The sequence below is a fragment of the Streptomyces sp. HPF1205 genome (genome assembly GCF_020400825.1).
In the GTDB taxonomy this organism is placed as follows: Bacteria; Actinomycetota; Actinomycetes; order Streptomycetales; family Streptomycetaceae; genus Actinacidiphila.
Window position 1 is genome coordinate 172,111 of the sequence record NZ_JAINVH010000004.1, and the last position, 53,551, is coordinate 225,661.

Annotated in this window: 57 protein-coding genes and 1 tRNA gene (2 of these 58 running past the window's edge); 26 read left to right on the top strand and 32 right to left on the bottom strand. The window is 74.7% G+C overall.

The features are described 5' to 3' along the window. Window positions 1-506 carry the end of a glycerol kinase GlpK gene (gene glpK, locus K7G61_RS06670; RefSeq protein ID WP_225845720.1) on the top strand. The gene continues 1,054 nt to the left of window position 1, outside the view, so only the last 506 of its 1,560 coding nucleotides appear in the window; the start codon falls outside the window, past its left edge; its stop codon occupies window positions 504-506. Between the two features lie 7 nt (window positions 507-513). Next, window positions 514-2,124, top strand: a complete 1,611-nt coding sequence (locus tag K7G61_RS06675) for a glycerol-3-phosphate dehydrogenase/oxidase (RefSeq protein WP_225845721.1) — start codon at window positions 514-516, stop codon at window positions 2,122-2,124. Window positions 2,125-2,182: 58 nt separating this feature from the next. Here K7G61_RS06675 and K7G61_RS06680 read toward each other — a convergent pair whose 3' ends face one another. After that, window positions 2,183-2,758 (bottom strand): TIGR03086 family metal-binding protein, encoded by a 576-nt coding sequence (locus tag K7G61_RS06680; protein WP_225845722.1) that lies wholly within the window; start codon window positions 2,756-2,758, stop codon window positions 2,183-2,185. 195 nt (window positions 2,759-2,953) lie between these two features. Between K7G61_RS06680 and K7G61_RS06685 the strand changes: the two genes are divergently transcribed. The 3 genes from K7G61_RS06685 to K7G61_RS06695 all read left to right on the top strand — a co-directional run bounded on the left by K7G61_RS06685 (window position 2,954) and on the right by K7G61_RS06695 (window position 5,947). After that, entirely contained in the window at window positions 2,954-3,790 is an 837-nt protein-coding gene (locus K7G61_RS06685) for a helix-turn-helix domain-containing protein (protein ID WP_225845723.1), read from the top strand. Window positions 3,791-3,939: 149 nt separating this feature from the next. Next, complete coding sequence (locus K7G61_RS06690) at window positions 3,940-4,611, top strand: FadR/GntR family transcriptional regulator (RefSeq protein WP_225845724.1); 672 nt, start codon at window positions 3,940-3,942, stop codon at window positions 4,609-4,611. Between the two features lie 238 nt (window positions 4,612-4,849). Continuing rightward, window positions 4,850-5,947 carry a PAC2 family protein gene (locus K7G61_RS06695; protein WP_225845725.1) on the top strand — a complete coding sequence of 366 codons (1,098 nt, stop codon included), beginning with the start codon at window positions 4,850-4,852 and terminating at the stop codon, window positions 5,945-5,947. Window positions 5,948-6,004: 57 nt separating this feature from the next. Here the strand turns inward: K7G61_RS06695 and mshC are convergent, their stop codons facing one another. The 4 genes from mshC to K7G61_RS06715 form a co-directional block, all read right to left on the bottom strand. Further along, window positions 6,005-7,234: a cysteine--1-D-myo-inosityl 2-amino-2-deoxy-alpha-D-glucopyranoside ligase gene (gene mshC, locus K7G61_RS06700; protein ID WP_225845726.1), complete on the bottom strand. Its 1,230-nt coding sequence runs from the start codon at window positions 7,232-7,234 to the stop codon at window positions 6,005-6,007. A 183-nt stretch (window positions 7,235-7,417) separates the two neighbouring features. After that, the gene (locus tag K7G61_RS06705) at window positions 7,418-8,236 is read right to left on the bottom strand and encodes an SCO1664 family protein (protein ID WP_225845727.1); all 819 of its coding nucleotides are present in this window, start codon (window positions 8,234-8,236) and stop codon (window positions 7,418-7,420) included. Then, window positions 8,200-8,790 carry a DUF3090 domain-containing protein gene (locus K7G61_RS06710; protein ID WP_225845728.1) on the bottom strand — a complete coding sequence of 197 codons (591 nt, stop codon included), beginning with the start codon at window positions 8,788-8,790 and terminating at the stop codon, window positions 8,200-8,202. The genes K7G61_RS06705 and K7G61_RS06710 overlap by 37 nt, the downstream gene beginning before the upstream one ends. Window positions 8,791-8,984: 194 nt before the next feature. Continuing rightward, complete coding sequence (locus tag K7G61_RS06715) at window positions 8,985-9,692, bottom strand: histidine phosphatase family protein (RefSeq protein WP_225845729.1); 708 nt, start codon at window positions 9,690-9,692, stop codon at window positions 8,985-8,987. 202 nt (window positions 9,693-9,894) lie between these two features. On the opposite strand from K7G61_RS06715, the gene K7G61_RS06720 reads away from it, so the two are divergent. Beyond that, window positions 9,895-10,509 carry a hypothetical protein gene (locus K7G61_RS06720; protein WP_225845878.1) on the top strand — a complete coding sequence of 205 codons (615 nt, stop codon included), beginning with the start codon at window positions 9,895-9,897 and terminating at the stop codon, window positions 10,507-10,509. 125 nt (window positions 10,510-10,634) lie between these two features. On the opposite strand, the gene K7G61_RS06725 is transcribed toward K7G61_RS06720, so the two are convergent. After that, a complete protein-coding gene (locus K7G61_RS06725) occupies window positions 10,635-11,684 on the bottom strand; it encodes an LLM class F420-dependent oxidoreductase (protein ID WP_225845730.1) in 1,050 nt (349 codons plus the stop codon). 130 nt (window positions 11,685-11,814) lie between these two features. On the opposite strand from K7G61_RS06725, the gene K7G61_RS06730 reads away from it, so the two are divergent. Next, window positions 11,815-12,795, top strand: a complete 981-nt coding sequence (locus tag K7G61_RS06730; protein ID WP_225845731.1) for an aldo/keto reductase — start codon at window positions 11,815-11,817, stop codon at window positions 12,793-12,795. Between the two features lie 35 nt (window positions 12,796-12,830). Continuing rightward, window positions 12,831-15,452: a helix-hairpin-helix domain-containing protein gene (locus tag K7G61_RS06735; protein ID WP_308190595.1), complete on the top strand. Its 2,622-nt coding sequence runs from the start codon at window positions 12,831-12,833 to the stop codon at window positions 15,450-15,452. A 143-nt stretch (window positions 15,453-15,595) separates the two neighbouring features. Here K7G61_RS06735 and K7G61_RS06740 read toward each other — a convergent pair whose 3' ends face one another. Beyond that, window positions 15,596-16,201, bottom strand: coding sequence for a hypothetical protein (locus K7G61_RS06740; RefSeq protein ID WP_225845732.1), 606 nt, complete (start codon window positions 16,199-16,201; stop codon window positions 15,596-15,598). A 47-nt stretch (window positions 16,202-16,248) separates the two neighbouring features. Here K7G61_RS06740 and K7G61_RS06745 point away from each other — a divergent pair, with 47 nt between their 5' ends. After that, window positions 16,249-16,437 (top strand): DUF5703 family protein, encoded by a 189-nt coding sequence (locus tag K7G61_RS06745; protein ID WP_225845733.1) that lies wholly within the window; start codon window positions 16,249-16,251, stop codon window positions 16,435-16,437. A gap of 161 nt (window positions 16,438-16,598) precedes the next feature. On the opposite strand, the gene K7G61_RS06750 is transcribed toward K7G61_RS06745, so the two are convergent. Then, entirely contained in the window at window positions 16,599-16,832 is a 234-nt protein-coding gene (locus tag K7G61_RS06750) for a chaplin (RefSeq protein ID WP_225845734.1), read from the bottom strand. 222 nt (window positions 16,833-17,054) lie between these two features. Next, window positions 17,055-18,392: a M20/M25/M40 family metallo-hydrolase gene (locus K7G61_RS06755; protein WP_225845735.1), complete on the bottom strand. Its 1,338-nt coding sequence runs from the start codon at window positions 18,390-18,392 to the stop codon at window positions 17,055-17,057. Window positions 18,393-18,631: 239 nt separating this feature from the next. Between K7G61_RS06755 and K7G61_RS06760 the strand changes: the two genes are divergently transcribed. The 3 genes from K7G61_RS06760 to K7G61_RS06770 all read left to right on the top strand — a co-directional run bounded on the left by K7G61_RS06760 (window position 18,632) and on the right by K7G61_RS06770 (window position 19,742). Next, window positions 18,632-18,719, top strand: a tRNA-Leu gene (locus K7G61_RS06760). Window positions 18,720-18,856: 137 nt separating this feature from the next. Further along, entirely contained in the window at window positions 18,857-19,309 is a 453-nt protein-coding gene (locus K7G61_RS06765) for a TM2 domain-containing protein (RefSeq protein WP_225845736.1), read from the top strand. Continuing rightward, entirely contained in the window at window positions 19,302-19,742 is a 441-nt protein-coding gene (locus K7G61_RS06770) for a DUF2752 domain-containing protein (RefSeq protein ID WP_374204071.1), read from the top strand. The genes K7G61_RS06765 and K7G61_RS06770 overlap by 8 nt, the downstream gene beginning before the upstream one ends. Before the next feature lie 47 nt (window positions 19,743-19,789). Here the strand turns inward: K7G61_RS06770 and K7G61_RS06775 are convergent, their stop codons facing one another. The 3 genes from K7G61_RS06775 to K7G61_RS06785 form a co-directional block, all read right to left on the bottom strand. After that, entirely contained in the window at window positions 19,790-20,170 is a 381-nt protein-coding gene (locus K7G61_RS06775; RefSeq protein ID WP_374204079.1) for a type II toxin-antitoxin system VapC family toxin, read from the bottom strand. A 16-nt stretch (window positions 20,171-20,186) separates the two neighbouring features. Continuing rightward, window positions 20,187-20,465, bottom strand: a complete 279-nt coding sequence (locus K7G61_RS06780) for a type II toxin-antitoxin system Phd/YefM family antitoxin (protein ID WP_225845738.1) — start codon at window positions 20,463-20,465, stop codon at window positions 20,187-20,189. A 104-nt stretch (window positions 20,466-20,569) separates the two neighbouring features. Then, window positions 20,570-22,888, bottom strand: coding sequence for an FUSC family protein (locus tag K7G61_RS06785; protein ID WP_225845739.1), 2,319 nt, complete (start codon window positions 22,886-22,888; stop codon window positions 20,570-20,572). A 312-nt stretch (window positions 22,889-23,200) separates the two neighbouring features. On the opposite strand from K7G61_RS06785, the gene K7G61_RS06790 reads away from it, so the two are divergent. From K7G61_RS06790 to K7G61_RS06800, 3 genes are read left to right on the top strand one after another with little or no spacing between them, the layout of a single operon-like run. Continuing rightward, window positions 23,201-23,800, top strand: a complete 600-nt coding sequence (locus K7G61_RS06790) for a molybdopterin-dependent oxidoreductase (RefSeq protein WP_225845740.1) — start codon at window positions 23,201-23,203, stop codon at window positions 23,798-23,800. After that, on the top strand, window positions 23,770-24,525 hold the full coding sequence (locus tag K7G61_RS06795; protein WP_225845741.1) for a ferredoxin reductase: 756 nt from the start codon (window positions 23,770-23,772) through the stop codon (window positions 24,523-24,525). Before K7G61_RS06790 ends, K7G61_RS06795 begins: the two co-directional genes overlap by 31 nt. A gap of 2 nt (window positions 24,526-24,527) precedes the next feature. Then, window positions 24,528-24,857, top strand: a complete 330-nt coding sequence (locus tag K7G61_RS06800) for a DUF6510 family protein (RefSeq protein ID WP_225845742.1) — start codon at window positions 24,528-24,530, stop codon at window positions 24,855-24,857. Between the two features lie 42 nt (window positions 24,858-24,899). Here the strand turns inward: K7G61_RS06800 and K7G61_RS06805 are convergent, their stop codons facing one another. Further along, window positions 24,900-25,295 carry a molybdopterin-binding protein gene (locus K7G61_RS06805; RefSeq protein WP_225845743.1) on the bottom strand — a complete coding sequence of 132 codons (396 nt, stop codon included), beginning with the start codon at window positions 25,293-25,295 and terminating at the stop codon, window positions 24,900-24,902. A gap of 170 nt (window positions 25,296-25,465) precedes the next feature. On the opposite strand from K7G61_RS06805, the gene K7G61_RS06810 reads away from it, so the two are divergent. The 3 genes from K7G61_RS06810 to K7G61_RS06820 all read left to right on the top strand — a co-directional run bounded on the left by K7G61_RS06810 (window position 25,466) and on the right by K7G61_RS06820 (window position 28,901). Beyond that, entirely contained in the window at window positions 25,466-26,401 is a 936-nt protein-coding gene (locus tag K7G61_RS06810) for a ketopantoate reductase family protein (protein ID WP_225845744.1), read from the top strand. Window positions 26,402-26,444: 43 nt separating this feature from the next. Then, on the top strand, window positions 26,445-27,182 hold the full coding sequence (locus tag K7G61_RS06815) for an ABATE domain-containing protein (protein WP_225845745.1): 738 nt from the start codon (window positions 26,445-26,447) through the stop codon (window positions 27,180-27,182). Between the two features lie 168 nt (window positions 27,183-27,350). Then, window positions 27,351-28,901: a N,N-dimethylformamidase beta subunit family domain-containing protein gene (locus K7G61_RS06820; RefSeq protein ID WP_225845746.1), complete on the top strand. Its 1,551-nt coding sequence runs from the start codon at window positions 27,351-27,353 to the stop codon at window positions 28,899-28,901. 44 nt (window positions 28,902-28,945) lie between these two features. Here K7G61_RS06820 and K7G61_RS06825 read toward each other — a convergent pair whose 3' ends face one another. Further along, entirely contained in the window at window positions 28,946-29,896 is a 951-nt protein-coding gene (locus K7G61_RS06825; RefSeq protein WP_374204072.1) for an SGNH/GDSL hydrolase family protein, read from the bottom strand. A gap of 188 nt (window positions 29,897-30,084) precedes the next feature. Here K7G61_RS06825 and K7G61_RS06830 point away from each other — a divergent pair, with 188 nt between their 5' ends. Then, window positions 30,085-31,005, top strand: coding sequence for a carbohydrate kinase (locus K7G61_RS06830; protein ID WP_225845747.1), 921 nt, complete (start codon window positions 30,085-30,087; stop codon window positions 31,003-31,005). A 58-nt stretch (window positions 31,006-31,063) separates the two neighbouring features. Here the strand turns inward: K7G61_RS06830 and K7G61_RS06835 are convergent, their stop codons facing one another. After that, on the bottom strand, window positions 31,064-32,473 hold the full coding sequence (locus K7G61_RS06835) for an SDR family NAD(P)-dependent oxidoreductase (protein ID WP_225845748.1): 1,410 nt from the start codon (window positions 32,471-32,473) through the stop codon (window positions 31,064-31,066). A 398-nt stretch (window positions 32,474-32,871) separates the two neighbouring features. Between K7G61_RS06835 and fahA the strand changes: the two genes are divergently transcribed. Together fahA and K7G61_RS06845 are read left to right on the top strand one after the other, a co-directional pair. Continuing rightward, a complete protein-coding gene (gene fahA / locus K7G61_RS06840) occupies window positions 32,872-34,104 on the top strand; it encodes a fumarylacetoacetase (protein ID WP_225845749.1) in 1,233 nt (410 codons plus the stop codon). Window positions 34,105-34,364: 260 nt separating this feature from the next. Then, entirely contained in the window at window positions 34,365-34,778 is a 414-nt protein-coding gene (locus K7G61_RS06845; protein ID WP_225845750.1) for an SsgA family sporulation/cell division regulator, read from the top strand. 84 nt (window positions 34,779-34,862) lie between these two features. Here the strand turns inward: K7G61_RS06845 and K7G61_RS06850 are convergent, their stop codons facing one another. After that, complete coding sequence (locus K7G61_RS06850; RefSeq protein ID WP_225845751.1) at window positions 34,863-36,599, bottom strand: SpoIIE family protein phosphatase; 1,737 nt, start codon at window positions 36,597-36,599, stop codon at window positions 34,863-34,865. Between the two features lie 322 nt (window positions 36,600-36,921). Here K7G61_RS06850 and K7G61_RS06855 point away from each other — a divergent pair, with 322 nt between their 5' ends. Beyond that, window positions 36,922-37,158 carry a DUF6296 family protein gene (locus K7G61_RS06855; RefSeq protein WP_225845752.1) on the top strand — a complete coding sequence of 79 codons (237 nt, stop codon included), beginning with the start codon at window positions 36,922-36,924 and terminating at the stop codon, window positions 37,156-37,158. Window positions 37,159-37,301: 143 nt separating this feature from the next. Here the strand turns inward: K7G61_RS06855 and K7G61_RS06860 are convergent, their stop codons facing one another. From K7G61_RS06860 to K7G61_RS06910, 11 genes are all read right to left on the bottom strand, one after another. Continuing rightward, window positions 37,302-38,636 carry a phosphoribosyltransferase family protein gene (locus tag K7G61_RS06860; RefSeq protein ID WP_225845753.1) on the bottom strand — a complete coding sequence of 445 codons (1,335 nt, stop codon included), beginning with the start codon at window positions 38,634-38,636 and terminating at the stop codon, window positions 37,302-37,304. A gap of 123 nt (window positions 38,637-38,759) precedes the next feature. Then, on the bottom strand, window positions 38,760-39,068 hold the full coding sequence (locus tag K7G61_RS06865; RefSeq protein WP_225845754.1) for a gas vesicle protein K: 309 nt from the start codon (window positions 39,066-39,068) through the stop codon (window positions 38,760-38,762). Further along, window positions 39,065-39,274, bottom strand: coding sequence for a gas vesicle protein (locus tag K7G61_RS06870; protein WP_225845882.1), 210 nt, complete (start codon window positions 39,272-39,274; stop codon window positions 39,065-39,067). The genes K7G61_RS06865 and K7G61_RS06870 overlap by 4 nt, the downstream gene beginning before the upstream one ends. 56 nt (window positions 39,275-39,330) lie before the next feature. Further along, a complete protein-coding gene (locus K7G61_RS06875; protein WP_225845755.1) occupies window positions 39,331-40,137 on the bottom strand; it encodes a GvpL/GvpF family gas vesicle protein in 807 nt (268 codons plus the stop codon). Next, window positions 40,134-40,604, bottom strand: a complete 471-nt coding sequence (locus K7G61_RS06880) for a gas vesicle protein (protein WP_225845756.1) — start codon at window positions 40,602-40,604, stop codon at window positions 40,134-40,136. Before K7G61_RS06880 ends, K7G61_RS06875 begins: the two co-directional genes overlap by 4 nt. A gap of 7 nt (window positions 40,605-40,611) precedes the next feature. Next, complete coding sequence (locus K7G61_RS06885; protein ID WP_225845757.1) at window positions 40,612-41,040, bottom strand: gas vesicle protein; 429 nt, start codon at window positions 41,038-41,040, stop codon at window positions 40,612-40,614. A gap of 3 nt (window positions 41,041-41,043) precedes the next feature. Continuing rightward, the gene (locus K7G61_RS06890) at window positions 41,044-41,295 is read right to left on the bottom strand and encodes a gas vesicle protein GvpG (protein ID WP_225845758.1); all 252 of its coding nucleotides are present in this window, start codon (window positions 41,293-41,295) and stop codon (window positions 41,044-41,046) included. 2 nt (window positions 41,296-41,297) lie between these two features. Further along, window positions 41,298-42,149 carry a GvpL/GvpF family gas vesicle protein gene (locus tag K7G61_RS06895; RefSeq protein ID WP_225845759.1) on the bottom strand — a complete coding sequence of 284 codons (852 nt, stop codon included), beginning with the start codon at window positions 42,147-42,149 and terminating at the stop codon, window positions 41,298-41,300. A gap of 9 nt (window positions 42,150-42,158) precedes the next feature. After that, window positions 42,159-42,632 carry a gas vesicle protein GvpJ gene (gene gvpJ, locus K7G61_RS06900; protein ID WP_225845760.1) on the bottom strand — a complete coding sequence of 158 codons (474 nt, stop codon included), beginning with the start codon at window positions 42,630-42,632 and terminating at the stop codon, window positions 42,159-42,161. 6 nt (window positions 42,633-42,638) lie between these two features. Continuing rightward, window positions 42,639-43,751, bottom strand: coding sequence for an SRPBCC family protein (locus K7G61_RS06905; protein WP_225845761.1), 1,113 nt, complete (start codon window positions 43,749-43,751; stop codon window positions 42,639-42,641). Between the two features lie 3 nt (window positions 43,752-43,754). Further along, window positions 43,755-44,450: a hypothetical protein gene (locus K7G61_RS06910; RefSeq protein WP_225845762.1), complete on the bottom strand. Its 696-nt coding sequence runs from the start codon at window positions 44,448-44,450 to the stop codon at window positions 43,755-43,757. A 278-nt stretch (window positions 44,451-44,728) separates the two neighbouring features. Between K7G61_RS06910 and K7G61_RS06915 the strand changes: the two genes are divergently transcribed. From K7G61_RS06915 to K7G61_RS06930, 4 genes are all read left to right on the top strand, one after another. Continuing rightward, window positions 44,729-45,256, top strand: coding sequence for a hypothetical protein (locus K7G61_RS06915; RefSeq protein ID WP_225845763.1), 528 nt, complete (start codon window positions 44,729-44,731; stop codon window positions 45,254-45,256). Window positions 45,257-45,523: 267 nt separating this feature from the next. Then, a complete protein-coding gene (locus K7G61_RS06920; protein WP_225845764.1) occupies window positions 45,524-46,096 on the top strand; it encodes a DUF488 family protein in 573 nt (190 codons plus the stop codon). Window positions 46,097-46,415: 319 nt separating this feature from the next. Next, a complete protein-coding gene (locus K7G61_RS36875; RefSeq protein ID WP_225845765.1) occupies window positions 46,416-47,150 on the top strand; it encodes a DUF2249 domain-containing protein in 735 nt (244 codons plus the stop codon). Next, window positions 47,143-47,631, top strand: coding sequence for a cupin domain-containing protein (locus K7G61_RS06930; RefSeq protein WP_374204073.1), 489 nt, complete (start codon window positions 47,143-47,145; stop codon window positions 47,629-47,631). Before K7G61_RS36875 ends, K7G61_RS06930 begins: the two co-directional genes overlap by 8 nt. A gap of 118 nt (window positions 47,632-47,749) precedes the next feature. Here the strand turns inward: K7G61_RS06930 and K7G61_RS06935 are convergent, their stop codons facing one another. The 5 genes from K7G61_RS06935 to K7G61_RS06955 form a co-directional block, all read right to left on the bottom strand. Next, window positions 47,750-47,971, bottom strand: coding sequence for a hypothetical protein (locus K7G61_RS06935; RefSeq protein ID WP_225845766.1), 222 nt, complete (start codon window positions 47,969-47,971; stop codon window positions 47,750-47,752). 182 nt (window positions 47,972-48,153) lie between these two features. Continuing rightward, window positions 48,154-49,143 carry a methylmalonyl Co-A mutase-associated GTPase MeaB gene (gene meaB / locus K7G61_RS06940; RefSeq protein WP_225845767.1) on the bottom strand — a complete coding sequence of 330 codons (990 nt, stop codon included), beginning with the start codon at window positions 49,141-49,143 and terminating at the stop codon, window positions 48,154-48,156. 12 nt (window positions 49,144-49,155) lie between these two features. Next, window positions 49,156-51,333 carry a methylmalonyl-CoA mutase gene (scpA, locus tag K7G61_RS06945; RefSeq protein WP_225845768.1) on the bottom strand — a complete coding sequence of 726 codons (2,178 nt, stop codon included), beginning with the start codon at window positions 51,331-51,333 and terminating at the stop codon, window positions 49,156-49,158. Next, the gene (locus K7G61_RS06950) at window positions 51,330-53,144 is read right to left on the bottom strand and encodes a methylmalonyl-CoA mutase subunit beta (RefSeq protein ID WP_225845769.1); all 1,815 of its coding nucleotides are present in this window, start codon (window positions 53,142-53,144) and stop codon (window positions 51,330-51,332) included. Before K7G61_RS06950 ends, scpA begins: the two co-directional genes overlap by 4 nt. A gap of 169 nt (window positions 53,145-53,313) precedes the next feature. Then, window positions 53,314-53,551: the final stretch of a sugar ABC transporter permease gene (locus tag K7G61_RS06955; protein ID WP_374204074.1), read on the bottom strand. It continues 1,052 nt past the right edge of the window; only the last 238 of its 1,290 coding nucleotides appear in the window; the start codon falls outside the window, past its right edge; it ends in the stop codon at window positions 53,314-53,316.

Below are 53,551 nucleotides of genomic sequence, written 5' to 3' on the forward strand. Positions count from 1 at the left end.
CGTCGGTGGAGGACAACGGCGGCGCGTACTTCGTCCCGGCCTTCTCCGGCCTGTTCGCGCCCTACTGGCGGGACGACGCGCGCGGGGTGATCGCGGGCCTGACCCGCTACGTCACCAAGGCGCACATCGCCCGCGCCGTGCTGGAGGCGACCGCCTGGCAGACCCGGGAGATCGCCGACGCCATGACCAAGGACTCCGACGTCGAGCTGAGCGCGCTCAAGGTCGACGGCGGCATGACCTCCAACAACCTGCTCATGCAGACGCTGGCCGACGTCCTGGACGCACCCGTGGTGCGGCCCATGGTCGCCGAGACGACCTGCCTGGGCGCGGCCTACGCGGCCGGGCTCGCGGTCGGCTTCTGGCCCGACACCGACGCCCTGCGCGCGAACTGGAAGCGGGCCGCGGAATGGACCCCCCGGATGGACGCGGCCGACCGCGACCGCGAATACAAGAACTGGCTCAAGGCCGTCGAGCGGACCATGGGCTGGATCGAAGAGGAGCACTGAGGCAACCATGACCACCCTGCAGCGGATCCCCTCCCTGGGGACGCATCCGATGGCCGGCGTGAACCCCGGGCGGGCCGAGACCCGCGACCTGCTGGGGCGCGCCACGTACGACCTGCTGGTGATCGGCGGTGGGATTCTCGGTATCACCACCGCCTGGCACGCCGCGCAGTCGGGGCTGCGGGTGGCCATGGTCGAGGCCGGCGACTTCGCCGGCGCCACCTCCTCGGCGTCCTCCAAGCTGCTCCACGGCGGCCTGCGCTACCTGCAGACCGGCGCGGTGAAGCTGGTCGCCGAGAACCACTTCGAGCGGCGCGCCGTCTCCCGGGACGTCGCGCCGCACCTGGCCAATCCCCTCACCTTCTACCTGCCGGTCTACAAGGGCGGCCCGCACGGGGCGGCCAAGCTCGGCGCGGGCGTCTTCGCGTACTCCGCCCTGTCCGCCTTCCGTGACGGTGTCGGCCACGTGATCAGCCCGGCCAAGGCCGCGCGGGACGTGCCGGAGCTGCGCACGGACAACCTGCGCGCGGTGGCGGTGTACGAGGACGGGCAGATGAACGACGCCCGGATGGCGCTGATGACGGTACGGGCGGCCGTGGACGCGGGCGCGACCGTCCTCAACCACTCCGAGGTCACCGGGCTGCGCTTCACCAGGGGCCGGGTGACCGGCGCCGAGCTGCGCGACCGCGTCGACGGCACCGAGTTCGGGGTGGACGCCCGTCTGGTGCTCAACGCCACCGGGCCGTGGGTGGACCACCTGCGGCGGATGGAGGACCCGGCTGCGGCTCCCTCGATCCGGCTGTCCAAGGGCGCCCACCTGGTGCTCAAGCGGACCTCGCCGTGGCGGGCGGCGCTGGCCACCCCCATCGACAAGTACCGCATCACCTTCGCGCTGCCGTGGGAGGACATGCTGCTGCTGGGTACCACCGACGAGGCGTACGAGGGCGACCCGGCGGACGTGGCGGTCACCGAGGCCGACATCGCGCAGATCCTGGACGAGGCCGCGCTCTCCGTGCGCGACCAGCAGTTGTCCCGGGACCTGATCACCTACGCCTTCGCGGGGCTGCGGGTGCTGCCCGGCGGCCCCGGGGACACCGCGAAGGCCAAGCGCGAGACGGTGGTCACCGAGGGCCGCGGCGGCATGCTGTCGGTCGCGGGCGGCAAGTGGACCACGTTCCGGCACATCGGCCGTACCGTGCTGAACAAGCTCGCCGAACTGCCCGGCCACCCGCTGGGCGAGGACATCGAGCCGGTGTCGCAGCTTCCGCGGCACGCGCACCTGCCCGGTTTCGCCAGCCCGCCCGCGGTCGCCCACCGGCTGCTGGTGGACGGCGGCGCCCCCGGCCCCCGGATGGCCCCCGACACCGCCCGCCACCTGGCCACCCACTACGGCTCGCTCGCCTTCGACATCGCCCGCCTGGCCAACGAGGACCCGGCCCTGGCCGAGCGGATCCACCCGGACGCCCCGGAGATCCGGGCCCAGGTGGTCTGGGCCCGCGACCACGAGTGGGCGTACGAGGTGGACGACGTCCTGCGCCGCCGTACCACGCTGACCATCCGCGGCCTGGACACCCCCCAGGTGCGCGAGGACGTGGCGGCGGTCCTCAGGGCCCGTCCCTGACGGCGGGCGCGGGCGCCCGCGCCGCGGAGCCGCCACGGAGGGCGGCTCCGCGGGAGGCTCAGGCGGACCAGGCCGGGTCGCGGCCGGACAGCGCGAGGGCCAGTTCCAGGTCGCCGGCGCCCGGCGGCGGCGGCACCGGCTCGCCGAAGCCCTTGTACTGCCGGTAGAGCTCGGCCTGCTCGCGGACGACGGCCAGCGCCAGCCTCGCGGTGGCCTCGTTCGCCCGGTACTCCTGTCCGGTGGCCCTGGCCAGGTCCCAGCCGTGCAGCACCAGTTCGAGGAAGAGCATTTCGGCCATGGCCCCGGCGGGCATGGATCCCTCGCCCGTGGGGATCTCACCCTCCCAGGCCGCCGGGTCGGCCCAGGCGGCGACCGCGCGGCGCAGTGCCCCGGCGTACTGGACGGCCCAGTCGGGGTCGGCGGTGAAGTCGCGCTCGGCCAAGCCCTCCGGATGCGGCTCGCGCCGGGCGCGGCACTCCATGCCGATGCCGGTGTACGCGACCAGGTGGTTGACCAGGGTGCGGGTGTCGTAGTCGGGACAGGGCGTGACGCCGCCCAGCCGGTCCGGCGTGACCGCGGCGGCTATCCGGGCCGCCTCCTCGGCGCTGTCGGCGAGCTGCTGGTGGAAGATCATGGCCGAAACGCTACGGGGCCGCCGCACACCCGTCTTGAACAAACGCGACGGCCGGCCGCCCGGGCGGGCCGCGCCGACGACCGGCAACGCAGGGGGTACCTCCCGCCGAAGGCAGGGGGAGAGCGTGCGTGCCGGACGTCGCGGGACAGGCGGGATTTGTCAGACAGGGCCTGGGGTTGGCCTAGGGTGGGCCGCATGAGCGGGCAGGCGATGGGGCGCGGGGTGCTGCGCCCGGACGCGGCGGCCTCCGTCGTGGAGCTGCGGCGGCACCCGCCCGCCCCCGAGCTGGCTCCTTACGTGGAGTTCTACTGGAACCCGCGCTGGGACCTGCGCGGCAGGCCGGACCACGAGCAGAAGGTGCTCGCCCACCCCAGTGTCCACCTGGTCCTGGAGGACGTCGGGCCGCTGGTGTACGGGGTGCAGCGGGCGCTGTTCGTCCGGGTGCTGCGCGGCGCCGGCCAGGTCTTCGGGGTGAAGTTCCGGCCGGGTGGCTTCCGCCCGTTCACGGTGGGCCCCGTGGTGGACCTGCTGGACCGGACGGTGCCTGCGGAGCAGCTGCTCTCCGCCCGGTTCGGTGCGGACGCGGGCGCCCGGGTGGCGTCCTTGAGCCCCGCCGTCCTCGCGCTGGACGACCTCGGCGCCATGGCCGCGCTCGCCGACCGTTTCCTGCTCGGCCTGCTCCCCTCGCTCACCCCCGACCCGCGGGTGGCCGAGGTCGCGGACCTGGTCGCCCGCATCACCGGCCGGCCCCATTCGTTCCGCGTCGACGACCTGGCGCGGCAGCTCGGCATCCCCGTACGGCGGCTGCAGCGGCTGTTCGCGCAGTACGTGGGGGCGTCCCCGAAGTGGGTGCTGCGCCGGGCGCGGCTGCACGAGGCGGCCGCTCGCGCGGACGAGGGACCGGGCGTCGACTGGGCGGCGCTGGCCGCCGACCTCGGCTACGCGGACCAGGCCCACCTCACCCGCGACTTCGCCGCGGCCGTGGGCACCCCGCCGGCCAGGTACGCGGGCGGGAGGGTGGCGAAGCCGTAAGGGCACGGCGGGCGCGCGCGGGGGCGTGAGCACGGGCCGCGGGCGGGGGCGCTGTTGGGCCGTACAGCGGACCTGGCCCATAATGACGGCAAGACATCGGAGGTCTGCTGGCGGCGCTCGCCACGACCCGACGTACCAAGGGGGCGCTGATGGCGGTCACCGACGAGGCCATCGAAAAGATCAAGGAGATGATCGTCTCCGGGGCGCTGCGGCCCGGGGACCGGCTGCCCAAGGAGAGCGAGCTGGCGGCCGGGCTGGGGCTGTCACGCAACTCGCTGCGCGAGGCCGTCCGGGCGCTGTCGCTCATCCGCATCCTGGACGTCCGGCAGGGCGACGGCACCTATGTCACGAGCCTGGACCCGCAGCTGCTGCTGGAGGCGCTGAGCTTCGTGGTGGACTTCCACCGCGACGACACCGTGCTGGAGTTCCTCCAGGTGCGGCGGATCCTGGAGCCCGCGGCCACCGCCATGGCGGCGGCGCTGATCACGGAGGAAGAGCTCGACGTCCTGGAGCGCGGGCTCGACGCGCTCGGCCCGCAGCCGTCCGTCGAGGAACTCGTCACCGCCGACCTGGCGTTCCACCGCGGCATCGTGCAGGGCTGCGGCAACTCCGTCCTGTGCTCACTGCTCGACGGCCTGTCCGGCCCGACCACCCGCGCGCGCGTCTGGCGCGGCCTCACCCAGGAGGACGCGGTCGCCCGCACGCTGCGGGAGCACCGGGCGATCCTCGGCGCCCTGCGGGACCGGGACGCGGAGGCGGCGCGCAGTTGGGCGACCGTGCACGTGGCCAGCGTCGAGCAGTGGCTGCGATCCACCCTGTAACGGCCGGGACGAGGCGTTTCCCGCCGATTCCGGGCCCATTTTCCGCCGATTCCCCGCCGGTGCCCGGCGCCCCGGACCGGGCCCGCGGGCCTGCCGCGCCGCCTCCGGCAGGGGCCGGGATCTTCCCGCGGCGGGCTGCGGCGGCGCGCCCGGTACGCCGTAGGCTGGTGCCGCACGCAGAAGAACAGCAGCCGGAACGGGGACGGCTCCGCCCCCGCCGGCCGGAAGGAGGCGCTGGGTGATCGAGCTCGAGGGGGTGCCCGAGCTGATCGACCCGGTCATGGTGGCCGCGTTCGAGGGCTGGAACGACGCCGGGGACGCAGCCTCCACCGCGGTCGGGCACATCGACCGGGAGTTCAAGGGCGAGGTGTTCGCGGCTCTGGACGCCGAGGACTACTACGACTTCCAGGTCAACCGCCCCACCGTGTGGATGGACGGCGGAGTGCGCCGCATCACCTGGCCGACGACCCGGCTGTCCGTGGTCCGCGTCCAGTCCCCCAAGCCCCGTGACCTGGTCCTGGTGCGCGGAATCGAGCCCAGCATGCGCTGGCGCTCGTTCTGCAACGAGATCCTGGGGTACGCACACGAGCTGGGCGTGGAGATGGTGGTCGTCCTCGGCGCGCTGCTGGGCGACACCCCGCACACCCGCCCCGTACCGGTCACCGGGGTCACCTCGGACCCCGACCTGGCGACCGCGCTCAGCCTGGAGGAGTCCCGGTACGAGGGCCCCACCGGCATCGTGGGCATCCTCCAGGAGGCGTGCACCCACGCCGGCATCCCGGCCGTGTCCTTGTGGGCGGCCGTGCCGCACTACGTGTCCCAGCCGCCCAACCCCAAGGCCACCCTGGCCCTCCTCAACCGTCTGGAGGACCTTCTCGACCTGCGTATCCCGCAGGGCGAGCTCCCCGAGGACGCGCGCGCCTGGCAGGTCGGCGTCGATCAGCTCGCCGCCGAGGACAGCGAGGTCGCGGAGTACGTCCAGACCCTGGAGGAGGCGCGGGACACCGCCGAACTCCCCGAGGCGTCGGGCGAGGCCATCGCCAAGGAGTTCGAGCGGTATCTGCGCCGCCGCGACCCCCAGGCCGGGAGCTACGCGAGCGAGGGCGAGGACGGCGTGCCCCAGGTGCGCCCGGCCCGGGGCGAGGACGAGGAGCCCGCGGACTCCCGCGAGGACCGGCAGGACCACCCGCACCAGCAGGATCACCCGGACCGGCAGGATCGCCCGGACCACCCGGATCAGCAGGACCGGTCGGAGCACCCGGACCGGCAGGACCGGTCGGGTCCCGAGGGCCGGGAGGGCCCGGACGCCTCCAGCGAGCCGGGAGCGGACGACTGAGGGTTCGCCGCTCCCGCTGACGGCGCCGCGGCGCTCCTACCCGGCCCGCCAGGACCGTTACAGGGCCACGCCCAGCAGCGCGTCCACCGCGCGGGAGACCTCGCCGGGGGCGCCGGTGTCCGTACCGCCTTCCGCCGCTTGCCGCGCGGCCCAGGCGTCGACGGCCGCCAGCGCCCTCGGCGCGTCCAGGTCGTCCGCGAGAGCCGCGCGGATCCGCGCGAGCAGGTCGTCGGCGGGCGGCCCGTCGGGCCGGGACACGGCGGAGCGCCAGCGGGCGAGCCGCTCCACCGCCTCGGCCAGGACCGACGGCGTCCACTCCCAGTCCGCCCGGTAGTGGTGGGCCAGCAGGGCGAGCCGGATCGCGGCGGGGTCCACTCCCTCCCGCCGCAGTGTGGAGACGAAGACGAGGTTGCCCTTGGACTTGGACATCTTCTCGCCGTCCAGGGCGACCATCCCGGCGTGCACGTAGGCCTTGGCGAACGGGTACGCGCCGGTGAGGACCTGGGCGTGCGAGGCGCCCATCTCGTGGTGGGGGAAGGCCAGGTCGGAGCCGCCGCCCTGGACGTCGAAGCCCATGCCGAGGTGGTCGAGGGCGATGGCGACGCACTCGATGTGCCAGCCGGGCCGGCCCGGCCCCAGGGAGCCGCCGTCCCAACTCGGCTCGCCCTCGCGGGCCGCGAGCCACAGCACCGGGTCGAGCGGGTTCTTCTTGCCCGGCCGGTCGGGGTCGCCGCCGCGCTCGGCGGACAGCAGCCTCATCGCGGCGGCGTCGAGCCGGGAGACCTTGCCGAAGTCGGGGTCGGCCTCGACCGAGAAGTAGGTGTCGCCGCCCAGTTCGTAGGCCGCGCCGGCCTCCCGCAGCCGCTCGACCAGGGGCACGATGCCCGGTATGGCCTCGACGGCTCCGATGTAGTGGGCGGGCGGCAGGATCCGCAGGGCCGTCATGTCCTCGCGGAACAGGGCCGTCTCGCGCTCGGCGAGGGCCGTCCAGTCGTCGCCGGTGGCCGCCGCGCGCTCCAGCAGCGGGTCGTCGACATCGGTGACGTTCTGTACGTAGTGCACCTGGCGCTTGGTGTCGAGCCACACGCGCTGGACGAGGTCGAACGCGTTGTACGTGGCCGCGTGCCCGATGTGGGTGGCGTCGTAGGGGGTGATACCGCACACGTAGATCCGGGCGACGGGGCCCGGCTCGACGCTCACCGGTCCACCGGTGGCGGTGTCGTGGAGACTCAGGTCGCGTCCCGTGCCGGGAAGGGCTGGGACGTCGGGGGCAGGCCAGGCATGCATGTCATGAGGTTAACCGTGCGGGTCGCCGCGAAACGAGCCGGATACCCCCATGACCGCGCACGATGCCGGCCGCGGGCTCCTCGCGGTCGCGGCCCCTCGCGGTCGGGACGTCCTCGCGACCGTCGGGCCGGCGGGGTGCCGGGGGGACGGCCCGGTCCGCCGTACCGTACGGGAAGCCGCGCGTCACACCGGAGGCCAGGGGATGGACGGCCACCGGCCGCCCGGCAGCGGGTGCAGCCCGGTCTCCAGCAGCCGGTCGACCCGGGCCCGCAGCGCGGCCGTCTCGGCGGCGGTCAGCAGCTCGGCGAGCCGCTCGCCGAGGGCGCCTGCCAGCTCGGCGGCGAGTGCGTCCAGTACGGTCAGGGCCTGCGCGGGCAGCGGTTCGCCGGCCCAGCCCCACAGCAGGGTGCGCAGCTTGTCGTCGGTGTGGAAGGTGACGCCGTGGTCGATGCCGTAGAGGCGGCCGCCGGGGCCGGGCAGCAGGTGGCCGCCCTTGCGGTCGGCGTTGTTGATCACGGCGTCGAGGACGGCTATCCGCCGCAGGCGTATGTCGTCGGCGTGCACCAGCAGCGCGGTCCGGCCCTCCTCCACCTCGGCCTCGACCACGGCCTTCCAGCCGGGCGCTGGTTCCGGGTCCTCGGTGAGGGCCAGCAGCGGCCCGTCCTGCTCGGCCGGCGGGTCGATCCACAACTGGACCATGCCCTGGCCGTACGGCCCGTCGCGCAGCACCGTGGGCGGCACCAGGCCCCATCCGGTGGCCTCGGAGACCAGGTAGGCGGCGACCTCGCGCTGGGCGAGGGTGCCGTCGGGGAAGTCCCACAGCGGCCGTTCCCCGGAGACGGGCTTGTAGACGCAAGCCAAGGTGGCGCCCTCGTGCGCGGCCTCGCAGTACAGGACGGCGTTCGACGCGTCCGTCACCCGTCCGCGTACGGTCAGCTCACCGTGGACGAGGGTGTCGGTGGCGCTCAGGCCGACCTCCGGTACCCGTTCTGACGCGGGCATACGTGTCCTTCCGGGTCCAGGGGGAGGCTGCACAGGGGGCAGGGCGGGCGGCCGGCGGAGACCACGTCGAGGGCGCGCTTGGCGAAGGAGCGGGCCTGGGCGCCGGTGAGCATCACCCGCAGCAGCGGCGGGCCGTTCTCGTCGTCCTGGAGGAGCTGCTCCTCGGCGGCCTCCAGGTCGTCCTCGTCGTCGCCGACCAGTTCGACCAGGGCCTGCGCCTCGATGACCATGCGCTCGTGGGCGCCGTCCCAGGCCAGTGCCATGGTGCCGACCCGGAACTCCTCCTCGACGGGGACGTCCAGCGGGGCGGTGTCCGTGAGCTCGGCCGGGGCGACGGCGGGGACGGGGGCGCTGCCGCCCGTACGCCGGACGACCTCGTCCAGCAGCTCGTCGATCCGCTCCGCGAGAGCGGCCACCTGGGTCTTCTCCAGCGCGACGCTGGTGGTCCTGCCTGCCGCGGTGGCCTGCAGGAAGAAGGTCCGCTGGCCCGGCTGGCCGACGGTGCCGGCCACGAAGCGGTCCGGGTGTTCGTAGTAGAAGACCTGACGGGGCACGTCCTGCTCCGTTTGCTCGACTGATCGATGATCGGTTGACCGGCTGTGGCTCGGGTGGTGCGGGGTGCGCTGCTGGGCTGGTGGGTGGCGCCGCGGTACGGGCCGCGGCGTACCCGGGCGGTACGCGGCCGGTGCGGGCCGCTACCGGGTCGGGCGCGGCCGCTGCCGGTCACCCACCCTACTGCGGAAGCTGATCACGGGGTGCCCGTGGAGCCCCCGACGACGGCGTCGTCCGGCTCGCCCGCCGGGCCCTGCGGGCGTTCGGAGGGCATCAGCGCGGTGAGGTCGCCGGTGTCGCCGAGCCGGAGCAGGAAGGGGCGGTGCGGGGTGTAGCGGATCACGGTGACCGAGCACGGCTCGGTGCCGATCCGCTGGAAGAGGTCCAGGTGCAGGCCCAGCGCGTCGGCGGCGAGCGCCTTGATGATGTCGCCGTGCGAGCACATGAGGTAGAGCGCGTCGGGGCCGTGCTCGGCCTCGATCCTGGTGTTCCAGTCGCGTACGGCGTCCACCGCGCGGGCCTGCATCGCCCGCATCGACTCCCCCTCGGGTCCGGGGAAGACCACGCCGGAGGGGTGGCGCTGCACCGTGGTCCACAGCGGTTCCTCGGCCAGTTCGCTCAGCTTGCGGCCGGTCCAGTCGCCGTAGTGGCATTCCCCGATCCGGTCGTCGGTGTGCAGCGGGAGGGCGGGGCGGGTGCCGAGCAGCGGCTCCACGGTCTCCCGGCAGCGCTGCAGCGGGCTGCTGACCACGGCGGCCAGCGGGAGGGCGGCGAGGCGGGCGGCGAGCGCGGTGGCCTGGGCCCGGCCGGTGTCGTCCAGGGCGACGCCGGGGCTCCATCCGGCGAGCACACCGTCGGCGTTGGCGGTGGACCGGCCGTGGCGGACAAGGATCACGGTGGGCATGCCCGCCACCGTAACCCTTCCGGGGCGCGGCCGTTGTGCTGGGTGACGGCCGTGGCGGGGAAGATCCCCCCGAGCCCCCACCACGGCCGTGGAATTGCCCGATCGCGGTCCGTGCTGTCCGGGCCCCGCCGCGCGGCCCCGTGGGTAAGGTTCAGCAGGGGTCGGGGAGGCCCCGGCACTCGGGATCGCGAAGCAGGTGACGATGTTCAGCAAGGCGACGAGGAGCCGTCCGCCGGCTGCGACGGGGGCGGCTCCCGCGGGGACGGACTGGTCTCCGTACACCCGTCTGGAAGACGCCGCCGGGGTGTACTTCCTGCACGCGGACGTCGCCATGGACGCCATCGCGGGCGTGCTCGGCCGCCGCCGGGTGCGCGGCTTCACCCTGGAGCGGGTGGTCGACCTGACCGAGGCGGGGGCCTCGGTCTGGCAGGAGGCGGCGGTCTGCGACGGCCGGCGGCTGATCCTGTGGCACAGCGAGGAGTTGGCCGACGGCGACGCGCCGGGCGGCACCGTGCTGGACTCGTCGGTGCAGGTGCTGCCGCTGGAGACGATCGGGCACGTCGGCATGCGGACCCTGGTGGGGCGGGACGAGCGCGGGCGGCGGATCGACCGGGGGGTGTACCTGGTGCTGGCCACCGCGATGCCGCACGAGCTGTCGGCGGTGCAGCCCGATCCCGACGCGCCGCTGCAGGTGGCGTCCGCGAAGCTCCGTCCCGAGGCGTTCCGGTTCAGCAAGTCCCTGGACGACGGCGGGGCCGGGCAGATAGCCCGGCTGATCGACTTCGGCCGGCTGCTGGGGCGCCTGGTCCCCGGCTGAACCGGTGCCGCGCGCCGCGGCCCGGCCCGGCCGGCGCCACGCCACGGGCGGGGCCGGGCCGCGGTCGTGCCGGGAACGGGGCCGGGTCGAGCCGGGCCGCTGACCGTGCCCGGAGCCGGGCCGCGTCACCCCAGGCCCGCGCGCTCCATCGCCTCGACGCCCGCGCGCAGCCCGGCGAGCCGCTCCTCCAGCGAGAAGCCGGCCGGTGCGAGGGTCAGGGTGGTGACGCCGGCCGCCGCGTACTGGGCCATGCGCTCGGCGATCCGCTCCACCGGCCCGAGCAGGCACGTGGAGTCGATCAGTTCGCGCGGCACCGCGGCCGCGGCGCCCTCCTTGTCGCCCGCCAGGTACTTCTCCTGGATCTCGGCGGCCTCCTTCTCGTATCCCATGCGCCGGGCGAGCCGGTTGTAGAAGTTCTGCTCGCGGCTGCCCATGCCGCCCACGTACAGGGCGGTGTAGGGGCGGAAGATGTCGGCGAGGGCCGGGATGTCGTCGCCGAGGGCCAGCGGCAGGGTGGGGCAGACGTCGAAGCCGTCCATCGTCAGGCCGGCCTTCTCGCGGCCCGCGCGCAGGTGCCGCAGCGCGGTGTCCTCCAGGTGGTCGGCGGCCGGGAAGATCAGGAGGGCGCCGTCGGCGATCTCCCCGGTCTGCTCCAGGTTCCGCGGTCCGATGGCGGCGATGTAGAGCGGAATGTGCTCGCGCTGCGGGTGAACGGTCAGCTTGATCGGCTTGCCCGGCCCGCCGGGCAGCGGCAGCGTCCAGTGCTCGCCCTCGTACGTCAGCCGCTCGCGGCTCATCGCCCTGCGGACGATGTCCACGTACTCCCGGGTGCGGGACAGCGGCTTGTCGAACCTGACGCCGTACCAGCCCTCGGAGACCTGCGGTCCCGAGACGCCGAGGCCCAGCCGGAAGCGGCCGCCGGACAGGGAGTCGAGCGTGGCCGCGGTCATCGCGGTCATGGCCGGGGTGCGGGCGGGGATCTGGAAGATGGCCGAGCCGACGTCGATCCGCTCGGTCTTCGCGGCCACCCAGGACAGCACGGTGGCCGCGTCGGAGCCGTACGCCTCGGCGGCCCAGCACACGGAGTACCCCAGCCTGTCCGCCTCCTGCGCGACGGCCAGATTGTCGCCGTCCATGCCGGCGCCCCAGTAGCCGAGGTTGATCCCGAGCCGCATGCCAGTCCCCTGTCTACCGATGAGTAACGTCGTCGTCCCCACGGACTGTAGCGGCTCGCCCGGGCCCCGTCGCCTGTCGGGTACGTCACTGCTGCCCATTCGGCCGTCCCGGGCGCTAGCCTCAGCGTCCATGGAGCATAGGCACCTGGGCCGCACCGGGTTGCGCGTGTCCCGTCTCGGGCTCGGCACTCTGACGTGGGGACGCGGCACCGGCGAACGCGACGCCGCCGACCAGCTCAAGGCGTTCTGGGACGCCGGCGGCACGCTGGTCGACACGGCCGACGTCTACGCGGACGGTGGCGCCGAGTACCTGCTCGGCCGGCTGGTCGAGGACCTGGTGCCGCGGGCGGACCTGGTGATCGCCACGAAGGCCGGCAGCGTGCCGGATCCGTACCGGCGGTTCGACACCTCCCGGGGCCATCTGCTGTCCGCGCTCGACGCCTCGCTCCAGCGGCTGGGCACGGACTACGTGGACCTGTGGCAGGTGCACGCCTTCGACCCGGACACCCCGCTGGACGAGACGCTCCAGGCCCTGGACATCGCCGTCAGCTCCGGCCGGGCGCGCTACGTGGGGGTGTCCAACTTCTGCGGCTGGCAGCTGGCCAAGGCGGCGGCCTGGCAGCTCGCGGCCCCCGGCCGGACCCCGCTGGCCAGTACGCAGATGGAGTACTCGCTGCTGCAGCGCGGGATCGAGCGCGAGGTGCTCCCGGCCGCGCTCGACCTGGGGGTCGGCGTGCTGCCCTCCTCCCCGCTGGGGCGCGGTGTCCTGACCGGCAAGTACCGGCACGGCACCCCGGCCGACTCGCGGGGCGGCTCCGAGGACATGGCCGCGTTCGTGGCCCCCTATCTGGACGAGACCGCCCGCCTGATCGTGGACGCGCTGGCCATAGCGGCCGACGGGCTGGCCGTCTCGCCGCTCCACGTCGCCCTGGCCTGGGTCCGCGACCGGCCGGGCGTGACCGCGCCCATCCTCGGCGCCCGCAACGCCGCCCAGCTCACGGCCGCGTTGTCGGTGGAGGCCCTTACTCTTCCGGAAGAGATCTGCCTGGCGCTGGACGACGTCTCGGCGCCGCTGCACCGCTACCCGGACCACGACTGGAGCACTTTGTGAGCCGTGGCTCCACCGCACGACCGGAGGCCCCCACCGTGACCGACCGCCGACCCGCCGACCCGCACGCCCAGGATCCCGGCCAGGCCCCGGCCCCGGACGCCCCGGCGGAAGGCCCGGACGCCCCGCCGGCGAGCGGCAGCGAGGGGGCGGGCCGTTCCGGCGGCGGTGCCGCCCCTGCCCCCGGTGGTCCGGTGCGCCGCCCCGACCTGGCCGGTCTGGCGGCGGCCGTCCGCTCCATCGAACGCGGCGAGAACCCCGCTGCCCCGGCCCCGCGCGGCGACGCGTCCGAGGCCCGCCGACGCAGGCGTGAGGCGATGGCCGCCGAGGCCGCCGAGATGCAGGCGCGGGAGGCGGAAGAGGCGGGCCGGCCGGCGCCGGGCGGCCCCGGGTCGGCGGACCGGGCCACCCCTGACCCGCCGTCACCCGAGCCCCGGCCGGCTGAGGAGGGGGCGGCGGAGCCGGAGGAAGGGGAGGCACCGCCGGACGAGAGCCGGGCGGCGCGCCCGGGTCGGGTCCAGGCGGCGGAAGGCGAAGACGATCAGGCGGGGGAACGGGACGGCGCCCGAGCGGCGAGCGGCACCCGCGCGGCGCGGCCGGGAGACGGCACCGGGACGGCACAACCGGACAGCACCCGAACCGACGACACCACGGACGCCGGACGCACACGCCCCGACGACGCCCGGACCGCACAGCCCACGAACACCCGAGCGGCACAACCGGACAGCACCCGAACCGAGGACACCGCGGACGCCGGACGCACACGCCCCGACGACACCACGGATGCCGGACACGCGCGGGCGCGCGGCTCCCAAGGGGGTGGGGAGCGGCCCGAGCAACAGCAGCGAGCCCGCGGTGGGCCGCCGGCCGCCACCGCGGCGGCCGCTCCCGCTCCGTTCGCCGCGCGGAAGGCTCCCGTGGACCCGCGGGCCGTCGACGCCGCCCGCGTCGCCCTCACCTCGGGCGGCGCGCCCGCCGACCTGGCGGAGCCGGTCGTGCGGCTGCTGGGCGAGGGCGCGGCCGAGGCCCTGCGGGCGGACCCCTGGCTGGTGCTCGGTGTCCCGGGCGTGCGGGTGGAGCAGGCGGACGCCTTCGCGCGGGCCGTGCCGGCCGGGGCGACCGGGCCGGGCGACGAGCGCCGGGCGCGGGCCCTGGTCGGGCACGTGATGGAGCGGGCCGCGCTGGAGGGCCACACCGCGCTGCGCGCCGAGGCGGTGAAGGCCGCCCTGGCCGGTTACGGGGTGCCCGACCCCGACGCGGCCGTGGCCGCGTCCGTGGAGGACGGCCACGTACTGGTCTTCCGCGACGAGTCCGTCCCGCTCCCCGAGCCTCGCGGTGACGACGGGGACGTGGACGAGGACGAGGACACCGCCCCCGTACCGCTGCTGCTGGGCCTGGACCGGTATGCGCTGGCGGAGGAGAGCCTGGCCGACGGCTGCCTGCGCCTGCTGCGGTCCTTCGAGGACGACAGTGACGCCGGGACGTGGGAGAAGGCCGCGGCCTCGGCTCCCTCCGCGTCGGCCGCGCAGCTCATCCGCACGGCGGCGGGCAGCGGCCTGGTGCTGCACACCGGGGGCGAGGCGGCGCGCGCGGAGCCCGCCGCCCTGGTCCGGGCGGCGCGGGCCGCGGGCCTGCGGGCGTACGCGGCGGCGTACACGGACAACGGCCGGCGGCGGCTGGCGGAGGCGGTGGGCGCCGATGCCGCGGTGACCGTCGCGGGCCTGCTGGCCGGCCGGGGCGGGCCGGGCCGGGCGCCGGACGGCAGCCTCGCCCTGGACCTGCTGGCCGTGCTGGACGCCCCCCAGCTGTCCGCCGAGGAGGCGGCCACGCTGGTCGAGGCGGTGCCCGACGGCGCGCGGCTGGTGCTGAGCGGGGACGAGTTCGCGCTGTGGTCGGCGGGGCCCGGCCGCGCCTTCGCCGACCTGCTGGCGAGCAAGGCGTGCCCGCGGGTCACCTCGCGTACCCCCGACCCGGGCCCGATCGGCGAGCTGATCTCGTACATCGGGGCGGGCGAGCTCGCCGCCGTCGACGCCCCGGCCAAGGAGGTCGTGGTCGTCCCGGTGCACGACCCGGCCGAGGCGGTGCTGCGGACGGTCCAGTTGGTGGCCGACTCGGTGCCCCGGGCGATCGGCGTATCCGCCGACCGCACCCAGGTGATCACCCTCGCGCACGGCGGCCCGGCCGGCACGCGCGCGCTCAACGCGGCGCTGAAGGAGCGCCTCAACCCCGGCCCCGGCCGGTTCGGCGGCTTCGACCCCGGGGACCGGGTGGTCCTGGTCACCGGGCCGGGCCATGTGCTGCCCGGCACCGTGGCCGGCGCCGAACAGGCCGGGCTGCGGCTGGAGTTGGAGTCGGGCGGCGGGCCGGGCGAGCCTGTGCTCGTCCCTCGCGAGGACGTGGCGGCGGCGGTCCGGCACGGCTGGGCGCTCACCGGCCACCAGGCCGCGGCCATGCGCTGGCCCGCGGTCGTGGTGGTCGTTCCGGGCGACGCGGGCCCGCTGCTGACCCGCTCCTGGGTCTACACGGCGTTCGCGCGCGGCGAACGCCACCTGTCGGTCGTGCAGGGCGCCGACCAGGGCCTGGCCCGGGCCGTGGCCGGCCCGCCGGCCAGGCTCCGGACGACCCGGCTGAGCTGGGTGCTGCGCGACCTGGTCTCCTGAGGCCGGTTCTCCCGAGGCCAGGTGCGGACGGTCCACGGGCCACTCGTCCCCCGTGGAGCGTCCGCACCGGCCCGGCGGCCCGGTCCGGTCCGGATCGCTCCACTTCGGTCCGGTCAAGTCCGGTCCGGATCGGTCCAGCGCGTCTAGTCCGGGTCGAGCACGCCCAGTTCGTCGTCGAACACGGAGCTCACGTCGAACCGGCAGATCACCTGCTGTGTGTCGGCCTGCTCGAAGGGGGCGTCGAGCCACTCCCCCGCTTCGGCCGGTTCGGCCGCCGCGACCCACAGCGTGGAGTCGCCCTCCTCCAGGCCGAACTCCTTGTGCCGCTGGGCGATCTCGTCCGGCTCGTACTCCCCGAAGACCGCGCCGAGCGCCGCGTTGACGGTCGCGCTCGCCGTGGGGTCGCCGTCGCTCGACCTTCTGGCCTGCGCGAACAGCCGCTCGGGGGAGACGAGGGTGTAGTCGCGGCGGATCAGCACGGTGATCGCCTCGGGCTCCTCGGGTCCGGCGTACTCCGGTGCGGTGTCCGGTGCGGGCACCTCGAACGGAGTCACCTCGTCGTAGGTGTCGTACAGCAACTCGTCATAGGTCTCGGCGGCCGAGGCCAGGGCCTCGAACGCCGCGTAGACGGCGGGGTCGTCCTCGCCGGTACGGTTCTCGATCGCGTCGAGGTGACGGTCGAGGGCGGCCTTGACCGCCTCTACCGCGGCTCGTACATCGGCCGCCGTGGGCTGCACGTCATCAGACATGATGCAGACGCTATCCGCACCGGGGCGTTGCCCGCACAATAGATGCGATGCCGGAATACGAATTCAGAGAGATGTACGTGCCGCGCGGGGTCTCCCGCAAGGAGGCGGCACGGTTGCTGACGGACGAGGCCGAGTACCGCCACTGGGAGCTGGACCGGGTCCGGCTCTACCCGGACGGCAGCCGCCGGGTGCGCCTGCGGCGCCGGATCATCCGCCAACTGCGCGCCACATGGTGACGCACGTCACCTGCCGTGGGGTCCCGCGAGCGTGACGACGGGGTGCCACGCCACCGCCCGCCAGGAGGCGGACCGGGGGCGGGACACCCCGCACCGATGTCACCGGCCGTCGCCGACCGTCATCAGCCGTCGTCGACCGTCATCAGCCTCGTCAGCCGTCGTCAGCCGTTGAAGCACCCGTTCCCGAAGGCGGGGTTCAGCAGGCCGATCACGGAGACGGTGTTCCCGCACACGTTGACGGGCACGTGCACCGGGATCTGCACGACGTTGCCCGACGCCACACCCGGGGAGTGCACGGCGGCACCCTGCGCGCCGGAGTCGGCGGTGGCCAGTCCCGCACCCGCGAGCACCAGACCGCCGGTGGCGACCGCGACGGCGGCAATCTTCTTGATCATGACTTCCTCCTCATGGGACACGATGTGATCCCCAGCCGTGGATCACATGTGTCGTAACGACGATGGAGGAATAGAGCTACGAAAGCACCGGTCCGTTCACCCGTACCGGCGAGCGCGGCCGCCGGTACGGGCACGTACGGTCGAGCGGGCCGTCGCTGTTCGACCCGCCGGGTCGCACGGGCGTACGGCGGGCGGGCGCCGGGCCACCCGCCCGCCCGCGGGTCAGCAGTCGTCGAGGAACCGGTCCAGGACCCGCACCCCGAACTTCAGGCCGTCCACCGGCACCCGCTCGTCCACGCCGTGGAACATCCCGGCGAAGTCCAGCTCGGGCCGCAGCCGCAGCGGCGCGAAGCCGAAGCACCGGATGCCCAGGTCGGTGAACGACTTGGCGTCGGTGCCGCCGGAGAGCATGTACGGGACCGCGCGGGCGATCGGGTCCTCGGCCTTCAGCGCCGACTGCATGGCCTCCACCAGCGAGCCGTCGAAGTCGGTCTCCAGGGCCTTGTCGCTGTGCAGCGTCTCCCGCCTGACCCGCGGGCCGAGGACGCGGTCGAGGTCGGCGAGGAACTCCTCCTCGTACCCGGGCAGGAACCGGCCGTCGACGTGGGCGGTGGCCTGGCCGGGGATGACGTTGACCTTGTAGCCGGCGCCGAGCATCGTCGGGGCGGCGGTGTTGCGCAGGGTGGTGCCGATCATCCGGGCGACGCCGCCGAGCCGGGCGAGGGCCGTCTCCATGTCCTCGGGGTCCAGCTCCACCCCGAAGGCGTCGGACAGCTCGTCCAGGAAGCCGCGCACCGACTTGGTGACCCGCACCGGGAACTCGTGCCTGCCCAGCCGGCCGACGGCCTCGCACAGTTCGGTGATCGCGTTGTCCTTGTTGGTCATCGAGCCGTGGCCGGCGGTGCCGTCCACGGTGAGCCGCATCCAGTGCATGCCCTTCTCGGCGGTCTCGATCAGGTACAGCCGCAGGTTCTCGTTCACGGTGAACGAGAAGCCGCCGACCTCGCCGATCGCCTCCGTGACGCCCTCGAACAGGTCGGGGTGGTTGTCGACCAGGTGGCGCGCGCCGAAGGTGCCGCCGGCCTCCTCGTCGGCCAGGAACGCCAGCACGACGTCCCGCGGCGGCCTGCGCCCGGCGCGCAGCCGGTCGCGCACCACCGCCAGCGTCATGGCGTCCATGTCCTTCATGTCGACCGCGCCGCGGCCCCACACGCAGTCCTCGGCGATCTCGCCGGAGAAGGGGTGCACCCGCCAGTCGTCCGCGTTGGCGGGGACGACGTCGAGGTGGCCGTGGATCAGCAGCGCGGGGCGCGACCGGTCCTCGCCCTCTATCCGGGCGACGGTGGACGCCCGGCCCTGGTGCGATTCGAGGATCCGCGGTTCGAGCCCCACCTCGGCCAGCTTCTCGGCCACGTACTCGGCCGCGGCCCGCTCCCCCGGCCCGGAGTGGTCGCCGTAATTGCTGGTGTCGATGCGGATCAGCTCGCTGCACAGCTCGACGACCTCGTCCTCGCCCGCCACGGCCCGCGCCGCCTGTGACCCGCTCCTCGACTCGCCCACGCCGTCTCCTCCCTCGCCGCTCGCCGACCCGCCCCGACGGGGCGGCCCGGCCTGTCCTGCGCACCCGCGGCCGCGCGGGGACCCGGGTGGGTTCGCGCGGGCGGTGGACGCCGTCCCCATCCTCTCCCGCGACCCCCGCCTCCCCCAAGGCTCCCCGGCCCGGGACCGTGATCCACCTGCCCGGATCTTTGCTATGGTTTACCTCGTCGTCACGGCCCGGAGGCCTGGCGGCACACCCGGTCCGGGTGGCGGAATGGCAGACGCGCTAGCTTGAGGTGCTAGTGCCCTTTATCGGGCGTGGGGGTTCAAGTCCCCCCTCGGACACCAGCGAAAACCCCTGGTCGCCAGGGGTTTTCTGCGTTTTCCCCGGTTCCGGGCACCCGTGGTGCCGTCATGGGGCGACGGCGGCCGGTGGGAACTGCAAGGATGTGCCGCGTCAAGAACAGGCCAATTCAGGGGGGACGATGTCCGACCAGAACCCGTACGCCCACAATCCGCAGCAGCCGCAGAACCCTTACGGCCAGGGCGGTCAGCAGCCGGGTTACGGCTATCCGCAAGGCGAGCAGCCCGCGTACGGGTACCCGCAGCAGGCCGGGCAGGCCGGGTACGGCTACCCGCAGCAGGGCGGCGCCTACCCGCCCCCGCCTCCCGGTTCGTACACCGGCGATCCCAACGCGCCCTACGGCTACGACCCGTACGGCCGGCCGTACTCCGAGAAGTCGAAGGTCACCGCGGGCGTGCTGCAGCTCCTGCTGGGCGGCTTCGGCGTCGGGCGCTTCTACACCGGGCACACCGGCATGGCGCTGGGCCAGTTGTTCACCTGCGGCGGCTGCGGCATCTGGGCGCTGATCGACGGGATCATGCTGCTGGCCGGCAAGGACCAGACGGACGCGCAGGGCAGGGTTCTGCGTGGCTGACGGGCTGCGCCACGCCGCGGCCGGCTCGCCCGTCCGGGCGGGCCGGCCCGGCGGCCCGCTGCGGCATCCTGCCGCCGCGCCGCTGGCCACCCTCGCGGCCGCGGCAGCCGCGTCCTGGTACCTCTACGGCACCGACCCCCACCAGGGCGGCCACTGGCTGCCGCGCTGCCCGTTCAACTGGGTGACCGGCCTGCTCTGCCCGGCCTGCGGCGGCACCCGCCTCGCCTACGACCTGCTGCACGGCGACGTGGTACGGGCCTTCCACGAGAACGCCCTGATGCTCGTCGTCTCCCCGGCCGCCGTGTGGATGTGCGCCCGCTGGCTGTACGAGGGCCTGCGCGGCCGCCGCTGGCGCCCGGTGCTGGGCCCCCGGGCGCAGTACGCCCTGATGGGCGTCGCGGTGGTGTGGACGGTGGTCAGGAACCTGCGGTGAACGGCCCGGCGCCCGGCGGGTGATGAGAGCGCCCGGCGTCGGCGTCGTCAGACGGCGACGACGGTCACCGCGCTGTCCAGGCCCTTGAAGTCGTCCGGGTTGCGCGTGAACAACGGCAGGCCGTGCACCGACGCGATGGCAGCGATCATGAGGTCGAGCCGGCGGGGTTTCGGCAGGCGGCCGGCCGCCAGGGTGAGGGCGACCAGCGTGCCGTACCGGGCCGCGGCGTCGCCGTCGAAGGACAGGGGATCGAAGTCGGCCACGGCCGCCCCCAGCTTCTCCATCCGCGCCGCCCTGACCGCCGGGTCCTTGGCCGCGGCCACCCCTTGCTGCAGTTCGGCGAGAGTGATCGCGGTCAGCTCCGGAACGGCGGGCAACCGCCCGGGGTCGAGCAGGTCCAGGTCGATGTAGGTACAGGTGTCGAGCACGCCGGACGGGTAGCGGTCAGCCACGGCGGCGCTCCCACGGGTCGTCGTCGCCCACCCGCTCCTCGCCGCCGAACAACTCGTCCGCCTCGCGGCGCATGGCCTCGTGGTCGACGCGCGGCAGGCCGCGATGGCGCGCGACGAGTTCCTCCGCGCTCAGCCGGCGCCTGCGCCGCAGGGGCCGCAGCTCGGCGACCTCCACCCCGTTCCGGGTGATGTGATACGTGTCGCCCGCCTCGACCGCGTCCATGACAGCCGCGGAGTTGTTGCGGAACTCCCGCTGCGTGATGGTCTTCATGGATCGAGTGTAGCCCGGCGTGTCTCATCGGGCTACACGACTTCGCTTCGCCGGAGCCGCCCCGACCGCTCCGGGCAGGACCGCTGCTCGGGCCACCCCTCGGGCTATCCCTCCGCCTCCTCGGCGGGGCGGGCCGTGGCGGCGTGCGCGGCCGGGCCGAGGACGGCCTGCAGGCGGCGGGCCGCGTCGATGTGGTCGCCGGTCCAGATGATGCGGACGGCGGTCGCGGTGGCCTGGCCGTGCTCGTCGCGCAGGTCGCGGCGCACGGCCTCGACCAGGCGTCCGTCCGCCGCCAGATCGTGGGGCAGCGCAGCGGGTACGGGGCCGACGCCGTCCAGGCCCGCGGCGAGCCGGTGGTACCAGCGCGTGACGGTGCCGGCGGAGGCCAGCAGTTCGGCGCGTGCGGCGGCGCGTTCGCGGTCGCTGTGGTCGTCCCCGGCGCGCTGCCACAGGCCCAGGACGGCGTCGCCCGCGAGCCGCAGGCCCACGACCCCGGTGACCAGGGTGGACATCTCGGCGAGCGGGACCGGTTTGGGACCGCGCTCCGACAGGTAGTTGCGGAAGGCGTCGTCGAGGCGACGTGCCGCCGCGGCGGCCTGCCGGCCCTCTTCGCGGGGTACGGCGGCCGGGTCGGGGCCCGCCGTGCAGCAGCCCACCGCGTAGTCGACCGCGCCGGCCAGGTAGTCGGCGCTGTCCGCGTACGCCTCGGCCATCGCCTTTCCCACGGCGGCAGCGGCCCCGCGTGGCCAGAAGAACAGGCCGACGACCACGCTGACCGCGACGCCCAGCGCGATGTCCTCGACCCGCAGCAGCCCCACCCGCCACCCGGCGGCCTGGCCGATGTTGAACAGGATCACCAGGGTGACGGTGAAGGCCGCCTGCCCGGCGGCGAAGGAGATCGCGGCCGGGGCGATGCCCGCCACCAGGACGGCGAGCGGCAGCAGGAACCACAGCACGGTGTCGTTGTGGCCGATGAGCTGCAGCAGCGCGCCGCCGACGACGGAGCCGACGACCGTACCGGCCAGGGCGCGTACCGCGTTCTGCCCGGTGTTCAGGGCGTTGGAGCGCAGCACCGACAAGGTGCCCAGGACCACCCAGAAGGAGTGCTGGACGCTGGTGAGGTCCGCGATGAGCACCGCCAGGCCCAGGCCGGCCGCGCCGCGGACGCTGTTGTGCAGCCACACCGAGTGCGGTTCGAGGTGGGCGGCGGCGCGTTCCCTGGCGGACGCCAGCGGGCCGGCCAGCCCGCCGGGCTCGCGGCCGAGCAGCCGGTCGAGCCAGCCGCGGCGCTCGGCGGCGGCGAACAGGTCGACGTTGGCCGCGATCTGCATGACCGCGAAGCTCAGTTCCTGGGCGCGGAAGGACACGTCGAGGGAGCTGAGGAACTCGCCGACCTCGCGATCCTCGCTGTCGTCGCCGGTCGCGGGCCGGTACACCGGCAGGCGGGCGGTGGCCTCGTCCTCCATGGCGTCCAGTGCCTTGCGCAAGCCCTCGACGGCGACCTTGAGGCCGCCGGTTTCCCCGCGCGGGTTCTCCAGCAGGTCGGCGGCCTGGTCCAGAGCGGCTGCCGCGGCGGCCTTCACCGTCAGCGGCCCCGCGGTCGGCTCCGGCCCCTGGTGCGTCTCCGGCGGCGGACCGGTGAGGGCGGCGATCGCGCTGAGCCAGGTGAGTTCGTCGACCAGCCGGACCAGGGCGCGGGCGCCGGTGGACAGCCCGGTGGGCCGGTACGGGGTGGCGTCGAAGGCGCGGCGCAGCCGGTCGGACGCCTCCCGTGCGTCGGCGGCGCCGCGCAGGCACGCGTCCGTGCCGGGCGCGTCCGGGCCGCCGAGCGCGTGCGCCGCGTCGGTCCGCAGCCGCGCGGCCACCGCCCGGCACACCTCGGCGGCGGGCGCGCTCAGCGGGTCGGCGGCGGGCCTCGGCCACAGGACCACGACGGCGATCATGGAGGCGCCGGCGGCCAGTCCGGCGCCTGCCAGCCGGTCGGGCAGCGTGGACAGCGAGGCGGGCAGCGACGCCGGCAGGATGAACGCGAGAAGCAGGGCGGTGGTCGATCCCGCCAGCACGGAACTGACGATTCCGGAGAACAGGACCAGGAAGCCGACGACGACCATGGACGCGACGCTCAGCCACGTCACCCCGGACACCGCGGTGCCGGCGCAGATGAGCGCGGCCCAGGCCACGGACAGCCCGGCGTGCGCGCGCAGCTTCTGCGCCACCGGCCCGGTGAAGTCGACGAGCAGCAGCATGGAGAACGCGCCGAAGGCCGCGAACGTCGCCATGACCGGTGAGCCGATCACCTTGCCGCACAGCGCGAACAGCGCCGGCATCACGATCGCGCTGCGCCCCGCCCTGCGTGTCGCGGCCAGCCCGGGGTCGCGCTTCCTGAGCTGCGCGAGCGTGAACATGTGTGCCGGCTTGTGCATGCGACCGAGTATCGCGCCCCGCGCACGCCGGGGATACCCCCGGCAAATACTCGCGGCAACCGCCCGGCCCTCGCCCCGGCTCCGCTCGTCTCGACCCACTCGCCCCACTCGGCCCGACTCGGCCCCGGGGCCGCGGGCACGCTGCCCTGCCGCGGCAACTCCGTCCCACCGGAGGACGCGGGCACGCGGGCCCGCCGCCTCGATGACCTCACCCGCGTGCCGGGAAACAGGAGCGCCCTTCCCGATGCGTGGCCCGCCCCCCGGGCGCAGAATGAGGAGCGAGCGCAACCGATCGAGCGACGGCGGCACCACATGGCCATCATTTCCCGCGGATTCCGCGGCCGGCCCCGGGACGAGCGGCACCAGCTCCCGCCGGGCCAGTACGAGACGACCGACTTCCCCGTGCTCAGCGCGGGCCCCACCCCGAGGATCGACAAGGACCGGTGGGAGTTCACCATCCGCACCGAGACCGGGACCCGGCACACCTGGGACTGGACGCGCCTGACGGCGCTGGGCAGCGAGCGGCCGACGGTGGACCTGCACTGCGTCACCAAGTGGTCCAAGTTCGGCACCTCCTGGGAGGGTGTGCCGATGGACGCGCTGCTGGAGGACGTGGAGACGACCGCGGACTTCGCGCTCGTCGAGTCCTACGGCGGCTACACGACCAACCTGCCGCTTGAGGACCTGCTGGACGGCCGGGCGTGGATCGTGTACCGGTACGAGGGCGAGGACCTCCCGCCCGAGCACGGCGGACCGGCCCGGCTGCTGGTGCCGCACCTGTACCTGTGGAAGTCCGCGAAGTGGGTGCGCGGCATGCAGCTGCTCCTGGAGGACGAGCCGGGGTTCTGGGAGAGCGTCGGCTACCACGACTACGGTGACCCATGGCGCGAGCAGCGGTATCAGGGCGACTAGGCGACCGGCTGCGCTGGCGGGCGGCCCGGCTGATCGAGCGTCGGCCGGAGTCGGCGCTCGCGTACACGCTGGTCTTCGAGGTGGACGGCTGGCCGGGCCACCTGGCGGGACAGCACGTGGACGTGCGGCTCACCGCGGAGGACGGCTACAGCACGCAGCGCAGCTACTCGCTCGCCTCGGCGCCGGACGGCGACCGGGTGGAGCTGACCGTGCAGCGGGTCGAGGACGGCGAGGTGTCGCCGTATCTCGCGCACGACCTGGCGGTCGGCGACCTGGTGGAGCTGCGCGGGCCGGTCGGCGGCTGGTTCGTGTGGCGGCCGGAGCAGAAGGATCCGGTGCTGCTGGTGGGCGGCGGTTCCGGGGTGGTGCCGCTGATGGCGATGGTCCGCGCGCGCCGCGCGGCCGGCAGCCGTACGCCCTTCCGCCTGCTGTACTCCCTGCGCACGCCGGAGGACCGGCTCTACGGGGCCGAACTGGACCGCGGCGACCCGGGCCTGGACACCGCCTACCTCTACACCCGCGCGACCCCGTCGGCGTGGCGGCGGCCGGCCGGGCGGATCACCGCGGCCGACCTCGGCCGCGACGGCTGGCCGCCCGACTTCGAGCCGGCGGTCTACGTGTGCGGGCCCACCGGCTTCGTCGAGACCGCCGCCGACCTCTTGGTGGCGCTCGGCCACGCCCAGGACCGCATTCGCACCGAACGCTTCGGCCCCAGCGGAGGATGATGATGACCGACCAACCGGTACGGCCGGCCGCGCCCGCCGACACGTACGACGGCCAGGACGCGTACACCGGCCAGTACGAGGACGGGAACGCGCTGGCCGGGGCGCTCCGCGAGATCTTCGCGGCGGAGCCGACGACCGCGCGGGGACGCTGCACCGGCTGCGGCAGTGCCTGGCCGCTGGCGCGGCTGCGCGTCTACACGCGCGCGCCGGGCTACGTCGGCCGCTGCCCGGAGTGCGAGCAGGTGATCCTGCGGCTGGTGCGCACCCCGGCGACGGCGTACCTGGACCTGCGCGGCACCGTCTCGCTGGCCTTCCCGCTCGGCGACGGCTGAGGCGGCCGCGGGGCCGGCCGCGGCCGCCTCAGCCGGTTCCGCTCAGGCCCGGTCGATGTGCACGTTGGTGGACTTCACCCGCGCCACGGCCTCGGCGCCGACCTCCAGGCCGAGTTCCTCGACGGCCTCCCGGGTCACCAGCGACACCAGCCGGTGCGGACCCGCCTGGATCTCGACCTGCGCGGCGACGTCGCCGAGCTTGATCGCGGTCACGATCCCGGGGAAGGCGTTGCGGACTGTGGTCCTCGGCGTCTCCGCCTCGCCCTCGCCCTGCTGCGCCAGTTCCACCGAGAAGGCGGCCAGGTCGCGCCCGTCGACGAGCCGCCGCCCCGCCTCGTCGCGGTGCGTGGCCACCCGCCCGGCGTCCGCCCACCGCCGCGCGGTGTCCGGGCTGACGCCGAGCAGCCGGGCGGCCTGCCCGATCGTGTACGACTGCATGCGCCCACGATAGGCGCCGCCTGCCCGCCCGAGGCGGCGGGTGACGGCCCGCGCCTGCTCGTACCTGCTCGTACCTCTTGGTCCTCGCGGCGGACCGCACCCCGTAAGCTACGGCAGAAGTAACCGTTCAACCGGTTACTCGAAGCCCTGGACGGCAGGAAGGGATCGTCATGCGGATCGTCGTGGTCGGTGCGGGCGGGGTCGGGGGGTACTTCGGTGCCAGGCTGGCGGCCGCGGGCGAGGAGGTCACGTTCGTGGCCAGGGGGCGGCATCTGGAGGCCGTCAAGGCCCGCGGGCTGACCGTGCGCAGCCCGCTCGGGGACCTGCGGGTGCCGGGGGAGGCGGCCGTGCCGAGCCTGGCCGACGTCAAGGACGCCGACCTGGTGATGGTCGCGGTCAAACTGTGGGACACCGAGGAGGTGGCGCGGCAACTGCGGCCGCTGGCGGAGGCGGGCGCGGCGGTCGTCTCGTTCCAGAACGGCGTCCAGATGGACGAGGTGCTGCGGGCCCACCTGCCCGCCGCCTGCGTGATGGGCGGCGTCAGCTACATCTCCGCGTCCATCGAGGAGCCCGGCGTGGTCGTCCACCACGGCACGCTGCAGAAGCTGGTGTTCGGGGAGTACGGCGGCCGGGCCGGTTCGCCGCGGGCGGACGACCTGCTGGAGCGCTGCCTGGCGGCCGGCGTCGAGGCCGAGGTCAGCGCGGACGTCGAACGGGTGATCTGGGAGAAGTTCGTCTTCCTGACCGGCCTTTCCGGCGCCACGTCGGCGGTGCGGCAGCCGATCGGCGTGGTCCGCGCAGCGCCCGGCGCCCGGGCGCTGCTGGCCGGGGTCATGAGGGAGGCGGCGGCGGTCGGCCGGGCCAGGGGCGTCGCGCTCGACCCGGACCTCGCCGACGAGCGGCTCGCGTTCTGCGACACCCTGCCCGCCGCCATGACCTCGTCCATGCACAACGACCTCCTGCGCGGCAACCGCCTCGAACTGCCCTGGCTCAGCGGCGCCGTCAGCCGCCTGGGCCGCGAGTCGGGCGTGCCCACGCCGCGCAACGACGCCGTCGCGGAGATCCTCTCCCCGTACGTCATGGGCGCTCCGCGGCAGGCGGAGTGACCGGGCGCACTTCGTAACCACCGAACCGGTTACCATGACCGCCATGGAAGCCCCGTCGCCGCTCCCCCGCACCCGGGTCACCGCGCACGTGCGGAGCCTGCGCTTCGACGCGGGCGGGCTCGCGCTGAACCTGGTGGCCACGCTCGGGCGGCGCGGCGGCGCCCCGGTGGAGCGGATGGGCACCGTCGCGCTGCTGCGGGAGTGGTGCGCGGGTGCCGGGCTGCGGCCGGCGCGGGAGGCCGTCGGCGAGGCCCTGCTCGCGGAGCTGACGGCATTGCGCGAGGCGGCTTACGACATCGTCCTCGCGCACCTGCGCGGGTCCGTTCCCGCCCTGCCGTCCGTGGCGCTGGTCAACGAGTGCGCGCACACCGCCCCGCCCGCCCCCCGGCTGGAGTTGGGCGAGGAGGGGGTGAGGGCCGAGGAGCAGGCGCTGTCCGGACGCCAGGTGCTCTCGCTCGTCGCCCGCGACCTGATCGAGGTCATGGGCAGCCCGGAGCGCCGCGCCGCGCTGCGCGAGTGCGCCTTCGAGGCGTGCGGGATGGTGTACCTGGACACCACCCCGGGCCGGCGCCGCCGCTGGTGCTCCATGCGGCGCTGCGGCAACACCGCGAAGGCCGCCAAGCACCGGGACCGGGACCGGGACCGGCACCGCGCCCCCGGTCCGGGCCGCGTCCCCGACGCCGTGGCCGGTCCGGGCCGAGTCCCCGACGCCGTCCCCGATGCCGTCCCCGGCCCCGTGCCCGACGCCGATTCCGGGGCCCGGGCGACCGCCCCCGAGTGATTCGCGGCTGTTGCGAGGTGACCGCTTCGGCTCTCCTGCGGTCGTGGGGCAACCCGGACGGCGGCAACATCATCTGTGTACGTGCGGGACGTGCGAGGCGCGAGAGGGCCTGAGCACGGTGGAAGCGGACACGGATGCCGGTGGGGACCGGCGGACAGGACACAGTGGATGAACGACGACGCCGAGCGGCACGGCCTCGACCGGCGGCACTTCCTCGGCGCGGCCGCGGCCGGGGCCGCCTCCGTCGCGGTGGCCGCCTGCGACGCGGGGTCGGGCGGCGGCCCGCACACCCCGACCGGGCCGCCCGCGACCGGACCGGCCGTCACCGAGACCACCGACCGGGGCACGAAGGACTGGCGGATCACCTCGCAGGGACCCCCGGACGCCATCGAGGGCTATGCCGACCAGGTCAGCGTGCTCCCCGGCGAGGAGTTCGCGCTGCACGTGTCCACGACCGCCCCCGGCTTCCGGGTGTCGGCGTTCCGCGTCGGCTGGTACGGCGGCGCGCAGGCGCGGCTGGTGTGGCAGTCGGACCGTGTCGTGGGCCGCAAGCAGGACCGCCCGCGGCTGGTCGTCGCCACCCGTACCGTCAAAGCCGACTGGGAGCCCAGCCTGCGGGTGCGCACCGAGGGCTGGCCGGAGGGCGCCTACCTGCTGCGGCTGGACTCCGAGGAGGGGCACCAGCGGTTCGTGCCGCTGATCGTCCGCTCGGCGAGCGCCGTGGGCAGGACACTGCTGATGCACGGCCCGGCGACCTGGCAGGCGTACAACACATGGGGCGGATACAGCCTCTACCAGGGCCGGGACGGCACCTACGAGCACCGTTCGCACGCGGTGTCCTTCGACCGGCCGTACGCCTCCAGCGGCGCCGAGAAGTTCCTGGTGTACGAGCGGGCCCTGGTGGTGCTCGCCGAGCGGCTGGGCATACCGCTGGCGTACACCACCGGCGTGGACGTCCACCTGGCGCACTCGGTGCTGCGCGGGGCCACCGCCGCGGTCTCGCTGGGGCACGACGAGTACTGGACGCCCGAGCAGCGGCGCTACGTGACCGCCGCCCGCGACGCGGGCACCAACCTGGCCTTCCTGGGCGCCAACACCTGCTTCCGCCGGATCCGCCTGGAGATGGAGCCGAACGGCGCGGTGCGGACCGTCGTCTGCTACAAGACCGACTACCCGGTCGACCCGTACCTCGCCGACCATCCGACGATGGCGACCACCGACTTCCGCCACCGGCCGGGCGCCGACCCGGAGTCGTCGCTGACCGGGGTGTTCTACGAGGGGTTCCCCACCGACGCGCCCTATGTGGTGGAGAATCCCGACCACTGGGTGTACGAGGGCACGGGCGTCCGCCGCGGCGACTCCTTCGACCACCTGGTGGGCGTCGAGTACGACCGGGTCACCCCGCACGCCCCGACGCCCGCGCCGATCGAGATCGTCGCCCACTCGCCCCTGGTGTGCAACGGCAGCCACAGCCACAGCGATTCGGCCTACTACACGGTCCCCGGCGGCGCCGGCGTCTTCGCCACCGGCACCATGCGCTGGGTCGAGGGCCTGATGGCCGGGACCGGCGACGACGGCCGCGACCACGGGCTGGACGCGCGTACCCGCGCCTTCGTCACGCGCACCACCGAGAACCTGCTGCGGGCCTTCGCCGAGGGACCGGCGGCCGAGCACCGGCCGGCCCCCCGGGACAACGTCCTGACGGTCTACGCGACCTGACGGGCCGTCACGAAAAGCGGCCGGCTGTGGCGCGCGCCGCCCGTTCAGTCGCCGGCGTGGCCCCGGGCCGCGACCCGGGCGAGGACCGCCTGCGCCATGGCCTGCTCCCCCTTGGCGTTGGGGTGCGCGGGCGCGGCGGGGGAGGCGGGCACCAGCGGCTCGATCCAGCGGTCCGCGGGCGGCCGGCACATGTCGTGGCCGATGGTGGGGGTGTAGGTGTCCACGTAGGAGTCCCCGTGCAGGTAAGCCTCCAGCCGCAGCATCGCGTTGAGCTTCTTCTCGGTGTCGCGCAGGTACGGGAAGTCCCCGGCGGCGAAGGGCACCGCGGCCGAGGTGCACGGGACGCCGTCGTCGGGCAGCAGGTCCGGGTAGCCGACCACGACGACGCGGGCACGCGGGGCCCGCTCGCGCAGGGCGCGCAGCACCTGGCCGACCTTGGGGGCCGCCTCGACGATGGTGGCCGTGAGCTCGTCGGTGCCGGAGGCCGTGTAGTGCCGCTCGCACGGGCTGCCGGCCGGGTCGGTGGCGGTCAGGCCCGCGCACGTGGCGATGATCGGGCCGAAGCCGATGTCGTTGCCGCCGATCTGGAGGGTGACCACAGTGGTGTCGCGGCCCACCGCGTCGAGTTGGGGGCCGTTGGTGCCCTGCGGCTGCCGCATCTGGACGGTGGTCGCGCCGCCGCAGCTGACGTCGGTGAAGCCGCTCACGTGGTCGGCGGCGGCCACCAGGGAGGGGTAGTTGTGGTCGGAGCGGGCGCAGTTGGCGTCCACCTGGGTGGGTATGGCGGGCCCGGACGTGTACGAGTCGCCGAGCGCGACGTAGCGCACGCCGTGGCCGTGGTGCGCGCCGCGGTCCGGCGCGGCGGTCGCCGGCGCGACCGTGGCCGCGGTCAGTGCCAGCGCGCCGGAGACGGCCGCCATCGCGACACCGACGGTCCTCCTGCCGGCCGGCCCGCCGGTCCGCTTTCCCCGCCCGCCGGTTGTTCCGCTGCGCATGGCGGTTCCCCCCTACTCCTGAGTAGTCCAACGACGAGGACCAAGATTCAGCCGGGCGTTCGACCGTTGTCAATGATTTGGACAGCGGTTTCCCGATCCATGTAACGGACACCCGATACCGTGCCGGGCATGGCCGGCACGGCACCGGGCGCCGGCCCTTCGACGACCCCCGGGGGGGAGCAGATCGTATGACCGAGTTCCTGGTGATCGGCGAGTGCGTCGCCGACATCGTCCGCGTCCCCGGGCTGCCGGATGTGACGCATCCCGGGGGCAGCCCCGCCAACGTGGCCTACGGTCTGGCCCGGCTGGGCCGGTCCACGGCCCTGCTGACGCAGGTGGGGGCGGACCCGCGGGGCGAGGCGATCCGCCGGCGGCTGGTGGCGGCCGGCGTCGAGGTGCTGGGCGACGGCCAGGAGGAGGTGCCGACCCCGACCGCGGTGGTGACGCTGGACGCGCGGGGACAGGCGGCGTACGAGTTCCACATCCGCTGGACGCTGCGGCCGGCCGAGCCGCCCGCCGGCGTGCGGCACGTGCACATCGGGTCGATCGCCGCGGTCACCGAGCCGGGCGCGCGGACGGCGCTGGACCTGGCGGCGCGGCTGCGGCCGGAGGCGACGGTCAGCTACGACCCCAACGTACGGGCCGCGCTGTTCGGTGAGCGCCCGCGGGCGGTGGCCGCGGTCGAGCGGTGTGTCGCCCTCGCGGACCTGGTGAAGGCCAGCGAGGAGGACGTGGCCTGGCTCTACCCGGGCGAAACGGTGCGGACGGTGGCCAAGCGGTGGCTGGCGCTGGGGCCCGCGGCGGTGTTCGTCACCTTGGGGGCGGAAGGGTCGCTGGCCTTCACCGCCGCCCAGGAGGTCAGGGGCGCCGCGCTGCGTACCGAGGTGGCCGACACGGTGGGCGCGGGCGATTCCTTCATGGCGGCGGCGCTGGACGCGCTGGCCGGGCTGAAGCTGCTGGGCTCCGGTGCCCGCCCGGCGCTGGCGGCGCTGCACGACGTGGCCCTGTGCGGGGTCCTGCGGCACGCCTCGACCGCGGCCGCGCTCACCGTCTCGCGTCCCGGCGCGAACCCTCCCGACACGGCGGAGCTGCGGGCGGCGCTCGGCTGACGCCCGCTCACGGCGGACGAGGCGCCGCCCGGTGGGCGCGGGCCGCGGCCGGCGGGGCTCACCACGGCGAGGGCGCGTAGTCCTTCAGGAAGCAGCCGTAGAGGTCCTCGCCGCTCTCGCCGCGCACGATGGGGTCGTAGACCCGGGCCGCGCCGTCCACCAGGTCCAGCGGGGCGTGGAAGCCGGCCTCGGCCAGCCGCACCTTGTCCGGGTGCGGGCGCTCGTCGGTGATCCAGCCGGTGTCGACCGCCGTCATCAGGATGCCGTCGCTCTCCAGCATCTCCTGGGCGCTGGTGCGGGTCAGCATGTTGAGGGCGGCCTTGGCCATGTTGGTGTGCGGGTGGCCGGCGCCCTTGTAGCCGCGGCTGAACTGGCCTTCCATCGCGGACACGTTGACGACGTACTTGCGGCGGGCCGGGGCGGCGGCCATGGCCGGGCGCAGCCTGCTGACGAGGATGAACGGCGCGGTCACGTTGCAGAGCTGCACTTCGAGCAGCTCGACCGGGTCGACCTCGCCGACGGTCTGCACCCAGCTGTTGGTGGGGTCGAGGTCCGGTACGAGCCCGCCGGCGTCGATGGCCGTGCCCGCCTCGACCCGGGCCGGCGAGGCGGACCCGCCGGTCAGCGCGAGGTCGGTGACGTCCTGGGCGGTGAACAGGCCCTCCTTGCGCGGGGAGGGCAGGGCGGCCGCGGTGCGGGCGCCGGAGCCGAAGACGCCGATGACCTCGGCGGCGGGCAGTTCACCGGCCGGCGGCGGCGCGGACTCGGCGGCGACCAGCTCGCTGTAGGCCTGCGGGGAGCGGCGCACGGTCTGGGCGGCGTTGTTGATCAGGATGTCCAGCGGCCCCGCGGCGGCCACCGAGTCGGCGAGCGCGACGACCTGGGCGGGATCGCGCAGGTCTATGCCGACGATCTTGAGCCGGTGGATCCACTCGCCGCTGTCCGGCATGGCCTTGAAGCGGCGGACGGCGTCAGCGGGGAAACGGGTGGTGATGGTGGTGTGCGCGCCGTCCCTCAGCAGCCGCAGCGCGATGTACATGCCGATCTTGGCGCGGCCGCCGGTGAGCAGGGCGCGGCGGCCGGTCAGGTCGGTGCGCGCGTCGCGGCGGGCGCGGTTCTCGGCGGCGCACGCCGGGCACAGCTGGTGGTAGAAGGCGTCCACCTCGACGTACCGGCTCTTGCAGATGTAGCACGAGCGCGGGCGCTGGAGGATGCCGGCGATCTCGGTGGTGACCGAGGGGGCGAGCCTGATGCCGAGCGTCTCGTCGTCGACGCGGTCGGCCGCGCCGGTCGCGGTGGCCTCGGTGACGGCCCGGTCGTGGGCGGTCTTGGCGGCGCGGCGCTCCTGGCGGCGGCGCTGCTTGACCGTGCGGTAGATGCCCGCGGTGGCCCGGCGTACGGCCACGGCGTCGGGATGGTCGACCGGCAGCCGGTCGAGCTCGGCCAGGACGGACAGGCAGATCTCCATCCTGGCGGGGTCTATGCCGGGGTCTGTGCCTGGGTCTGTGCCGGGGTCTGTGCCGGGCGCGTCCTGGCCGGCCTCCGTGCCGGGGTCACCGGGGCCGCCCGCCGTGTCCCCGCGGTTCCCCGGGTTCCCGGGATCCCCGAGGTCGTGAAGGTCCTGAGTCGTCGCCGTCATCCCGCCGCTGCTCTCCGTGTCCCGGGCCGTACCGCGCCCGCGCGTGCGGGGCCTGTGCTGTCGGATGCTGTCGGACCCGTGCCGTCCGGTGTCCGCCGCCCGGGCCTTGGGCCGCACTTTACGTTTCGACGTCACACACCTCCAAACCCGGACGGGACGGCGGGCGGCGATACGCTCGGGGCGTCCAAGATCCGTCCCGTGATCAGTGCCGATCTGTGGAGGTCCCGTTGAGCGCCGTCAGCCCGCTCGCCGTCCCGCCCGACTCCCTCTTCGGGGTGCGCAACCTGCCCTACGGGGTCTTCAGTACGGCGGACGACCCGCGACGGCGGCTCGGGGTCGCCTACGGGGACCACGTCCTGGACGCGGGCCGGGCGGCCGAGGCGACCGGAGCGCCCACCGACCTGGCCGCCGTGCTGTCGGCGCCGGGCCTCGGCCCGCTGCTCGCCGCGGGCCGCCCGGCGTGGACCCGGGTCCGGGCGGCGCTGACCGAGTGGCTGACCGCCGAGCGGTACCGCGCGGCGGTGGAGCCGTGCCTGGTGCCGCGCTCGCGGACGGTGCCGCACCTGCCGTTCGACGTCGCCGACTACGTGGACTTCTACGCCTCGGAGCACCACGCCTCCAACGTGGGCCGGATCTTCCGCCCGGGCGCGGAGCCGCTGACCCCGAACTGGAAGCACCTGCCGATCGGCTACCACGGCAGGGCGGGCACGGTGGTCGTCTCCGGCACGCCGGTGGTGCGGCCCAGCGGCCAGCGCAAGGCGCCCGCCGACCCGGCCCCGGACTTCGGGCCGTCCCGCAGGCTGGACATCGAGGCAGAGGTGGGGTTCGTCGTGGGCACCCCGTCGCCGCTGGGCGCCCGGGTGGCGCTGGCCGACGCCGACGCGCACGTCTTCGGCGTGTGCCTGGTCAACGACTGGTCGGCCCGCGACCTGCAGGCGTGGGAGTACGTCCCGCTCGGGCCGTTCCTCGGCAAGTCGTTCGCGACCTCCGTGTCGCCGTGGGTGGTTCCCATGGACGCGCTGGCGCACGCCCGCACCGATCCCCCGGCCCGCGGCGCCGAGCCGCTGCCGTACCTGGACGACCGCGCCGCCGAGCCCCCGTACGGCCTGGACCTGGCGCTGGAGGTGCGGCTGAACGGGCACCTGGTCTCGCGCCCCCCGTTCTCCACGATGTACTGGACGTACGCCCAGATGCTCGCCCACATGACGGTCAACGGCGCGAGCCTGCGCACCGGCGACCTGTACGCCTCGGGGACGGTGAGCGGCCCCGCGCCGGACACCCGCGGCTCGCTGATCGAGCTGACCTGGAACGGCGAGGAGCCGCTCACGCTGCCCGACGGCACGACGCGGTCCTTCCTGGAGGACGGCGACGAGGTGACGATCAGCGCCACGGCCCCGTCCCTGGACGGCACCCGGATCTCACTGGGCGAGGTCACGGGCCGGATCGAACCGGCCCGCTGAGGCGGGGGCGCCCTCGCGCCCTCGTAGCCGCCCGGTCACCGGTCGTGACCTGGGTTTGAGGGGCGTGATCGGGGTCAGAAGCGCCGCTGGGAGGGTGCTGAGGATCCAGGCCGGATCAGCGAGCGGCGTCCGGTGCTCCCCCAGGGCTTCGCCTGGGGAGTGCGTGCCGGGCGTCGGGAGCCCGGCACAGATCTTCAGTGCGCTCCCAGGCCCGCTCTGCGGGCTCCCGCCAGCCGTTGCGGCTTCGGAAGCGAGGGCCCATGCCGGAACCGTACTGCCGCGCCGCCACCGCCGCGCTGGTCCTGCCCGAGCAGCAGGAGGTGCGGCTGCCCGTGTGGCTGTCGTACCACCCGTACGACTGCTTCGCCGCCCGTCTGACCTTCTGGACGCACGGGGCCGAGGGGGTCACCTGGATCTTCGCCTGGGAACTGCTGGCGGCGGGGCTGGCCGGCCCTGCGGGGCGCGGCGACGTGCGGGTGGGGCCGGTGCCGGGCGCGGGCGAGGTGCTGCTCTCCCTCGGCCGGGACGGCAGCGGTGACCGGGCCCACCTGCGACTGCCGGCCGCCGACGTCGAGTGCTTCGTGGCCGAGATCGCCGGCCGCGCCGCCGGGGATCTGTGCGGGGTGCGGCAGGCGCTCGACGACGAGCTGGTCCGCCTGACCGAGCGTGCCTGAGCTGCCTTACCGTTCCTGACCTGCCTTACCGTTCCTGACCTTGCTCGGCCTTGCTCGACCGCGCGTGCCCGACGGCCGCGCCGCTCACGCCGCCGGCCGGGTCCCGGGCGTCGGTACACGCAGCGCGAGCAGGGCCACGTCGTCGTCGTTGCCGGCCGGGCGGACCCGGTCCAGCAGCAGGTCGCAGAAGGTCTCCAGCGGGCGGGGGGCGAGCGCGGCCGCGTGGCGGCGCAGGACGGCCAGCCCCTCGTCGATGGAGTGGCCGGGGGACTCGATCAGCCCGTCGGTGTAGAGGATCAGCGTGGACCGCGGCTCCAGGGTGACGACGGCGTCGGTACGCGGCAGGTTCACGCCCGTACCCAGCAGGATGCCGTGGGCGTCGGTGAGGAAGCGGGCCTGCCCGTCGTCGCTGACCAGGAGGGGCGGCGGGTGTCCCGCGTTGCTCCACCTCAGCCGCCAGTGGCCCGGCGCGTCGCTCTCCAGCCGGCCGAACACCAGGGTGGCCATCGCCACTTCGGCCATGCGCGCGACCATCCGGTCCAGCCGGTCGACGATCGCGCTGGGCGCCTCCGCGTGCGACCAGGCGTCGGCGCGCAGCATGTTGCGGAGCTGGGCCATGCCGGCCGCCGCGTCCAGGTCGTGGCCCACGACGTCGCCGACCGCGATGGCGGTGGCGCCGTCGTCGAGGGTGAACACGTCGTACCAGTCGCCGCCGACCTGCGAGGCGTCCGGCGCCGACACGTAGCGCACGGTCATCTCCAGGTCGGGCAGACGCGGCAGGCGGGGCAGCAGGTGCCGCTGCATCGTCTCGGCCACCTTGCGCTGCTGCTGGTACAGGCGCGCGTTGTCCAGCGCGACGCCCGCCCGGCGGGCGATGTCCTCCAGCAGCGGCAGGTCGGCCGCGCTGAACGGCGTGGGCCGGTCGGCCCGGCCCAGGGTGAGGGCGCCGAGCACCTCGCGGGGGCTGCGGATGGGCGCGATCATCGCCGAGTGCATGCCCGTCTCCTTGAGCAGGCGGCGCTGCTCCACGGCCAGGCCCGAGTCGGGGCGCCGTGCGTAGGTCTGCGGGGTCACGAGCGTGGAGGCGGCCCCGCGCAGCGCGCGGGACAGCGGCATCGGGGACTCGGGCGGCAGCGGCGGCAGGGGGCCCTGCAGGTCGTGGCGGTCCAGCAGGGCGCCGTGGGCGTAGTGGACGACGGCCGTGCGCCACACCTCGGCGTTCTCGGTGATCAGGTCGATGACCACCCAGTCGGCGATCCGGGGCAGCACGATGTGCACCAGCCGGCGCAGCGCCTGGTCGGCGTCGAGGGTGGAGGTCAGCCGGGTGGTGGTCTCGGCCAGCAGCGCCAAGCGCTCCAGCTCGGAGAGGGAGGCCGGGTTCTCGGCCCCGTCCTGTTCCGCGGGTTCGGTCGTCTCCCGCCGGTGGAAGACCACCATGGCCCCGCTGGTCCCGTCGTCCAGCCGGAACGGGGTGAGCAGCAGGGACACCGGCAGCGGCGGACCGTCGCCGCTGGCCAGCCAGCCGGGGCTGCCCAGGATGGTCCGCCCGGCCCGGAAGTCGCGCAACATGGAGCACTGGCTGCGGGCGATCGTGTGCCCGTGGTCGTCCCGGTGCAGCAGGTCGTGGGCGTCCCGGCCCACGAGCTCGTGGGCCGGCCGGGCCAGCATGCTCTCCGCCCGGCGGTTGACCGCGATGATCACGCCTTGGTCGTCGACCGCGTAGATCCCGGCGTCGACCACGTCGAAGAGTCCGGCCAGCAGGCCGTCTTCGCCCGGCGCGGGGCGGACGGCCCCGCCACCGACCGCACCAGGTTCGCTCATGTAACGCCCGCCTCCGGCCGGCAACCGTGGTCCGTCCTGCCCATCCTGCCACAGCGGGAGCGGGTGACCCCACCGTCGCGGAGTGGCCCGGCGGCCCCGGCACGCACCCTCGGGAAGGGGCCGGTCAGTGGCCGGAAGGCAATCGGGCACGCGTACGGAAGGCGGGGACAAGGCGGGGACGGGGTACCGCGTGCCGGATGGATGCCATCCCGGGCGGACGGAGGGATGATCGTACGAGAAGGCGCTTCCGGGGCGGACCGGGCCGCTGAGGCCACTGCCCCCGCCCGTACCGCCTCGGCAGCCTGTGGAGGAGGTGCGCCTCATGCTCGCCACGTCGCGTTACGCGGTCACCGTGCCCGCAGCGCCCGGCGGTCACGCCCCGCCCGAGGTGGTGATCGTCCACCTCACCACGGAGACCGGCCCGCGGGGCGAGCCGGTGTACGCCGACGCCTCCGGCCGCTACCGCTTCACCATCGCCGGTCAGACCGCGACGCTGCTGCGGGGTGCGGCGCGCGCCCGCGCCTGCCACCGCTGCCTGCCCGCTCGTCCGCTGCCCTGAGCCGTACGGCCCGGCCCCGAGCGGCCGGGGGCCGCGCCGCCTCCACCGCCGGATCCCACCGGCCCCCGCCGTAGGTGCGCCGCGTGGCGGTACGGGCGGGCACAGGTGACGCGGGCGGGGCGTGCCGCGCGGCCCGGGTACCGCTAGCCGCCGCGGCGGTGGGAGGCGGCCGCGCTGTGGTGGACGAACCAGTCGCGGGCCAGGTCCGCGACGGATTCCAGGGCACCCGGCTCCTCGAAGAGGTGGGTGGCGCCGGGGACGACGGTCAGCTCGCTCGGGCCGCGCAGCCGTACCCGGGCCTGGCGGTTGAGGTCGAGGACGGCCGGGTCGTGGCCGCCGACGATCAGGAGGGTGGGCGCGGTGACCCGGTCGAGCCCGGCGCCGGCCAGGTCGGGCCGGCCGCCCCTGGACACGACCGCGGCGACACCGGCCGCTGGGTCGGCCGCCGTCCGCAGCGCGGCGGCGGCCCCCGTGCTCGCCCCGAAGCAGCCCACCTCGCGCCCGCGGCCCTCCGGCGTCTCCCGCACCCAGCGGACGGCGGCGCCCAGCCGGTCGGCCAGCAGCGGGATGTCGAACCTCATGGCCCGGTCCCGGTCCTCCCGCGCGGTGAGCAGGTCGAACAGGAGGGTGCCCAGGCCCGCCCGGTTGAGCTCCTGCGCGACGAACCGGTTGCGGCCGCTGTGCCGGCTGCTGCCGCTGCCGTGCGCGAAGACGACGACCATCGGCGCGCCTTCGGGGACGGTCAGTTCGCCGGGCAGCCGGACCTGCCCGGCCGGGACCGAGACCTCGCGGCTGCCGCCGGCCGCGTCCCGCGAGCCCGCCCGGTCGCGGCCGAGCCGGTCGGCGGCGCGGGTCAGGCAGGCCAGCACCTCGGCGTCGGGCACCTCGGCGAAGTCGGCATAAAACTGGCCGATCGCCGAGAAGTCGGCCGGGGTGAACGGGCACACGCACACGTCCGCCAGTCCCTCGAACTTCGCGGTCCAGCCCCTCGGCGCCACGGGCACGGCCACCACGATGCGCCGCGGGCCGCGCGCCCGTACCACCTGGCAGGCCGCGCGCTCGGTGGCGCCGGTCGCGATGCCGTCGTCCACCAGGACCACCGTGCGGCCCTCGGCGTCGATCCGGGGTCTGCCCTCGTGGTAGGCGCGGGCGCGGCGCTCCAGCACCTCGCGCTCCCGCTCCTCGACCGCGGCGAGTTCCCCGGGCGAGACGCGGGCGAGGTCCACCACGTCCTCGTTCAGCACCCGTACGCCGTCCTCGCCCAGGGCGCCCGCGGCCAGTTCGGGATGGGTGGGCACCCCGAGCTTGCGTACCAGGCAGACGTCCAGCGGCGCCCGCAGCGCCGCGGCCACTTCCTCACCGACCGGGACGCCGCCCCTCGGCAGCCCCAGTACCAGCGTTCCCTCACCCGCGGGCACCACCGACCGCACCTCGTCGGCCAGCCTGCGCCCTGCTTCCTGACGGTCCCTGTAGAACATCCCGGCGGCCTCCTCGCCCGCCCCCGGCGTGTGTGTCTCCCCCGGCCTTCCGGCCCTTTTCCCCATCGTTTCCATCGTCCCTCCGCCGCCGCCCGCCCGCAGCCCGCGGCCGGCTCCCCGTGCTCAGTCGCGGGGCAGCAGCGGGCCCAGCGGACCCAGGTCGATGTTGAGGTCCTCGGGGTCCAGCCCGAAGTGCTCGCGCAGTTCGGTCATGCGCTCCTCCAGCGCCATCAGCGTCAGACCGAGTTCCTCGATCTTGTCGTCCGCGAGGTCGCCCTGGTCGATCCGCCGCATGGCCTGGCGTTCCATCAGCTGCCGCAGCAGTTCCACGACGGTCAGCACCAGTCCGGCCAGGCCCCGCTCGACCTGCTCGCGGTCGATGTCGAGCCGGCGCGGCACGGACCGCGACTCGCCACCCGGTCGTGAGGTCATCCCGGCTCCTCCCCCGGCCCGCCGGAACCGCTCCCGCCGGCGCCCTCTCCCCAGGCCGCCCGTATGGAGGCGACCAGCGCGCGCAGGGAGATCCGTACGAGGTCCACGTCCGCGATCGACAGCGTGATCTCGCCGCTGATGACGACACCGCTGGCCAGCACCCGGTCCAGCAGGTCCACCAGGGCGATCTCGCGTCCGGGGCCGATTCCGGCGCCGGAGGTCTGCCGCGGGGCGGCGGCCGGGCGCGGGGCGGGCGCCGTGTTCACGACCGCTCCTCCCCGTACTCCCCGGTTTCGTCCTGCCGCGGGCCGACGAAGGAGTACGGGGGCCAGGGCCCGCTGAGCTCCACACGCACCTCGGGGAAGCGCCGTCCGCAGGCGGCGACGGCCTCGGCGAAGGCGCCGGCGGCGGAGCGGTCCACCAGGTAGGAGTCGTTGAGGATCATCCAGCCGTCGTATCCGGCCAGCCGCGGGTCCTGGGGCCGGTGGGCCGCGGTGGCGGCGGCGTGTCCCGCCAGGTCGGCCCGGATCCGCTCGGCCCGCTCCGACGCCCGCCGGTACGCCTCCTCCTTGCTGTCGCGCTGCGCGCGGCGGCGCAGCAGGTAGGCGGTCCCCGGGCTCGTGCCGGCGGCTCCTTCGGCGCCGTCGGCGGCCGGCCCGGGTGACGCCTCGGGATCCACGTACGCCTTGACGCCCCACTCGGTGCGGTCCCGGGTCCGCTCGAAGGCCGCGGTGAAGTCGGCGGCCCGGTCCCGGAGCACCGCGCGTACGGCCGCGTCGTCGCGGTAGACGGTGGCGAACTGCAGCGGTACGGCCCCGGTGACCCCGCTCAGCGCGTCGATCACCTGATGGTGGGCGCGGGCGGCCGCCTCCAGCCAGCGCAGGTCCTCCAGGTGGTCCTTCAGCGGCTGTTCGGCGAAATCGCCGAGCGGCACCGAGCCGACGGCGGCCGCCAAGGAGCCTTCGGCGACCAGGCGGACGGGCTCGTCGGCCACGCCCGTCGGCGCCGGGGGGCCGGGGGCGCGGGTCCCGGCGGGGACGACCGCGTACAGCCATACGGCGTCGCTCATGACCCGCCGCCCTCCCCCGCGTCCTTCCCGGGCTCGTCCCCGGCGTCATCGGGCTCGTCCACGGAGTCGTCGTCCTCGAGCGCTCGCTTCCGGCCGCCGCCTGCCGCGCGGGCCGCGCCGCCCGCTTCCAGGTCGCCGGCGCGTTCCGCCTCAAGATCGCCGATACGGCGCCGCAGCCTGCGGTTCTCCGCCAGGACGTCGCGTTTGCCGGACGACAGCGACGGGTCGTGCTCCCACCAGTCGATGCCCATCTCCCTGGCCCGGTCCACCGAGGCCACGATCAGCCGGATCTTGATGGTGAGGAGTTCGATGTCCAGCAGGTCCACCCGGATGTCCCCGGCGATGACGATGCCCTTGTCGAGTACCCGTTCCAGGATGTCGGCGAGGTTCGCCGGCTCGGGGCGGCCGGCCTCACGCGCGGGCGCGCGGTCGCGACCCCGGCCCGCGGTCCACACCGGCTCGTTCATGCCCGGATCACTCCTTGTCGGCCCGACCGCGGTAGTAGCGCCGGTCGCGCTCGTACGAGATCAGCTCGCCGTCCCCGTCGAGGTCGACGCGGTAGACGGCCAGGACGTCGGTGGAGTTCGGCACGCGCCGCGTCTCCACCACCTCGATCCCGACCCGCCAGCCCTCGGCTGTCCGCGCCACCGACGTCACCCCCTCCGGTTCGCGTCCTATCAGTTCGACGACCTGTCGGGCGGCCCGCCTGACCGCGACCGAGGCCGACACTGCGGGCCCGTCGGTCCGGCCGGTGCCGGGGGCCTCGCCGTCCTCGGCGCCGCGGCGTTCCGTCTCGTGCGAACCGTCCGGCTCCCGCCGCTCGCGGCGGCGGTCGTCCCGGTCCGGCTCGCGGCGGCGCCCGGCCGTGGCGTCGCCGTCCTTCGCCCGGTGTCGTTCCGCCATCGCTCAGACCTCCAGACCGCCGAGCGGGGGGCCGGCCGCCAGCAGCTTGCCGACCAGGTACTCCTCCTCGCGCGCGGCCTCCTCGGGCGGGATCTCGCCGGCCTCGCGGGCGCGGTCCACCTCGGCGAGGCGGCGGCGGATCGCCGTGGGGTCCTCGGTCTGGCGCAGCGCCTCGTCCTGGATGCGCTCCGCGACCCAGACGACCCCGCGCACGGGCGCGAGCGGCAGGGTGAGCAATCCGGTGAACAGGCCCATGGCTATGTCTCCCCTTTGGCGCCGGCAGCCGCGGCCGTTTCCGCGCCGGCCATGGCGTCGGCGACGAAGTCGTACGGGGCGAGGGGGCCGAGCAGCCGCAGCCGGATCCGGCCGCTCCACCGCCGGGCCAGCTCTTCCGCCGCCCGTTCGAAGGCGTCCCGTCGGTCTTCGGCCACGAGGAAGGAGGCGTCGGTGACGCCGTCCTCCTCGGCCGGTTCGGAGAGGGTACGGGCGTCCGCCAGGGGCGCCAGCCGCCGGTCGAGCTCGGCGGTGTCCGCCTCCCGCTTGGCGGCGACGGCCTCGGCGACCAGTTCGCCGAGGCGGACCCGCTCGTAGCGGGCGGCCTCGTCCGGCAGGCCGGCCGTGCGGTCCCGCAGTTCCACGATGTCCGGGTGCTCCGTCAGCACCTCGCGCAGCACGGCGTCCCGCTCGTACGAGGCCCGCAGGGTGAACTGGGCCCGCCCCCTGAGCCGGTCCAGGGCCGCGGCGAAGGCGTCGTGGGCGCCGGCCAGCACCTCCTCCGCGACGGCCCGCTCGTCGTCGAGCACGGTGCCGAAGCGGAAGGGGAGCACGGGAGCGCCGGTCGCGGCCAGCGTGTCCAGCACCCGGGAGTGGGCCCGCAGGTCCGCCGGGGTGCCCAGCGGGCGGTCGCCGCGCAGCCCGCTGACGGCAGCGGCGATCCCGCCGTGCCGGACGTAGCCGACGCGGGCGCCGGAGTCGCCGTCGCCGACCGCGGGCAGCTCGCCGACCACCGCGTCGGCGTCGGGTTCCGACACGACGCCGTAGACGTAACAGGCTTCCATGGCGTCCTCCTCGGCCGTGCGGCCGGTGATCCCCGGATTCCCGAAGATCACCGGCGGCCGTCACCGGCTCCGTTCCCTGCGGCTGGCCGGACGCGACCTGCGCGGCCGCTCCTCGGCCCCGGCGTCGTCCGGCTGCCCGGCACCCTCGTCGTTCTCGTCGTCGTCCTCACCGCCGCGGCCGACCATGTCTGCGACGGTGTCCTTGACGGTCTCCTTGGCTCCTTCGAGCGCGCCCTTGGTCTTGTGCTCGGCGCCGCCCTCGCGGATCTCGTCCATCAGGCCCGGCAGCCCGTGGGTCTCGGTGCCGGTGCGGGCCAGGTCGAGGCGGTTGACCGCCTCGGCGAACCGGAGGTACGTGTCCACGCTCGCCACCACGACGCGCGCGTCGACGGTCAGCAGCTCGATGCCCACCAGCGACACCCGCAGGTAGACGTCGATCACCAGGCCCTTGTCGAGAATGAGGTCCACGACGTCCACCAGGCCGCCGCCCGACGGCCGGTCGAGGTAGGTGCCGCTCTGACTCGCCGTCGTCATCGTCCATCACCGTCCCCGGGCTCGTCCCTCGTCGTCCTCGTCGTCCTCCGCTTCGTCCTCGTACTCGTCGTCCTCCTCGTACTCGTCCTCGTCCTCGTTCTCGTCGTCCCGGTCCGGTTCCTCGTCCTCGTCCCGTTCCTCGTCCTCCTCGGCCTGCGCGCCCTGTTCCTCCTCGTCCTCTTCACCGGGCTCTTCGCCCGCGCCGCCGGGCTCCTCGCCCTCCTCCTCGGCGCGTACGTCCTCGTCGCTGCGCACGACCTCGCCGTCGGCCACTTCGCCGCGCCAGCCGCGTACCTCGTCCTGGTGCAGGATCGTCTCGGTCATCACATGCCGCCGGAAGTGCTTGAGTTCGAGCCGGGCCCGGCGGCCCTGGGCACGCCAGATGTTCCCGGTGCGCTCGAAGAAGCCCTGCGGGTGGTAGACGAGCACGAGCAGGATCCGGGTCAGGTCCGGGGTCAGCTCGTGGAAGGTGACGGTGCCGTCGACGCGGCCCTTCTCGCCGGTGGACTCCCACACGATCCGCTCGTCGGGCATCTGCTCGACGATGTTCGACTTCCAGGTGCGGTGGGACCAGAACACCTGCGCCTTCCAGTCCAGTTCGGTGTCGGACTGCTGCTTGACGTTCTCGACCTTCTTCATGAAGGTGGGGAAGTCCTCGAACTCGGTCCACTGGTTGTAGGCCACGGAGACCGGTACGCCGACGTCGATGCTCTCCACGATGTTGGTGGCCTTGAGCGTCTTGCCGCCGCCGTCTGCGCCACCTCCGCCTTCGCCCTTGTCGCCGGTGCCCGGAAGCATGCCCTTCGCCTTCTCCTTCACCTGGGTGAACCCGGCGCCGAGCAGCGACCGGGTGACGGACTTGCCCTCCGCCAGGTCGCGGCCGCCTTTGAGCGCGGCCGCCAGCCCCGAGCCGCCGTTCTCGGCGACGCCGGTCAGCCGCTCGGTGGCGTCGCCGAGCTTCGCCGACAGGCCGGACAGGGCGCGCTCGCCGAGGGCGGCGAGCAGGTCCTGGCCCTCGTGCAGCAGGCGGTCGGTGGGGAGCTCCTGCGTAAGGCCCTTCGCCAGGCCCTTGGTCGGTCCGCCGTTGGTGTCGGCGGGCGCCTGCGTCCGCTCGGTCATCGGTCAGCTCCCCTTGTTCTCGCGCCCGCCGGACCGGGCCGCCGACCCGGTCTCGCGGGAGGCCCGGCCGGAGGTCCGCCGGGTCTGCCCGCGGGACTTCCCGTCACCGCTCGCGGCCGTCTTCTTGGCGGCGTCGCCCGCCCGTGTGCCGGTCTTCTTCTTGGCCGGGCCGCGGTCCGCGGCCGCCGTGCGCTTGGCCTTCGGCCGGTCGCCCGCGCCGCCGCCGCGACCGGTCTCGCGGGACGGGCCGCCGCGCCGGGAGGACGCCGGCCGCTCGCCGCCTTGCTCCTGCGCACCCTCGCGCTCCTCCGCGCCCTCGGCCGCCTCTGCCCCCTGGTCGCCCTCGCTTCCCTCGCTTGGCTCGGGTCCGGCGCCTTCGCCTTCGCCTTCGCCGGCGCCGGCACCGCCCCGCAGCGACGCCGACCAGTCGGCCATACGGCCGCTGAGCGCGTCCATGCGGTGGGAAGCGGCCGCGATCGCCGCCGCGCGGCCCGCGGCGGCCAGGTCACCCCGCACGTTCTCGGTCAGCTTGCCGATCTCCGGGGACTTCAGCAGCGCGCCGCCCTTGTCGCCACCGCCCCGGGAGCGCAGGCGCTGCCCGGCCATGGCACCGGCCAGGGCCATGGCCCAGCGCGCCTTGTGGTGGCGCCCGAGGAAGTATCCGCCCGCGACGGCCACGGCTGCTTTTCCGGTGTTCATGAGGGTGACTCCTTGGATGACCGCAGCGATCTGTCCATGTTCGGCTGCCCGACCAGAAGGGGTGAAAACGGCATAATCCTTTTTTCTCGTAAGTCACCAGAATGGTTACGAACTGGACACGGCGACCTACGCGGGGTGGCCGGCCGGCAAGTGGTTCCCGCGCCGCTCGGGCGGGGTGGGTGCGGGAAGGGGCCGTCAAGCACTGTCAGGGTCCCTTGACGCGGAGCCGGTCCGTCAGGAAGCCTTGACGGGATCCCGGTGACGAGAAGGGGCGCGCCATGGAGTGGGCTGACGAGAGCGGACGACACCTTGGGTACGTGGTGGCCGTCCTGGAGGACGGCGGCGAGCCCGGCCCCGAGCCCGGAGGCCGCCGGCCCTGGTGGCACTACAACGGGGCGGACGGCCCGCGCGCCGTCGGCGTCAAGGGCGCTTGCGAGTGCGGCTGGCGCGGGGAGCGGACGCATCCCGTCCACCGCGGGGACGACGAGGCGACGGAAGGCTACGAGGCGGACACGGGCCCGTACGCCGACTGGGAGAGCCACGTCCTGCTGGCCGAAGGCGCGGTCCCGTACGACGTCGAGCAACTCCTCGCCGCCCTGGGACGGCGGATCGGGGAACTCGCCGAGGACCAGCCGCTCACCGCGCTGCGCGTCGCGGCGCGCGTCGAGAGGACGGCCCCGGAGCACACCCTGGAGGCGGTCCGCGCCGCCCGCCGCGGCCTGGTCTCCTGGGAGGCGATCGGCCGTTCCCTCGGCTGCACCCGCCAGGCCGCGCACGAACGCTTCGCCCGGCACGTCAAGGAGTGAGCGCCCGGCCCGCGGCGCGCCGAGGGGCGGGCGGGCGTGAGCGTCGTGAGGTCCGGCCGCGGAACGCGCCCGGGCGGACCGGAGGGCTTCCGGGGCCGACCCCGGTCACGCTGACATCGCGGGGTCGGGCGAGCCCGCCCGGCCGCGTTCGTGACCCTGGCGGACCGCGGCGGCCGCTGCCTCCCCGGCTCCCGTGGTGGTACGCGTGGTGGTTCGCGACCGGCGCGGGATCACCGGTCGGCGCGGCCGGGGGCGGAGACTGGACCCATGCCGAAGCTTTCTGCGGACGCCCGGGACGCCCCGGACGCCACCGGGGGCGGAGTTCTGCTCACGTTCGGGCACGGCACCGCGACGCGGCAGCAGATGGCCGCGGTGCTCGGCGGCGCCGGCGTCCGGGCCGTGGTGGACGTCCGTACCGCTCCCGGCAGCCGCCGCAACCCCGACGCGGGCCGGGCCGCGCTGGAGTCGTGGCTGCCCGAGGAGGGCGTCGAGTACCGCTGGGAGCGCCGCCTGGGCGGCTTCCGCAGGGCCGCGCCGGACTCACCCGACACCTTCTGGGAGAACGCCTCCTTCCGGGGGTACGCCGGCTGGACGCGGGACCCGCAGTTCGTCGCCGCGATGGACGACCTGCTGCGGCAGGCGGCGCGGACGCGTACCGCCGTGATGTGCGCGGAGACGGTGTGGTGGCGCTGCCACCGCCGCATCATCGCCGACTTCGCGCTACTCGCCCGTCACACGGACGTCCTGCACCTGGCCCACGACGGCCGCCTCACCCCCCATCCGCCCACCCCTGGCGCCCGCCTGCGCGAGGACGGCCTCCTCGTCTACGACCGGCACTGACCCCCTGCGGTGGGCCTTCCCCGGACCACGGACCGGCGCACCCGGACGCGGCGCCCGCCCCCGCCTCACGCACCCCTCGCACGGACCTGTCGGTGGTACGCACGCGACCACCCCAGTTCGCACGGACCCGTCGCTCGCCCGCGGTCCGCCCCGCCCCGAATCCGCGCCCGGGCGCATCCGTCCCGCCCGTCGGCGACGCGCGGCGGCGCTCGTGCGGCGCCCTCACTCCGGTCGGGCCGCGCCCCCGCGAGGTTTTCTCCAAATTGGACATGTAATAATCGTGGAAACATCGCAGGCAGGCACGAAGGGACCGACCGCCGTGGCACCGTCATCCGAGATCTTCATCGAGGCGACCGAGACCGATCCGGCCGTGCGGGCGCAAGCCGAGGTCCGGCGGCAGCATGAGGCGCTGCGGGCCGGGCTCACGCGGTTCACCGGGGGTGCGACCGGGGAAGGGGCGGGCGACGGGGCCGACCCGGCGGGGCTGCGGGACTTCTGCGCGGGCGAGCTGCGCCGCTACCTGGCCGCCGCCGACCGCACGCTGCACGCGGCCGCCTCCGGCGCGGCGGAGACCCGCCTGCTGGTCCGCTCCCTGCGGGTGGGGTCGGCGGCTCTCGACGAGCGGATCGAGGCACTCACCGCCGCGCCCGACGCCTCAGCCGCCACGGCGATCGCCCGCGCGATCGAGGCCGTACTGGACGTCCATCTGGCCGCCGAGGAGGCCGTCCTGCTGCCGGCGCTGGCGGCCCTGCCCGGAGCCGGGCTGCCCGCACTGGCCGCGGACCTGCGCTCCCTGCTGGAGGGCGGCTCGCTCGACGACCCCGACGTCATCGACGTCCGCGAGATCCCGCACGGGCAGCGGCACCCGCGGATCTTCGCGAGGTTTGCCCGCCTGGGGCCCGGCGAAGGGTTCACCTTGGTGAACAACCACGATCCCAAGCCGCTGCGCCGGGAGTTCCGGGCCACCCACCCCGGCGGGCACACCTGGGACTACCTGGAGTCCGGTCCCGAGGTCTGGCGGGTCCGGATCGGAAAGGCGGCTGTCGATGCCTGACCGGCACACCCGTCCCGGCGCCGGGACGACACGCGGGCCCCGTCCCGCCCCACCACCCGCCGCGCCCGTCGCGCCCGCCACTGCGGCGCCGGAGCCTTCCGCCGGCGGGTCCGCCGGGGATCCGCCGAGCGTCCGTCTGCTGTGCGACGTGCGCGCGCCGGCCGGGCTGGATCCCGCGCCGGCCGGCGCGCTGTGGAAACTCGCCGAGCCCGGCCGCCAGCTCGACGCGAACCTCGTCCACCTGCCGGCCGGGGAGCGGGTCGGGGCCCACGCCGAACCCGACCTGGACGTCCTGCTGCTCGTCGTGGCGGGCGGGGGCGCCGTGGAGACACCGGAAGGGACCGAACGACTCGCGGACGGCGCCCTGTTCTGGCTGCCGCGCGGCTCGACCCGCGCCATCGCGGCGGGCCCGGAGGGCCTGTCCTACCTCACCGTCCACCGCCGCCGCCCCGGCATGCAGATCCGTCCCCGGCCGAGCTGAGCCGAAGCAAGCCGGGCCGAGCCGGACCGGGCCGGGCCCCGGCGCCCCCGCAAAAGGTCCGGCACCGCCGTGTCCCGCGCCTGGGCGCGTGACACGACGGTGCCGTCGTGGGGTGTTGTCAGCGGCTGGTCGCGATGAGGAACCCCGCCTCCTCGTACCTGCCGTGTGCGCGGGTGATGCCCCATGGCCCGCCCAGGTTCTCGTACGAGAATCCGGCCTTGACCGCGTGCTTCACGGCCAGTCCGCTCTCGTCGTCCATGGTGGCGGCCGATACGGGACCGGCCGTCATCATGGCGCCGGCAGCGACGGCGGCCAAAGTGATCACGACGCGACGAAACATGTATTCCTCCTTGGGTGGAGCGGTGTTCGCCACCCAGATCACCGTCTGCCGCCGCCACGGCGTCAACGACGCGCCCACCCTGTCACGCGAACCGGTGGCGGCCGTTTGCCGTATCGCCGCCGCGCCCGCCCGCCGTACGGCCGCCCGTACCATCGGTGCGCCGGCACCGCAGGCCCACGCGTTCAGTGCTGCCGTCGCCCGCCGAAGGCGTCCAGGATGCGTTCCGCTGCCGCGGTCGCCGTCAGTTCGCCGTTCCTGACCCGCTGTTCGAGTACGGGGGCGAGGGAGCGGACCGCCGGGTCGCGGTGGAGGCGGTCCAGGAGGTCGTCGCGGACCATGGTCCAGGTCCACTCGACCTGCTGGTCGCGGCGGCGGGCGGCCAGGCGGCCGGTGGAGTCCAGCAGCGTGCGGTGCCGCTCCAGCCGCTCCCACACGGCATCGAGGCCGGTCGACTCGCGCGCGCTGCAGGTGAGCACCGGCGGCGTCCAGAAGGCGTCCTTGCCGTGCATGAGGCGCAGCGCCCCGGCCAGTTCGCGGGCGGCCGAGCGGGCGTCGCGCTCGTGGGGGCCGTCCGCCTTGTTGACGGCGATCACGTCGGCCAGTTCCAGTACGCCCTTCTTGATGCCCTGCAGCTGGTCCCCGGTACGGGCCAGCGCGAGCAGCAGGAAGGAGTCGACCATGTCGGCCACCGTCGTCTCGGACTGGCCGACGCCGACCGTCTCCACCAGCACCACGTCGTATCCGGCGGCCTCCATCACCAGGATCGACTCGCGGGTCGCCTTGGCGACGCCGCCGAGCGTCCCGGCGCTCGGCGAGGGCCGTACGAAGGCGCGCGGGTCCACCGCCAGCCGCTCCATGCGGGTCTTGTCGCCGAGCACGGAGCCGCCGGTCCGGGTGGAGGACGGGTCGACGGCGAGTACGGCGACGCGGTGCCCGAGGCCGGTCAGCATCGTCCCGAAGGCGTCGATGAACGTCGACTTGCCGACCCCCGGCACACCGCTGACGCCGATCCGCCGGGCGTTGCCGCCGTGGGGCAGCAGCCGCGTCAGCAACTGCTGGGCGAGCGCCCGGTGCTGGGGGCGGGTGGACTCGACGAGGGTGATGGCGCGGGCGACGAGCGCCCGCTTGCCGTCGAGCACGCCCTTGACGTAGGTGTCCAGGTCGATGGCCATCGGCTCAGCGCCTCACGGGCCGTCGTGCCCGAGGCCGGCGGCCAGCCGCGAGACGAGGTCGTGGGCGGCGTCGGGAATCACCGTGCCGGGCGGGAAGACCGCCGCCGCGCCCATTGCCAGCAGTTCCGGCACGTCCTGGGGCGGGATCACCCCGCCGACCACGATCATGATGTCCTCCCGCCCCTCGGCGGCGAGTTCCTCGCGCAGCGCCGGGACGAGGGTGAGGTGACCGGCCGCCAGGGACGACACGCCGACGATGTGCACGTCCGCCTCGACGGCCTGGCGGGCGACCTCGGCCGGGGTCTGGAACAGCGGACCGACGTCCACGTCGAAGCCGAGGTCGGCGAAGGCGGTCGCGATCACCTTCTGGCCGCGGTCGTGTCCGTCCTGCCCCATCTTCGCCACGAGGATGCGCGGCCGCCGGCCCTCGGCCTCGGCGAAGGCGTCGACCAGGGCGCGGGTGCGGTCGACGGACGCGGACTCGCCCGCCTCGCTGCGGTACACACCGGAGATCGTACGGATCCGGCTCGCGTGCCGGCCGTACACCTCCTCCAGCGCCTGGGAGATCTCGCCGACGGTGGCCTTGGCGCGCGCCGCGCGCACCGCGAGTTCCAGCAGGTTGCCCTCGCCGCCGGCCGCGCGGGTCAGGTCGTCGAGCGCGTCGCGGCAGGCCCGCTCGTCGCGTTCCGCGCGCAGCCGCCGCAGCTTCTCGATCTGCTGGGCGCGCACCGAGGAGTTGTCGACCTTGAGGACCTCGATCCGCTCGTCGGTGTCCACGCGGTACGTGTTGACGCCGATCACCGGCTGCCGTCCGGAGTCGATGCGGGCCTGTGTGCGGGCCGCGGCCTCCTCCACCCGCAGTTTCGGGATGCCCGCGTCGATGGCGCGCGCCATGCCGCCCGCCGCCTCGACCTCCTGGATGTGCCGCCAGGCCCGGCGGGCCAGGTCGTACGTCAGCCGCTCCACGTACGCGCTGCCGCCCCACGGGTCGATCACTCGGGTCGTGCCGGACTCCTGCTGGATCAGCAGTTGGGTGTTGCGGGCGATGCGGGCGGAGAAGTCGGTGGGCAGCGCGAGTGCCTCGTCGAGCGCGTTGGTGTGCAGGGACTGGGTGTGGCCCTGGGTGGCCGCCATCGCCTCCACGCAGGTGCGGGTGACGTTGTTGAACACGTCCTGCGCGGTCAGCGACCAGCCGGAGGTCTGCGAATGGGTGCGCAGCGACAGCGACTTGGGGTCCTTCGGGCCGAACTGCCCGACGAGCTTCGCCCACAGCAGCCGGGCCGCCCGCAGTTTGGCGATCTCCATGAAGAAGTTCATGCCGATCGCCCAGAAGAACGACAGCCGCGGCGCGAACGCGTCCACGTCCAGGCCCGCCCCGCGCCCCGCCCTGATGTACTCCACGCCGTCGGCGAGGGTGTAGGCCAGTTCCAGGTCGGCGGTCGCCCCGGCCTCCTGGATGTGGTAGCCGGAGATGGAGATCGAGTTGTAGCGGGGCATCCGCCGCGAGGTGAAGGCGAAGATGTCGGAGATGATCCGCATCGACGGCTCGGGCGGGTAGATGTAGGTGTTGCGGACCATGAACTCCTTGAGGATGTCGTTCTGTATGGTCCCCGCCAGCTTCTCCGCCGGCACGCCCTGTTCCTCCGCGGCCACGATGTACAGGGCCAGTACGGGCAGTACGGCGCCGTTCATCGTCATCGAGACGGTCATCCGGTCCAGCGGGATGCCGTCGAAGAGCTGCCGCATGTCGTGGATCGAGTCGATCGCGACGCCCGCCATGCCGACGTCGCCGGTCACCCGCGGGTGGTCGCTGTCGTACCCGCGGTGCGTCGGCAGGTCGAAGGCGACGGACAGGCCCTTCTGACCGGCGGCCAGGTTGCGCCGGTAGAAGGCGTTGGACTCCTCGGCGGTGGAGAAGCCCGCGTACTGGCGGATGGTCCAGGGCTGGTTGACGTACATCGTCGGGTACGGGCCGCGCAGGTACGGGGCGATGCCGGGATACGTGCCGAGGAAGTCCAGGCCCTCCAGGTCCTGCCCGGTGTAGAGGGGCTTGACCGTGATTCCCTCGGGTGTCTCCCACTCCAGCCCGGCGCCGCCGGCGGCCTGCTTGACCGCCGCGCGCCACTCGTCGGGGCCGGCGCAGGCGGCCGGCGTCCCCAGGTCGATCGCCGAGAAGTCGGGAACGGTCATCGGGACACTCCCATACGGTCGAGTGCGGCGGACAGCGCGGAGACGGCGTCGCAGCCGGTGAAGACGTAACTGTCGACGCCCTTGTACGGCCCCGGGCGGCCGGCGAGGAACACGTGCCCGGCCCCCGCGTCCCGCAGCCGGGCGGCGGCGGCCTCGGCCTGCTCCTCGTACAGCGTGTCGCTGGAGCACAGGCACGCTTCGCGGGCGCCGCTGTCCTCGAAGGCGCCGTCGGTGACGGGCTCGATCCCGCCCGCCTGGAAGAGGTTGGCGGCGAAGGTCAGCCGGGCGGTGTGGGCGGCGGCCGGGCCGAGCGCGGCCAGGTGGATCCGGGGCCGGGCCCCGGTCGCGGCGAGGTGGGCGTCGGAGCGGGCGCGCAGCGCCTCGAACGCCTCGTCCCGCCGTACCTGCGGCAGGCCGCCCGACGGCGGGGCCGGAGCGGGGTCGCGGACCACCGGTTTCTCGGCGAGGTGGGGGAACTCGCTGACGCCGGTCACGGGTTCGCGCCGCTCGTCGAGCTTCGCGCGGCGCGCGGACCAGGTCCCGGCGAGCCGTTCGCCCACCATTCCGGAGCGCAGGGCCGCCGCCTGTCCGCCGGCCCGCTCGATCTCCTGGAAGAACCTCCAGGCGGCGTGGGCGAGTTCGTCGGTCAGGCGCTCCACGTACCAGGAGCCGCCGGCCGGGTCGATCACCCGGGCCAGGTGCGACTCCTCGATCAGGATGGTGGAGGTGTTGCGGGCGATGCGGCGGGCGAACGCGTCGGGCAGGCCCAGCGCGTGGTCGAAGGGCAGCACCGTCACGGCGTCGGCGCCGCCGACGCCCGCGGCCAGCGCGGCGATCGTGGTCCGCAGCATGTTCACCCACGGATCGCGGCGCGTCATCATCACCGGTGAGGTCACCGCGTGCTGCCGCTGCGCGCCCGCGCCCGGCGCCCCGCACACCTCGGCCACCCGTGCCCACAGCCGGCGTGCCGCGCGCAGCTTGGCCACGGTCAGGAACTGGTCGGCGGTCGCCGCGTACCGGAACTCCACTTGCGCCAGGGCCTGTTCGACGCCGAGCCCGGCGCCGGTCAGCTCACGCAGATAGGCCACCGCCGTGGCCAGGGAGCAGCCGAGTTCCTGCGCCGCCGAGCCCCCGGCCTCGTGATACGGCATGGCGTCCACGGTCAGGGCCCGCAGCCCCGGGTAGCGGTCGGCGCACAGCAGCGCCGGCTCGGTCACGCTCGCGGTGTCGCGGGGCTCCCCGGTGCGGGCCTCGTCCCCGAGCGGGTCGGCGCCCAGGTTGCCGCGCGCCGCGCCCGCCGCGACGCCGCGTTCCTCGTACAGCGCCAGCAGGCGCCGCGCCGCCCGGGCGGTCCGCGGGCCGGCGTCGAGGACGACGGGCGCCAGGTCGAGGTGGACGCCGTCGAGGGCCCGGTCGAGGTTCGCGACGGTGATGCCGGCGCTCTCCCCGACGCACAGCCACAGCGAGGTGGCGCCGTTCTCCAGGTCGTCCAGGACCGCGCCCGGGTCGGCGACCGTGTGCCGCCGGCGTACGTCCCAGCCGCCGAGGGTGCTGCCCTCGGCGCGGGCGCCGCGTACGAAGGGCGCGAAGCCGGGGAGGCCGGGGTCGGGCGCGGTGTCGCGGGCGGTGTAGAGCGGGCGCGCCTCCAGCCCGTCCTCCAGCGCGGTGGACAGGGCCCGCTCGGCCTCGGCTCCCGTGAGGTCCCTGCCCGACTTGCGCAGGACACCCGCCGCCAGCCGCTGCCACTGCTCGTGCGTCGGCTCGGGGAAGTCGGCCGCCAGGGGCAGCTCGTCGTCAGGCATGGCCGTCATGCGTCGGATGCTAGGACAGGTACTCGGGCCGGAAGCGGGGAACAGGGGGCCCTTCAGGGGTGGGCCCGCCCTCCCCCTCGGGGGTGGGCGCGCGCTCGCCCTCAGCGGTGACACGCTCGCCGCCGCCACCCCGCTCGGGCCCTTGACGGGGGGCGGCGGCCGGTGCCGGTCAGGCGCGGCCGTGGACCTTCTGCGAGCGGCGGGAGAGGGAGTCCAGGACGACGGCTCCGAGCAGTACGCCGCCGGTGACCATGTACTGCACGGAGGTCTGCACGCCGAGCAGCAGCATGCCGGAGGCGATGGACTGGATGACGAGGATGCCCAGCAGCGCCGACCAGGTGGTGCCGCGGCCGCCGAAGAGGCTGACCCCGCCGATGACGGCGGCGGCGATCGCGTCGATCAGCAGG

What these genes read in the sequence shown, in the direction of transcription:
- K7G61_RS06860 (WP_225845753.1), bottom strand. Translation starts at nt 38,636, where the DNA reads ATGTTCTACAGGGACCGTCAGGAAGCAGGGCGCAGGCTGGCCGACGAG.
- K7G61_RS06875 (WP_225845755.1), bottom strand. Translation starts at nt 40,137, where the DNA reads ATGAGCGACGCCGTATGGCTGTACGCGGTCGTCCCCGCCGGGACCCGC.
- K7G61_RS06730 (WP_225845731.1), top strand. Translation starts at nt 11,815, where the DNA reads ATGGAGCATAGGCACCTGGGCCGCACCGGGTTGCGCGTGTCCCGTCTC.
- K7G61_RS06920 (WP_225845764.1), top strand. Translation starts at nt 45,524, where the DNA reads ATGCCGAAGCTTTCTGCGGACGCCCGGGACGCCCCGGACGCCACCGGG.
- K7G61_RS06835 (WP_225845748.1), bottom strand. Translation starts at nt 32,473, where the DNA reads ATGGAGATCTGCCTGTCCGTCCTGGCCGAGCTCGACCGGCTGCCGGTC.
- K7G61_RS06915 (WP_225845763.1), top strand. Translation starts at nt 44,729, where the DNA reads ATGGAGTGGGCTGACGAGAGCGGACGACACCTTGGGTACGTGGTGGCC.
- meaB (WP_225845767.1), bottom strand. Translation starts at nt 49,143, where the DNA reads ATGGCCATCGACCTGGACACCTACGTCAAGGGCGTGCTCGACGGCAAG.
- K7G61_RS06785 (WP_225845739.1), bottom strand. Translation starts at nt 22,888, where the DNA reads ATGCACAAGCCGGCACACATGTTCACGCTCGCGCAGCTCAGGAAGCGC.
- K7G61_RS06800 (WP_225845742.1), top strand. Translation starts at nt 24,528, where the DNA reads ATGACCGACCAACCGGTACGGCCGGCCGCGCCCGCCGACACGTACGAC.
- K7G61_RS06720 (WP_225845878.1), top strand. Translation starts at nt 9,895, where the DNA reads ATGTTCAGCAAGGCGACGAGGAGCCGTCCGCCGGCTGCGACGGGGGCG.
- K7G61_RS06805 (WP_225845743.1), bottom strand. Translation starts at nt 25,295, where the DNA reads ATGCAGTCGTACACGATCGGGCAGGCCGCCCGGCTGCTCGGCGTCAGC.
- K7G61_RS06685 (WP_225845723.1), top strand. Translation starts at nt 2,954, where the DNA reads ATGAGCGGGCAGGCGATGGGGCGCGGGGTGCTGCGCCCGGACGCGGCG.
- K7G61_RS06790 (WP_225845740.1), top strand. Translation starts at nt 23,201, where the DNA reads ATGGCCATCATTTCCCGCGGATTCCGCGGCCGGCCCCGGGACGAGCGG.
- K7G61_RS06850 (WP_225845751.1), bottom strand. Translation starts at nt 36,599, where the DNA reads ATGAGCGAACCTGGTGCGGTCGGTGGCGGGGCCGTCCGCCCCGCGCCG.
- K7G61_RS06935 (WP_225845766.1), bottom strand. Translation starts at nt 47,971, where the DNA reads ATGTTTCGTCGCGTCGTGATCACTTTGGCCGCCGTCGCTGCCGGCGCC.
- K7G61_RS06725 (WP_225845730.1), bottom strand. Translation starts at nt 11,684, where the DNA reads ATGCGGCTCGGGATCAACCTCGGCTACTGGGGCGCCGGCATGGACGGC.
- K7G61_RS06690 (WP_225845724.1), top strand. Translation starts at nt 3,940, where the DNA reads ATGGCGGTCACCGACGAGGCCATCGAAAAGATCAAGGAGATGATCGTC.
- K7G61_RS06905 (WP_225845761.1), bottom strand. Translation starts at nt 43,751, where the DNA reads ATGACCGAGCGGACGCAGGCGCCCGCCGACACCAACGGCGGACCGACC.
- K7G61_RS06865 (WP_225845754.1), bottom strand. Translation starts at nt 39,068, where the DNA reads ATGACCTCACGACCGGGTGGCGAGTCGCGGTCCGTGCCGCGCCGGCTC.
- K7G61_RS06910 (WP_225845762.1), bottom strand. Translation starts at nt 44,450, where the DNA reads ATGAACACCGGAAAAGCAGCCGTGGCCGTCGCGGGCGGATACTTCCTC.
- K7G61_RS06750 (WP_225845734.1), bottom strand. Translation starts at nt 16,832, where the DNA reads ATGATCAAGAAGATTGCCGCCGTCGCGGTCGCCACCGGCGGTCTGGTG.
- K7G61_RS06855 (WP_225845752.1), top strand. Translation starts at nt 36,922, where the DNA reads ATGCTCGCCACGTCGCGTTACGCGGTCACCGTGCCCGCAGCGCCCGGC.
- K7G61_RS06680 (WP_225845722.1), bottom strand. Translation starts at nt 2,758, where the DNA reads ATGATCTTCCACCAGCAGCTCGCCGACAGCGCCGAGGAGGCGGCCCGG.
- mshC (WP_225845726.1), bottom strand. Translation starts at nt 7,234, where the DNA reads ATGCATGCCTGGCCTGCCCCCGACGTCCCAGCCCTTCCCGGCACGGGA.
- K7G61_RS06765 (WP_225845736.1), top strand. Translation starts at nt 18,857, where the DNA reads ATGTCCGACCAGAACCCGTACGCCCACAATCCGCAGCAGCCGCAGAAC.
- K7G61_RS06780 (WP_225845738.1), bottom strand. Translation starts at nt 20,465, where the DNA reads ATGAAGACCATCACGCAGCGGGAGTTCCGCAACAACTCCGCGGCTGTC.
- K7G61_RS06795 (WP_225845741.1), top strand. Translation starts at nt 23,770, where the DNA reads ATGGCGCGAGCAGCGGTATCAGGGCGACTAGGCGACCGGCTGCGCTGG.
- K7G61_RS06815 (WP_225845745.1), top strand. Translation starts at nt 26,445, where the DNA reads ATGGAAGCCCCGTCGCCGCTCCCCCGCACCCGGGTCACCGCGCACGTG.
- K7G61_RS06745 (WP_225845733.1), top strand. Translation starts at nt 16,249, where the DNA reads ATGCCGGAATACGAATTCAGAGAGATGTACGTGCCGCGCGGGGTCTCC.
- scpA (WP_225845768.1), bottom strand. Translation starts at nt 51,333, where the DNA reads ATGACCGTTCCCGACTTCTCGGCGATCGACCTGGGGACGCCGGCCGCC.
- K7G61_RS06675 (WP_225845721.1), top strand. Translation starts at nt 514, where the DNA reads ATGACCACCCTGCAGCGGATCCCCTCCCTGGGGACGCATCCGATGGCC.
- K7G61_RS06820 (WP_225845746.1), top strand. Translation starts at nt 27,351, where the DNA reads ATGAACGACGACGCCGAGCGGCACGGCCTCGACCGGCGGCACTTCCTC.
- K7G61_RS06950 (WP_225845769.1), bottom strand. Translation starts at nt 53,144, where the DNA reads ATGACGGCCATGCCTGACGACGAGCTGCCCCTGGCGGCCGACTTCCCC.
- K7G61_RS06845 (WP_225845750.1), top strand. Translation starts at nt 34,365, where the DNA reads ATGCCGGAACCGTACTGCCGCGCCGCCACCGCCGCGCTGGTCCTGCCC.
- K7G61_RS06885 (WP_225845757.1), bottom strand. Translation starts at nt 41,040, where the DNA reads ATGGCGGAACGACACCGGGCGAAGGACGGCGACGCCACGGCCGGGCGC.
- K7G61_RS06830 (WP_225845747.1), top strand. Translation starts at nt 30,085, where the DNA reads ATGACCGAGTTCCTGGTGATCGGCGAGTGCGTCGCCGACATCGTCCGC.
- K7G61_RS06715 (WP_225845729.1), bottom strand. Translation starts at nt 9,692, where the DNA reads ATGCCCACCGTGATCCTTGTCCGCCACGGCCGGTCCACCGCCAACGCC.
- K7G61_RS06890 (WP_225845758.1), bottom strand. Translation starts at nt 41,295, where the DNA reads ATGGGCCTGTTCACCGGATTGCTCACCCTGCCGCTCGCGCCCGTGCGC.
- K7G61_RS06825 (WP_374204072.1), bottom strand. Translation starts at nt 29,896, where the DNA reads ATGCGCAGCGGAACAACCGGCGGGCGGGGAAAGCGGACCGGCGGGCCG.
- K7G61_RS06810 (WP_225845744.1), top strand. Translation starts at nt 25,466, where the DNA reads ATGCGGATCGTCGTGGTCGGTGCGGGCGGGGTCGGGGGGTACTTCGGT.
- K7G61_RS06930 (WP_374204073.1), top strand. Translation starts at nt 47,143, where the DNA reads ATGCCTGACCGGCACACCCGTCCCGGCGCCGGGACGACACGCGGGCCC.
- gvpJ (WP_225845760.1), bottom strand. Translation starts at nt 42,632, where the DNA reads ATGACGACGGCGAGTCAGAGCGGCACCTACCTCGACCGGCCGTCGGGC.
- K7G61_RS06705 (WP_225845727.1), bottom strand. Translation starts at nt 8,236, where the DNA reads ATGCCCGCGTCAGAACGGGTACCGGAGGTCGGCCTGAGCGCCACCGAC.
- K7G61_RS06880 (WP_225845756.1), bottom strand. Translation starts at nt 40,604, where the DNA reads ATGAACGAGCCGGTGTGGACCGCGGGCCGGGGTCGCGACCGCGCGCCC.
- K7G61_RS06740 (WP_225845732.1), bottom strand. Translation starts at nt 16,201, where the DNA reads ATGTCTGATGACGTGCAGCCCACGGCGGCCGATGTACGAGCCGCGGTA.